Origin of the sequence: Nonomuraea jabiensis (genome assembly GCF_014204795.1) — a bacterium.
In the GTDB taxonomy this organism is placed as follows: Bacteria; Actinomycetota; Actinomycetes; order Streptosporangiales; family Streptosporangiaceae; genus Nonomuraea; species Nonomuraea jabiensis.
The window spans coordinates 12,137,891-12,193,984 of the sequence record NZ_JACHMB010000001.1; the positions used below are offsets into that span (position 1 = coordinate 12,137,891).

The 56,094-nt window shown below is 71.0% G+C and carries 54 protein-coding genes and 1 pseudogene (2 of these 55 only partly in view); 28 read left to right on the forward strand and 27 right to left on the reverse strand.

Going from position 1 to position 56,094, the window contains the following annotated elements; translation table 11 throughout:
- Both HD596_RS55345 and HD596_RS55350 read right to left on the reverse strand, forming a co-directional pair.
- A protein-coding gene (locus HD596_RS55345; protein WP_185077417.1) for an ABC transporter ATP-binding protein crosses the window boundary here: on the reverse strand, positions 1-41 show its start. It extends 652 nt beyond the left edge of the window; the window shows 41 of its 693 coding nt (coding positions 1-41); its start codon is at positions 39-41; its stop codon lies beyond the left edge, outside the window.
- Positions 38-547, reverse strand: a complete 510-nt coding sequence (locus HD596_RS55350; protein WP_185077418.1) for a PadR family transcriptional regulator — start codon at positions 545-547, stop codon at positions 38-40. The genes HD596_RS55345 and HD596_RS55350 overlap by 4 nt, the downstream gene beginning before the upstream one ends.
- A 120-nt stretch (positions 548-667) precedes the next feature.
- Between HD596_RS55350 and HD596_RS55355 the strand changes: the two genes are divergently transcribed.
- Together HD596_RS55355 and HD596_RS55360 are read left to right on the forward strand one after the other, a co-directional pair.
- On the forward strand, positions 668-1,177 hold the full coding sequence (locus tag HD596_RS55355) for a SigE family RNA polymerase sigma factor (RefSeq protein WP_185077419.1): 510 nt from the start codon (positions 668-670) through the stop codon (positions 1,175-1,177).
- Positions 1,174-1,854, forward strand: a complete 681-nt coding sequence (locus HD596_RS55360; RefSeq protein WP_185077420.1) for a hypothetical protein — start codon at positions 1,174-1,176, stop codon at positions 1,852-1,854. Before HD596_RS55355 ends, HD596_RS55360 begins: the two co-directional genes overlap by 4 nt.
- Before the next feature lie 10 nt (positions 1,855-1,864).
- Here HD596_RS55360 and HD596_RS64455 read toward each other — a convergent pair whose 3' ends face one another.
- Together HD596_RS64455 and HD596_RS65395 are read right to left on the reverse strand one after the other, a co-directional pair.
- Positions 1,865-2,077: an oxidoreductase gene (locus HD596_RS64455; protein WP_313047182.1), complete on the reverse strand. Its 213-nt coding sequence runs from the start codon at positions 2,075-2,077 to the stop codon at positions 1,865-1,867.
- Complete coding sequence (locus tag HD596_RS65395; protein ID WP_313047184.1) at positions 2,070-2,411, reverse strand: oxidoreductase; 342 nt, start codon at positions 2,409-2,411, stop codon at positions 2,070-2,072. Before HD596_RS65395 ends, HD596_RS64455 begins: the two co-directional genes overlap by 8 nt.
- Between HD596_RS65395 and HD596_RS65400 the strand changes: the two genes are divergently transcribed.
- On the forward strand, positions 2,313-2,642 hold the full coding sequence (locus tag HD596_RS65400; protein ID WP_313047185.1) for a helix-turn-helix domain-containing protein: 330 nt from the start codon (positions 2,313-2,315) through the stop codon (positions 2,640-2,642). The genes HD596_RS65395 and HD596_RS65400 overlap by 99 nt on opposite strands.
- A gap of 18 nt (positions 2,643-2,660) precedes the next feature.
- On the opposite strand, the gene HD596_RS55375 is transcribed toward HD596_RS65400, so the two are convergent.
- The 5 genes from HD596_RS55375 to HD596_RS55395 form a co-directional block, all read right to left on the reverse strand.
- Entirely contained in the window at positions 2,661-3,428 is a 768-nt protein-coding gene (locus tag HD596_RS55375) for a hypothetical protein (RefSeq protein ID WP_185077421.1), read from the reverse strand.
- 113 nt (positions 3,429-3,541) lie between these two features.
- Positions 3,542-4,819, reverse strand: coding sequence for a glucuronoarabinoxylan endo-1,4-beta-xylanase XynC (gene xynC, locus HD596_RS64465; RefSeq protein ID WP_281398360.1), 1,278 nt, complete (start codon positions 4,817-4,819; stop codon positions 3,542-3,544).
- 165 nt (positions 4,820-4,984) lie between these two features.
- On the reverse strand, positions 4,985-6,454 hold the full coding sequence (locus HD596_RS55385) for an SDR family oxidoreductase (RefSeq protein WP_185077422.1): 1,470 nt from the start codon (positions 6,452-6,454) through the stop codon (positions 4,985-4,987).
- A gap of 180 nt (positions 6,455-6,634) precedes the next feature.
- Positions 6,635-6,970 carry a hypothetical protein gene (locus HD596_RS55390; RefSeq protein WP_185077423.1) on the reverse strand — a complete coding sequence of 112 codons (336 nt, stop codon included), beginning with the start codon at positions 6,968-6,970 and terminating at the stop codon, positions 6,635-6,637.
- Between the two features lie 73 nt (positions 6,971-7,043).
- The gene (locus HD596_RS55395; RefSeq protein ID WP_185077424.1) at positions 7,044-7,928 is read right to left on the reverse strand and encodes a LysR family transcriptional regulator; all 885 of its coding nucleotides are present in this window, start codon (positions 7,926-7,928) and stop codon (positions 7,044-7,046) included.
- 107 nt (positions 7,929-8,035) lie between these two features.
- Here HD596_RS55395 and HD596_RS55400 point away from each other — a divergent pair, with 107 nt between their 5' ends.
- Together HD596_RS55400 and HD596_RS55405 are read left to right on the forward strand one after the other, a co-directional pair.
- Positions 8,036-9,118, forward strand: a complete 1,083-nt coding sequence (locus HD596_RS55400; protein WP_185077425.1) for an alpha/beta hydrolase — start codon at positions 8,036-8,038, stop codon at positions 9,116-9,118.
- Positions 9,119-9,224: 106 nt separating this feature from the next.
- Positions 9,225-9,788 carry a hemerythrin domain-containing protein gene (locus HD596_RS55405; RefSeq protein WP_185077426.1) on the forward strand — a complete coding sequence of 188 codons (564 nt, stop codon included), beginning with the start codon at positions 9,225-9,227 and terminating at the stop codon, positions 9,786-9,788.
- A gap of 55 nt (positions 9,789-9,843) precedes the next feature.
- Here HD596_RS55405 and HD596_RS55410 read toward each other — a convergent pair whose 3' ends face one another.
- On the reverse strand, positions 9,844-10,074 hold the full coding sequence (locus tag HD596_RS55410) for a hypothetical protein (protein ID WP_185077427.1): 231 nt from the start codon (positions 10,072-10,074) through the stop codon (positions 9,844-9,846).
- Positions 10,075-10,085: 11 nt separating this feature from the next.
- On the reverse strand, positions 10,086-11,288 hold the full coding sequence (locus HD596_RS55415; protein WP_185077428.1) for a hypothetical protein: 1,203 nt from the start codon (positions 11,286-11,288) through the stop codon (positions 10,086-10,088).
- A gap of 174 nt (positions 11,289-11,462) precedes the next feature.
- On the opposite strand from HD596_RS55415, the gene HD596_RS55420 reads away from it, so the two are divergent.
- Complete coding sequence (locus tag HD596_RS55420; protein ID WP_246555484.1) at positions 11,463-12,047, forward strand: hemerythrin domain-containing protein; 585 nt, start codon at positions 11,463-11,465, stop codon at positions 12,045-12,047.
- 67 nt (positions 12,048-12,114) lie between these two features.
- Here HD596_RS55420 and HD596_RS55425 read toward each other — a convergent pair whose 3' ends face one another.
- The 3 genes from HD596_RS55425 to HD596_RS55435 all read right to left on the reverse strand — a co-directional run bounded on the left by HD596_RS55425 (position 12,115) and on the right by HD596_RS55435 (position 14,765).
- Complete coding sequence (locus HD596_RS55425) at positions 12,115-13,041, reverse strand: alpha/beta fold hydrolase (RefSeq protein ID WP_185077429.1); 927 nt, start codon at positions 13,039-13,041, stop codon at positions 12,115-12,117.
- An 87-nt stretch (positions 13,042-13,128) separates the two neighbouring features.
- Entirely contained in the window at positions 13,129-13,308 is a 180-nt protein-coding gene (locus tag HD596_RS55430) for a TolB-like translocation protein (RefSeq protein WP_185077430.1), read from the reverse strand.
- 119 nt (positions 13,309-13,427) lie between these two features.
- The gene (locus HD596_RS55435) at positions 13,428-14,765 is read right to left on the reverse strand and encodes an MFS transporter (protein WP_185077431.1); all 1,338 of its coding nucleotides are present in this window, start codon (positions 14,763-14,765) and stop codon (positions 13,428-13,430) included.
- 128 nt (positions 14,766-14,893) lie between these two features.
- Between HD596_RS55435 and HD596_RS55440 the strand changes: the two genes are divergently transcribed.
- Positions 14,894-15,820: a LysR substrate-binding domain-containing protein gene (locus HD596_RS55440; protein ID WP_185079346.1), complete on the forward strand. Its 927-nt coding sequence runs from the start codon at positions 14,894-14,896 to the stop codon at positions 15,818-15,820.
- 237 nt (positions 15,821-16,057) lie between these two features.
- Here the strand turns inward: HD596_RS55440 and HD596_RS55445 are convergent, their stop codons facing one another.
- The 4 genes from HD596_RS55445 to HD596_RS55460 all read right to left on the reverse strand — a co-directional run bounded on the left by HD596_RS55445 (position 16,058) and on the right by HD596_RS55460 (position 20,602).
- Positions 16,058-17,356: a serine/threonine-protein kinase gene (locus tag HD596_RS55445; RefSeq protein ID WP_185077432.1), complete on the reverse strand. Its 1,299-nt coding sequence runs from the start codon at positions 17,354-17,356 to the stop codon at positions 16,058-16,060.
- 89 nt (positions 17,357-17,445) lie between these two features.
- Complete coding sequence (locus HD596_RS55450) at positions 17,446-19,134, reverse strand: aminotransferase class V-fold PLP-dependent enzyme (protein WP_185077433.1); 1,689 nt, start codon at positions 19,132-19,134, stop codon at positions 17,446-17,448.
- Between the two features lie 78 nt (positions 19,135-19,212).
- Positions 19,213-19,731, reverse strand: coding sequence for a MerR family transcriptional regulator (locus HD596_RS55455; RefSeq protein WP_185077434.1), 519 nt, complete (start codon positions 19,729-19,731; stop codon positions 19,213-19,215).
- 10 nt (positions 19,732-19,741) lie between these two features.
- Positions 19,742-20,602 (reverse strand): SDR family NAD(P)-dependent oxidoreductase, encoded by an 861-nt coding sequence (locus tag HD596_RS55460; protein WP_185077435.1) that lies wholly within the window; start codon positions 20,600-20,602, stop codon positions 19,742-19,744.
- A gap of 153 nt (positions 20,603-20,755) precedes the next feature.
- On the opposite strand from HD596_RS55460, the gene HD596_RS55465 reads away from it, so the two are divergent.
- Positions 20,756-22,192, forward strand: coding sequence for an MFS transporter (locus tag HD596_RS55465; RefSeq protein ID WP_185077436.1), 1,437 nt, complete (start codon positions 20,756-20,758; stop codon positions 22,190-22,192).
- Here the strand turns inward: HD596_RS55465 and HD596_RS55470 are convergent.
- From HD596_RS55470 to HD596_RS55480, 3 genes are all read right to left on the reverse strand, one after another.
- Positions 22,166-23,596: a nitrilase-related carbon-nitrogen hydrolase gene (locus HD596_RS55470; RefSeq protein ID WP_185077437.1), complete on the reverse strand. Its 1,431-nt coding sequence runs from the start codon at positions 23,594-23,596 to the stop codon at positions 22,166-22,168. The two genes, HD596_RS55465 and HD596_RS55470, sit on opposite strands and share 27 nt — an antisense overlap.
- Positions 23,597-23,699: 103 nt before the next feature.
- The gene (locus tag HD596_RS55475; protein ID WP_185077438.1) at positions 23,700-24,362 is read right to left on the reverse strand and encodes a response regulator; all 663 of its coding nucleotides are present in this window, start codon (positions 24,360-24,362) and stop codon (positions 23,700-23,702) included.
- Between the two features lie 4 nt (positions 24,363-24,366).
- Positions 24,367-25,482, reverse strand: coding sequence for a sensor histidine kinase (locus HD596_RS55480; RefSeq protein WP_185077439.1), 1,116 nt, complete (start codon positions 25,480-25,482; stop codon positions 24,367-24,369).
- A gap of 267 nt (positions 25,483-25,749) precedes the next feature.
- Here HD596_RS55480 and HD596_RS64470 point away from each other — a divergent pair, with 267 nt between their 5' ends.
- Positions 25,750-27,282 (forward strand): alpha-L-arabinofuranosidase B, encoded by a 1,533-nt coding sequence (locus tag HD596_RS64470; protein ID WP_221520058.1) that lies wholly within the window; start codon positions 25,750-25,752, stop codon positions 27,280-27,282.
- A 468-nt stretch (positions 27,283-27,750) separates the two neighbouring features.
- Here HD596_RS64470 and HD596_RS55490 read toward each other — a convergent pair whose 3' ends face one another.
- Positions 27,751-28,359, reverse strand: a complete 609-nt coding sequence (locus tag HD596_RS55490) for a TetR/AcrR family transcriptional regulator C-terminal domain-containing protein (RefSeq protein ID WP_185077440.1) — start codon at positions 28,357-28,359, stop codon at positions 27,751-27,753.
- A gap of 53 nt (positions 28,360-28,412) precedes the next feature.
- On the opposite strand from HD596_RS55490, the gene HD596_RS55495 reads away from it, so the two are divergent.
- A complete protein-coding gene (locus HD596_RS55495) occupies positions 28,413-29,213 on the forward strand; it encodes an alpha/beta fold hydrolase (protein WP_185077441.1) in 801 nt (266 codons plus the stop codon).
- A gap of 21 nt (positions 29,214-29,234) precedes the next feature.
- On the opposite strand, the gene HD596_RS55500 is transcribed toward HD596_RS55495, so the two are convergent.
- Complete coding sequence (locus HD596_RS55500) at positions 29,235-30,383, reverse strand: cation diffusion facilitator family transporter (RefSeq protein WP_185077442.1); 1,149 nt, start codon at positions 30,381-30,383, stop codon at positions 29,235-29,237.
- 84 nt (positions 30,384-30,467) lie between these two features.
- Between HD596_RS55500 and HD596_RS55505 the strand changes: the two genes are divergently transcribed.
- The 3 genes and pseudogenes from HD596_RS55505 to HD596_RS55515 form a co-directional block, all read left to right on the forward strand.
- A complete protein-coding gene (locus HD596_RS55505) occupies positions 30,468-30,788 on the forward strand; it encodes an ArsR/SmtB family transcription factor (RefSeq protein ID WP_313047199.1) in 321 nt (106 codons plus the stop codon).
- Positions 30,789-30,845: 57 nt separating this feature from the next.
- Positions 30,846-31,211 carry a hypothetical protein gene (locus HD596_RS55510; RefSeq protein WP_185077444.1) on the forward strand — a complete coding sequence of 122 codons (366 nt, stop codon included), beginning with the start codon at positions 30,846-30,848 and terminating at the stop codon, positions 31,209-31,211.
- A gap of 27 nt (positions 31,212-31,238) precedes the next feature.
- A pseudogene (locus HD596_RS55515) lies at positions 31,239-31,571 on the forward strand (MerR family transcriptional regulator); the annotation flags it as partial.
- Between the two features lie 111 nt (positions 31,572-31,682).
- On the opposite strand, the gene HD596_RS55520 reads toward HD596_RS55515, so the two are convergent.
- From HD596_RS55520 to HD596_RS55530, 3 genes are all read right to left on the reverse strand, one after another.
- Positions 31,683-32,813, reverse strand: a complete 1,131-nt coding sequence (locus tag HD596_RS55520) for an acyltransferase family protein (protein ID WP_246555486.1) — start codon at positions 32,811-32,813, stop codon at positions 31,683-31,685.
- A 151-nt stretch (positions 32,814-32,964) separates the two neighbouring features.
- Positions 32,965-34,920: a potassium transporter Kup gene (locus HD596_RS55525; protein WP_221520059.1), complete on the reverse strand. Its 1,956-nt coding sequence runs from the start codon at positions 34,918-34,920 to the stop codon at positions 32,965-32,967.
- A 118-nt stretch (positions 34,921-35,038) separates the two neighbouring features.
- Positions 35,039-36,280, reverse strand: coding sequence for a serine hydrolase domain-containing protein (locus HD596_RS55530; protein WP_185077447.1), 1,242 nt, complete (start codon positions 36,278-36,280; stop codon positions 35,039-35,041).
- A 220-nt stretch (positions 36,281-36,500) separates the two neighbouring features.
- Here HD596_RS55530 and HD596_RS55535 point away from each other — a divergent pair, with 220 nt between their 5' ends.
- The 8 genes from HD596_RS55535 (at position 36,501) to HD596_RS55570 (ending at position 43,313) form a co-directional block, all read left to right on the forward strand.
- The gene (locus HD596_RS55535; RefSeq protein WP_185077448.1) at positions 36,501-37,229 is read left to right on the forward strand and encodes a GbsR/MarR family transcriptional regulator; all 729 of its coding nucleotides are present in this window, start codon (positions 36,501-36,503) and stop codon (positions 37,227-37,229) included.
- A gap of 274 nt (positions 37,230-37,503) precedes the next feature.
- Positions 37,504-37,839 (forward strand): PadR family transcriptional regulator, encoded by a 336-nt coding sequence (locus HD596_RS55540; protein WP_185077449.1) that lies wholly within the window; start codon positions 37,504-37,506, stop codon positions 37,837-37,839.
- Entirely contained in the window at positions 37,836-38,237 is a 402-nt protein-coding gene (locus tag HD596_RS55545; protein ID WP_185077450.1) for a DUF1048 domain-containing protein, read from the forward strand. The genes HD596_RS55540 and HD596_RS55545 overlap by 4 nt, the downstream gene beginning before the upstream one ends.
- On the forward strand, positions 38,234-39,055 hold the full coding sequence (locus HD596_RS55550; RefSeq protein WP_185077451.1) for an ABC transporter ATP-binding protein: 822 nt from the start codon (positions 38,234-38,236) through the stop codon (positions 39,053-39,055). Before HD596_RS55545 ends, HD596_RS55550 begins: the two co-directional genes overlap by 4 nt.
- Positions 39,052-39,813 carry an ABC transporter permease gene (locus HD596_RS55555; RefSeq protein ID WP_185077452.1) on the forward strand — a complete coding sequence of 254 codons (762 nt, stop codon included), beginning with the start codon at positions 39,052-39,054 and terminating at the stop codon, positions 39,811-39,813. Before HD596_RS55550 ends, HD596_RS55555 begins: the two co-directional genes overlap by 4 nt.
- 9 nt (positions 39,814-39,822) lie before the next feature.
- Positions 39,823-41,040: a cytochrome P450 gene (locus HD596_RS55560; RefSeq protein WP_185077453.1), complete on the forward strand. Its 1,218-nt coding sequence runs from the start codon at positions 39,823-39,825 to the stop codon at positions 41,038-41,040.
- Between the two features lie 90 nt (positions 41,041-41,130).
- A complete protein-coding gene (locus tag HD596_RS55565) occupies positions 41,131-42,555 on the forward strand; it encodes a serine hydrolase domain-containing protein (protein ID WP_185077454.1) in 1,425 nt (474 codons plus the stop codon).
- 38 nt (positions 42,556-42,593) lie between these two features.
- A complete protein-coding gene (locus tag HD596_RS55570) occupies positions 42,594-43,313 on the forward strand; it encodes a MerR family transcriptional regulator (RefSeq protein WP_185077455.1) in 720 nt (239 codons plus the stop codon).
- Between the two features lie 42 nt (positions 43,314-43,355).
- On the opposite strand, the gene HD596_RS55575 is transcribed toward HD596_RS55570, so the two are convergent.
- Positions 43,356-43,790, reverse strand: a complete 435-nt coding sequence (locus HD596_RS55575) for a nitroreductase family deazaflavin-dependent oxidoreductase (RefSeq protein WP_185077456.1) — start codon at positions 43,788-43,790, stop codon at positions 43,356-43,358.
- Between the two features lie 508 nt (positions 43,791-44,298).
- Between HD596_RS55575 and HD596_RS55580 the strand changes: the two genes are divergently transcribed.
- From HD596_RS55580 to HD596_RS55610, 7 genes are all read left to right on the forward strand, one after another.
- A complete protein-coding gene (locus tag HD596_RS55580) occupies positions 44,299-44,715 on the forward strand; it encodes a CBS domain-containing protein (protein ID WP_185077457.1) in 417 nt (138 codons plus the stop codon).
- Between the two features lie 145 nt (positions 44,716-44,860).
- Positions 44,861-45,778, forward strand: coding sequence for an SDR family NAD(P)-dependent oxidoreductase (locus HD596_RS55585; protein WP_185077458.1), 918 nt, complete (start codon positions 44,861-44,863; stop codon positions 45,776-45,778).
- A gap of 121 nt (positions 45,779-45,899) precedes the next feature.
- Positions 45,900-47,264, forward strand: a complete 1,365-nt coding sequence (locus HD596_RS55590) for an LVIVD repeat-containing protein (protein ID WP_221520061.1) — start codon at positions 45,900-45,902, stop codon at positions 47,262-47,264.
- 100 nt (positions 47,265-47,364) lie between these two features.
- Entirely contained in the window at positions 47,365-49,095 is a 1,731-nt protein-coding gene (locus tag HD596_RS55595; RefSeq protein ID WP_185077460.1) for a tachylectin-related carbohydrate-binding protein, read from the forward strand.
- Positions 49,096-49,437: 342 nt separating this feature from the next.
- Positions 49,438-52,734 (forward strand): S8 family serine peptidase, encoded by a 3,297-nt coding sequence (locus tag HD596_RS55600; RefSeq protein ID WP_313047206.1) that lies wholly within the window; start codon positions 49,438-49,440, stop codon positions 52,732-52,734.
- A 147-nt stretch (positions 52,735-52,881) separates the two neighbouring features.
- Positions 52,882-54,696: a CocE/NonD family hydrolase gene (locus HD596_RS55605; protein WP_185077461.1), complete on the forward strand. Its 1,815-nt coding sequence runs from the start codon at positions 52,882-52,884 to the stop codon at positions 54,694-54,696.
- 637 nt (positions 54,697-55,333) lie between these two features.
- Positions 55,334-56,094: the 5' portion of an RICIN domain-containing protein gene (locus tag HD596_RS55610; protein WP_185077462.1), read on the forward strand. It continues 1,015 nt past the right edge of the window; 761 of the gene's 1,776 nt are visible here — the first part of the coding sequence; it begins with the start codon at positions 55,334-55,336; its stop codon lies beyond the right edge, outside the window.

Consider the following 56,094-nt stretch of genomic DNA (forward strand, 5'->3'; position numbering starts at 1 on the left):
CCATGGACTCTGGCCACCTCGGCCAGCCGTACGACCGTCATGTTTCCTCCTTGAGAACGGCCTCGCAGTGGTCCAGCCACCGTTGCTCGGCCTCGGCCCGGAAAATCATCGAATCGAGCACCAGCCGCTGGGCCGCGCCTCCCGTCGCGGCCCGCTTGGCCTTGGTCAGCTGCTGGAGGGCGCGCATGGTCGCCGTACGCTGCCGGCGGATGACCTCGGCGACGTCCACCTCCTTGGCCTCGACGGCCATGGCCAGCTTGATGACCAGCTCGTCCCGCGGCCGGTCGGACTGGACGATGGGGGTGCCGAACCATCGCGCCAGCTCCGCCCGGCCGTCCGCGGTGAGCGTGTACACGACCCGGCCCTGCTCGTCCGACTCGCCCGGCTCGACCAGGCCGTCGCGCTCCAGGCGGGACAGCGTCGTGTAGACCTGGCCGATGTTCAGCGGCCAGGTCGCCCCCGTCGACGCCTCGAACTCCACCCGCAGCTGGTAGCCGTGCCGAGGCCCTCTGCTGAGCAGAGCCAGCAAACCGTGCCTGATCGACATGGATACCAAGTATGCATATGCAGTATGCATCGCTCAAGCGGATCCGCCGCATTCGCGAGTGCAACCTGCGCCCCGGCCGGAAGCATCTCCTGGGTGTGAAGTCATCTATCGGGGAGACCTATGAGCCTTGACGAGGAGTACACCGCCTATGTGAGTGGCCGGCTGTCCTGGCTGAGGAAGATCGCGTACCCGTTGTGCCAGGACTGGCACCGCGCCGACGATCTGGTGCAGACGGCGATAACGCGGCTCTACGTCAAATGGCGCCAGGCACGGGCCGCGGACGACCTCGACGCCTACGTGCGCACGATGCTGGTCCGGGTCTTCCTCGCCGAGCAGCGAAGGAGCTGGTTCTCCCGGGTACGGCTGACCTCCAGCCTGTCGGACCGGCCGGCCGAGGGCGGCGACCGGGACCTGGTCATGGACGTCAACCGGGCGCTGGCCGCCGTTCCCGCCCGCCAGCGCGCCACCCTCGTGCTGCGCTTCCACTGCGACCTGAGCGTGGAGCAGACCGCCCACGCGCTGGGCTGCTCCACCGGAACCGTCAAGAGCCAGACCGCGCGCGGCCTGGCCACCCTGCGCTCGCTGCTCGGCGCGCCGGAGTCCCGTCTCGCCCGTAAGGAGGAATCATGATGGATGTCAAAGAGGTGTTCGACTCGCTGGCGCGGCAGGAGGAGCCGCCGAGCACGACGAACGTGCACCGGGCCATGGCGGCGGGACGCGCCATGCGCCGCCGCCGTCGTGCCACCGTCGCCGCGACGTCGGCGGCGGGGGTGGCCGCGGCCGTTCTCCTGGCCTGGTCGGTTCAACCATGGGCGGAGCGCCAGAACGGCGTCGTCGCCAGTGCGCCCACCCCGCCCACCCCGCCCACCGCGCCCTTCACGATCACGGTCACGCCACGGCCCGCCTACAAGGGATTCGCGGAACTGAAGAAGAAGCATCCCCCCAAGGGGAAGATCGCCTCCGTGGCGCCGCTGTTGATGTGGGTGAGCGACGTGCCCCGCAAGGGCCACCTCCTCCTGTGCGAGAGCGGCCCGAACGGTGGCTCCTGCTCCAGCTTTCCGCCGCTCACCAAGGAGTTCGCCCGTATCCAGGGCCGGGGCAAGGACATCTGGTTCGGGATCGCCAACGACGACGTTCACGTAGTGACGGCCGTCACCAAGGACGGGCGGATGTTTCACGCGAACCTCGCCCGGAACGTCGCCCCCGAGCTCGGGCTCTGGGCCATCGAGTATCCCCCGGGAACGGATGTGCTGAGGCTCGTCATCACCGATGCCAAGGGGAAGATCCTGCAGAAGATCCCCGCGTGACGGACCTGGTTCAGACGGCGCGCAGGTACTGCCGCGGATAGCGGTCCCGGAGGGTGGCCGGTTCGAGGCGCGCGGCCGCGCGCAGCGGCCACGACGGATCTCGCAGCGCCTCCCGCCCCAGGAGGACGACGTCGGCGGAGCCCTCGCTCAGCACCGTCTCGGCCTGGTCCGGGTCGCTGATCAGGCCGACCGCGCCGACCGGCAGCATCGCCTTGTCACGCACCGTGCAGGAGCCGGGCCAGATCGACCGTCTCCTCCGGCGTCCAGCCGCCGTCCACCCAGTCGGTGGCCGAGACCCGGACGAGCAGCGGCCGCTCGGCCGGCCAAGCCCCTCGCACGGCATCGACCACCTCCAGCAGCAGCCGGACCCGGTTGTCGAAGCCGCCGCCGTAGCGGTCCAGCCGCCGTCCGCCGCCGGGATCGAGCCGCTCCCGAGGCCGGGCGGGAACGTCGACGCCTTGCGTCCGGCATGGCCGAGTTGCACGCCGATCGGCGTGCCGTGCGCGTGCGCGAAAGCCGTGATCCGCCGCCAGCCCGCGACCTGCTCGTCCGACCACGGAGCCGCCCTGCTGCGGACCCTGCGCACCTACCTCGACTCGGGCCTGGACCGCCACGTGACGGCCCGCGCCCTTACCCTGCACCCCAACACCGTGAGCCGGCGCCTCCGCCGCGTCGAAGCCCTCACCGGCCTCGACCTGCGCTCCTCCCAGGCCGTGGTCGACGCCCGTGCCGCCCTCATCGTGCTCGACGTGGCGGAAGGCGCCGACGCGGCGCGTCACCGGGTGTGAGACCGGCGGCCGGGACCCTTACCCGGCGGTGGCGAGCGGCGTCCGGGCGGTGGGCAGGACGACCTGGCCGGTCACGAACTCGCTCCACAGTCCGAAGGTAAGCCTGTCTCCCGGCTCGGCGTCGGTCTCGGCGAAGCCGACCGTGCGGCCCTGGTGATGCCGGGTGGCGCCGAAGGAGAGCTGGAACCGCGTGGTGCCGGCACGGTCCTGCGGCGGTACGGACGTGGGCGGCAGGATCTCGTCCAGCGCCCACCGGTAGTCCGCCCGGTACGGATCCGAGACGCGTTCGAACGTCTGCTCCAGGATCACGCCGGACGCGGGCAGCACCACCAGCACCCCGGGCAGCCGCCCCACCCGCGTGTTGAAGGCCAGCACCTCCTGCGACTGCCCGTTCGCGGACTCGCCGCGCCCGCCGCCGATCCGCGAGCCCGCCGGGCACGCCTTCGTCCCCTGCTTCTCGATCACGGTACGGGCGCAGGTGGGAAAGGCTTCGGGGTTGAAGCGCACCGAGCGGTCGAACAGGAACACGAACCTGCGCGCCCCGGCCGGGACCTCCCCCGTTGCGGCCCGGCTGCGCCGGTCGAACGCGATCGTCACGCTCCGGCCGGCCCCGCGGGTCGCCGTCACCGTCAGCGAGTCGAGGTTCTCCGTGCCCTCGACATCGGGCTCGTAGGGGCGCTGCGGCCCGCCGGGGGCGGGATCGGGCGGGGCCGCGCTCGCGGTCGCGGCCGGGGCGAGCATGGACAGGGAAGCGGACACGGTCACCGCGGCCAGAACTTTCTTCACCAGCACTCCCAGAAGTGATCAACAACGTCGGCGACCACACAATCAACGGGCCCCGAAAAGCCGTGTAAAGCCCGGGAGCGAGCCTGGTGTCGATCCCCGCCGGGAGCCGTGGCTCACGCGGTCACGAAGGTCATCACGCTTCGAGCGGGAAGCGTGACGGTGAAGGAACCGTTCGACACGCCGGTCGTGCCCTGGGACGCGACGTTCCTGCTCGCGTCGGTCAGCCAGGACGAGACGCTGGAGGCGGTGCCGTTCCTCAGGGTGAACTGCTGGCTCACCGCGGCGGTCCCCTTGTTGACGGCGACCACGACCGTCGAGTTGCCACCCCGGTAGGCCGACACGTAGACGTTCGACGCCGGGTTCGCCGTCGCCTCGACCCGCACGTATCCGGGTCGGACGAACCTGGCGAAGTGCGCCATGTTGGCGCCGCGCTTGCTGATCTGGCCGTCCTCACGCATGGGGCCGTAGCCGCGCCGGATGTACCACCAGACGTACGCCTGGAACTCGGCCTCCACCATGGCGCGGTGGATGTGCTCCCCCACGTCGAGCGCCTGGGGCCACAGGTCGGCCGAGTCGCTGCTGTTGGGGTAGTAGACCTCGGTCATCCACAGCTCCTTGCCCGCGCCCTTCTGCTTGAAGAGGGGGTAGGGGAAGTTCGCGAACGACGTGCCGTAGAGGTGGGCCCCGATGATGTCCACGTTGGCGAGCGCCGCGGCGTCGTTGAGGATCGGATCCGACATGTTCTTCAGGTACTGGAAGGACTCGGGGGCGATGACCCTGGTGCCGATCGAGCCGGCGTTCTCCCGCAGGAACCGGACCATCTCGGCGGGAGTCCACCACGTCCAGTCGTGCGCGTAGTCGGGCTCGTTCTGCACCGAGATGCCGTACAGGTTCACTCCGTTGTTCCGCAGGTAGGTGTTGAAGTCGTTGAGGTGCTGGGCATAGGCGCCGTACATGTCGTACCTGAGGCGTCTGGCGTTGGTCTGGCTGCCGCGGACGAAGGTCTCCACCATGCGGGCGGGGGGATTCCACGGCGAGGCGATGACGGCCGCCCCCAGCTCGCTCGCGCGCCTGGCCGTCGCGAGATCGCGGCCCCAGTCCGCCTGGTTCTCCGGGACGGGGATCCTCAGCACGGAGAACCCCAGCCGGCCCTCCCCGGTGCCGAACGCCGTGTCCCGCTGGGCGGCCGTCAGGTCGCCGATCCAGGCCGCGTGGGTCATGCCGCCGAAGCCCCGTATCGTCTGCCGCTGCGCCGACCGATCGATGACCACCGCGGCGGCAGCCGTCACGGCGGCTCCGGCGGCCGGCGTCGCGGTCGCGAGGACCGGTACGGCCCCCATCGCCGCCAGGACGGCCCTTCGGCTCAGCACTCCATCACGAGCTTGCGTCATGGCTTCTCCTCCTGGCTCCGGCCTTCTGGAAGCGCTCCCATTACTCGCGGAACGTAAAGCCCTTACTGCGGCCCGTCAACCATGCGCGGATCGCCGCTCCTGGAGACTGCACATCGCCCCGTCGCGGACGCTGAATTCGGTGAAACTTTCACCGGCGAGCGGATCTTACGCGGGCACGGCCTTCCGCCGGGCGGCGGCGGCCGCCACGTTGACGGGCATGCGCCCGAAGATCAGGTCGTGGAAGGGGCGGATCGCCCACCAGTAGAGGTGACCGAGCAGGCCGTGCGGGTGGAAGATCGCCCGCTGCCGGTAGAAGGTGCTCCCGCAGGATCGGGAGACGCCCAGCTCCAGCCAGGCCAGGCCCGGTAGGCGCATCTCGGCGCGCAACCGCAGCAGGCGACCGGGCAGCACCTCTTCCACCCGCCAGAAGTCGAGCGCGTCGCCCACCCTCAGCCGGTCCGCGTCCCGCCGCCCGCGCCGCAGCCCGACGCCGCCGAAGAGTCCGTCCAGCAGGCCGCGCAGGTGCCAGGCGACCGGCAGGGAGTACCAGCCGTTGCGCCCGCCGATACCCTCGATGACCTGCCACAACGCCTCCGGGTCCGCGTCCACCCGCAGGCTGCGGCAGTCGATGTAGAGGCTGCCGCCCGCCCAGTCGGGATCGGTCGGCAGCGGGTCGCTCGGGGCGCCGGGCGTGGAGGCCGAGGACCAGCGGGTGGCGACGTCAGCCTCCTTGATCTTCTTGAGCGCCAGCGAGACGGCCTCGCGGAAACCGATCAGCCCCTCCTCCGGGTCGGGCACGTAGCGGGCGATGTCGTGCTCGCCGCAGATCCCCTCGTTGCGCAGCGACTCGACCAGCGGCCGCGCGATCCCGGACGGGACCGGGGTGACCAGGCCCACCCAGAGGCTCGACAGCCTCGGGGTGAGCACCCGCACGGGAATGATCGCGCGGTGCGGCAGACCGGCCACGGACGCGTACCCGTGCATCATGTCGGCGTAGGTCAGCACGTCCGGGCCGCCGATGTCGAAGGCCCGGTTGACCTCGTCGGGCACGCTCGCCCAGGCGGTGAGGTAACGCAGCACGTCCCGTACGGCGATGGGTTGCGTACGGGTGTGCACCCAGCGGGGCGTCGTCATGACCGGCAACCGTTCGGTCAGGTATCGCAGCATCTCGAACGACGCCGAGCCGGAGCCGATGACGACCGCGGCCCGCAGCACCACCGCCGGCACGCCCGCCCGCAGGAAGATCTCGCCCACCTCCGCCCTGGAGCGCAGATGAGGGGAGAGCCGCTCGCTCGGGACGAGCCCGCCGAGGTAGACGATGCGTCGTACCCCGGCCTGCTCGGCCGCCGCCGCGAACGTCTCGGCGGCCCTGCGGTCGTTCGCGGCGAACTGCCCGGTCCCGCCCATGGTGTGGATCAGGTAGTAGGCCACGTCGATGCCGTCCAGGGCCTCCCGGGTCTGTCCGTGGTCGGTGGCGTCCGCCTTGACGACCGACGTGCGCGCCGCCCATGGCAGGTCCCGCAGCCTGTCGGGGGAGCGTGCCATGCAGCGGACCTCGTGACCTGCCGCGAGCAGCTCGGGGACCAGCCGGCCGCCGATGTAGCCGGTCGCCCCGGTGACCAGACAACGCGCCATCTCCGTACCCTCCGCTGTGGCCGGCACCAGGACGGCCGGAACCCGGCACGAGGCGTCGTCGCCGTGGACCCGCTCGGCCGCCCTGCCTCCGGTGTCAGGGGCAGGCGCGGGAACGGCTCACCGTGTTCCGCTCTGCCCCTCCTGGCTGCGCTACCCGGCAGATAGGGACATAACCGCACGTCAGAGCGTATACACGGGCCGGGCGATCACCTCCTGTTCAGCCCCCGCAGCACCGGCAGCCCCGTACCGGAGTCGAGCACGAGGCGGTCGCCCAGCGGCCGGGCGAGCGTGACGGTGGTCGTGGCCGTCCTGAGGATCGCCCGGGCAGGGCTTGCCGGAGCTGGAGTCCTCCTCGTCCACGTCGACCACCACCAGCTGCCCGGTCTCGTAGGCGCGTGCCCCGTGAACGGTGTCGCAGGCGCCGTACCCGTAGCGGAGCAGCAGCTCGTGCGGCTTGCCGTCGACGAGGTCGAACGCCATCCGCCGTGACGAGCGGCATGCGATCACTCTTCGCACGAGACCTCCTCCACCCCATCGTCGGCCAACGCCCGACCCCTCCGCCCAACTTTCAGGGCTTTGATGCCTGCCGTCAGAGTTCGAAAGCGGCGGCGCGGAAGTTGCGGACGATCGGGTTGGGGTCGCCGGTGCGCCAGGTCAGGTCCAGGGTGACCACGCGGGTCGCCGGTGCCAGCGGCCGGAAAACGACGTCGCCGCGGCGCAGGCGGGCCACCGACTCCGGCACGATCGACACGCCGAGCCCGGCCGCCACCAGCCCCACGATGGTCTGCATCTGCACGGCCTCCTGCACGATCCGGGGCTCGAACCCGGCCGCCCTGGCCACCCCGATGATCTGGTCGTGGAGGGCGGGCCCGAACCGCCGGGGGAACATGACGAACGGCTCCCCCGCCAGCATCCCCGTCGGCAGGGACTTGTGCGCGGCGTGGGGATGGCCGGCGGGCAGGGCGGCGAGCAGGAGTTCGCGGGCGACGGTGCGGGTGGTCAGCACCTCGGCGGCCGGCCCGGCCAGCGGGGCGTGCAGGAGGCCGACGTCCAGCAGCCCCTGGCGCAGCTCTTCGGCCTGCTGGGCGGTGGTCAGCTCGCGCAGCTCGACCTGGACGCCCGGGTAGCGGGCCCGGAACCGGCGCAGCAGCCGGGGCAGCGTGAGGTTGGTCGCTGACCCCACGAACCCGATCGCCAGCCGCCCCGCCTCTCCCCTGCCCGCCCGCCTGGCCGACTCGGCCGCCAGCTCGGCGTGGGCGAGGCTGGCGCGGGCCTCGGCGACGAAGGCCTCGCCGGCGGGCGTGAGGCGTACCTGCCGGGTCGTGCGCTCGAACAGCCGCACCCCGAGCTCTTCCTCCAGCTTGCTGATCTGCTGGCTGAACGGCGGTTGCCGCATGCCCTCGCGCAGGGCCGCGCGGCCGAAGTTGAGCTCGTCGGCGAGCGCCACCGCGTAGCGGAGCCGCTGCAGATTCATATGCCAATCATATGAGTCACCGCGAATTGGGCGCACAATGCGACTCCTCCAGGCGGGGCGGCGGCAGGATCGAGGCCTCATGCGCGTTCCCCGAGAAGGAGTTTCTGATGGGCTTCCTGCTGAACACCGTCGTCGGCCTGGTCACCGTCGCCTCGTTCGCGGTGGAGGCGAGATCGGAGAGGGTCGAGCGCGCGGACTTCCACGTCACGAGCGACCCCGGCGTCAGGATCGCGGTGCGCGAGGTCGCCGCCGGGAGGCCGGCCGGCCCGCCCGTCCTGCTGCTGCACGGCGCCCGCGTCCCCGGCGTGGGCAGTTTCGACCTGCCGGTCCGCGGCGGCTCGCTCGCCGAGGACCTGGCCCGCGCCGGCCACCGGGTCTACGTGATGGACGCCAGAGGTTACGGCCGCTCCACCAGGCCCCCGGCCCTGTCGCAGCCGCCGGAGACGAACCCGCCCGCCGTCCGCTCCGACACCGTGGTCCGCGACGTCGCCGCCGTCGTCGACGGGATCCGCCGGCGCTCCGGGGGCAGCTCCGGCGGCAGCTCCGGGGGCAGGGTGGCGCTGCTCGGCTGGGCGACCGGCGGCCACTGGCTCGGCCAGTACGCCGCCGCGTACCCGGACAAGGTGGACCGCCTCATCCTCTACAACACCCTCTACGGCCCCGTCCCCGACCACCCGACGATGGGCCGCGGCAGCGACAACGAGCACCCGGATCGCCCCGGCCAGTTCAACACCGCCCGTTTCGGGGCGTACCGGCTCAACACCGGCGACAGCCTCCTCCCGTCGTGGGACCGCAGCATCCCGGACGAGGACAAGACGACCTGGCGCGATCCGGCGGTCGTGGACGCCTACGTCAAGGCGGCCCTCGCCTCCGACCCGACCAGCGGCACCCGCACGCCGCCCAGCTTCCGTGCCCCGTCCGGAGCCATGGAGGACAGCTTCTACCTGTCCACGGGACGCCAGCTCTGGGACGCCAGCCTGATCACCGCGCCGACGCTGGTCGTGCGCAGCGGCAACGACTTCTGGAGCCGTCCCGAGGACGTCACCGCCCTCAGCTCCCACCTGGTCCACGCCAAATCAGTCAGGACCGTGGAACTGCCGGGCGCCACGCACTACGTGCACCTCGACCGCCCCGAGCGGGGGCGTGACCGGTTCCTGCGGGAGATCACCGCCTTTCTGGCGGCACGCTGATCCCCGAGCCGGGGTTCGCTCCCGCCGTCCGGTCGCTTGTTTAAGCCCCTGTCAGCGGGAACGAGGGGCGAAAGAGCCCCATACGCGAACCCCGAGGGAGGCCGTCATGGGCACGCAGCAGGACATGATCGAGGTCCTGGTCACCGACCACCGCGAGGTGGAGGAGATGTTCACCCAGCTCGAACGCATGACCGGGGACGGCGGTGAGCAGGCCAAGACCTTGGCCGAGAAAGTGGTCATCGAACTGGTACGGCACTCCGTCGCCGAGGAGGAGTACCTGTACCCGACCGTACGCGACCACGTGCCAGGCGGCGGCAAGCTGGCCGACCAGGAGATCGCCGAGCACGCCGACGCCGAGGAGACGATGAAGCGGCTGGAGGCGCTGGAGCCGGGCCAGACCGACTTCTGGCCCACCGCGCAACTCCTCATGGGCCAGATCCGGGCACACATCCGGGAGGAGGAGAACGATCTGTTCCCGCGCCTTCGTGAGGCCTGCCCGGCCGATCAGCTGGTCGAGCTGGGCGGCAAGGTGGAGCGGGCCAAGAAGATGGCCCCGACCCGGCCGCACCCGTCGGCGCCGGACACCCCGCCCGCCAACAAGTTGCTGGCACCGGGGGCGGGGCTGGTGGACCGCCTGCGCGATCTCCTCACGGGCCGGGGACGTTCCTGACAGGCAGGATCAGCGGGCCGTGCGGCGCTGAAGCGCGTCCGGTGCGGGGGCGTCTTCATCGAGCGCGGCGATGGTGCTCGGCGATGAGCCGGCCGTCGTGGCGGACGCGGGCCGCCCGGTAGGGGGAGACCGGGCGCGTGACGCAGTCCTGCGCCACGGTCTCGGCCTCCGCCCGGTCCACCCCCCATCCGATGGTGTGCCACTGCTCGCCCGCCGCGTCCAGCGCGGTGATCTCGAAGAGCTGCCGCGCCGGACGAGGCGTGCAGGGGGTGTGGTGGTGACCCATGTGAAATCTCCTCAGCGGTGGAAGGCGAGGCTGTGCACGGGGTGCTCGCCCTCGGTCTGCAGGCGGTACTCCTGGCCGGACCTGGCCCGGTTGTCCTCGATGACCCGCTCGGACGGCGCCTTGTCGCCGCCCATGATCGCCTCCTGCATCTTCTCGAAGCGCTCGTGGGCCTCCTGGACGTAGCCGGTCCCCAGGGTGGTGTAGTCGATCTGGGTGGCGATCAGCTCGCGCAGGTACGCCTTGTTCGGCTCGAACGTGACCGGGGCCGGCAGCTCGGGGGCGCACACCTGCTCCGGGTCGCGGCCGTCGTGCTTCTTGAACAGCTCCGCGGCCAGCCGCAGGTGCTCCAGCTCCATGTTGAGGTGCAGCTCCCAGATGTTCTTCACCTTCGGGTCGGACTCGGTCTCCATGAACGAGTGGTACAGGTAGCACTCGTTGTACTCGTGGTTGAGCAGCATCTCCCACCAGCTCTCGCCCGGATCGACGAGCGACTCGTAGTGGGTGACGTGCTCCTCCTCGATCAGGCCGATCTCCTGATACAGCTGGCGGGCGATCGGCTCCATGTACATGGGGCCGACGTTCATGTAGAAGTTCATGGTCTGCTGCTCGGCCGACATGATCGTCAGCGCGTGCAGCTTGCTGATCGGGGCGGTGCTGTTGCGGTCGTACGGCTCGCGCACGTTGTCCACCGGGTCGCGGTGGTGCAGGTACGTGGGCCGGCCTGGCATGACCTCGGTCAGCGCGTCCACGATCTTCTCGGCCTTGCGGTGCTCGATCATCTCGAACAGGTTCGCGTACCGGTAGAGGTGGTCGAAGTCCTCCAGCACGCCGAACTGGTAGGCCTGCTTCAGATACTCGTCGGGCTCCATCCGGGCCACCCACGCGGTCAGGTCCACGGCGACCTGCTCGTAGGCGATCGTGGTCTCCAGGACCGACGACAGGCCGGGCAGCAGCCAGTTGACCGCCTTCTGCTGCTGCGCCTCGATGTAGCGCACCCGCGCCAGCTGCTGCTTGAGCTCCAGGTCCGGGCAGTGCCGGGCGAGGTGGTGGCTGAAGAAGACCGCCTCCGTCTCGATCCCGTTCATCGTGATGATCCGGCACCGCGTGTACGGATCGGCGTGGTCGGGATCGATCGGCGTCACGTTCAGCTCGCGCCAGTTCCGTAGCTGCCTGTCCAGCGGGATACCCCGCTCCCGCAACGGGTTGAATGTCATCTGCCTCGTGCTCCTTGTCGATGGTCCGGGCGGCGGGGTCCGCAAGCCGGGCCTACCCGAGGGATCCGGGGACAATCTCCACGCCTCACCGTGGAACGCTCCGGACTCGGTAAGGGCACGCGTGGCCGGCGATGTCACGGGTAGTCACCGGCCGTATCCGAGAGGAGACCGATCATGACCACCCAGAAGACGAGACCCGAGACGATGGGCGAGAGCGACGTCATCGACCTGCTCGTCGCTCAGCACGCGATGATCAGGGACCTGTTCGACGAGGTCGAGCAGGCCACGCCGGACCAGCGGGGCGAGGCGTTCACCCGGCTGGTGCGGCTGCTGGCCGTGCACGAGACGGCCGAGGAGGAGATCGTCCACCCCTACGCCCGCCTCAAGATCGACGGCGGTGACGCCGTCGTCGACGACCGCCTGGCCGAGGAGAACCAGGCCAAGGAGCTCCTTCAGCAGATGGACCAGGCCGGGCCAGGGGCCCCGGACTTCGCCGAGAAACTCGCCGTGCTGCGCGCCGCCGTCGAAGCTCACGCGCGCAGCGAGGAACGCTACGAGTTCACCCAGCTGCGCGGCCACACCACCGAGGCCGAGCGCCGGAGCATGGCCCTCGGCGTCAAGGCCGCGGAGGCGATGGCGCCCACCCACCCGCACCCCGGCACCGAATCGGCGACCAAGAACGTGCTCATGGGAACCCCCATCGCGATGATGGACCGGGTCCGCGACGTGATCCGCCAGGCCATGGGCAAGCAGGGCTGACCCGGACACGGCAGAGGCGGGGAGCTGTCCGGCCCCGCCGTGGCCGTGGAGCACCCACCGCGGCCGCTCACCGGACCGATCTGATCGCTTCCATCACCAGGTCGGGCTGGGCGTGCTGCACGTAGTGGTCCGCGGTGCCGGCGACGACGACACGGCCGCGGCTGGACAGCGCGGCGAGACGTCCGGCCTGATCGACCGCCGTCGCCGGCTGGCCCGCGGGGATGACGACCACGACGGGCAGGTCGCGCCACGCGCCTGGTCGTACCGTCGCGCGGACCTGGGCGGCGCTGTCCGCCGCGGCCCAGGCCTCGGCCCGGGCGGCGGCCATGCTGCCCGGGCCGTAGACGACCGGAGCGCTCGCACGCGCCGCCGCGGTGGCGTCGGCCGGCACCAGCGCGTCGCCGAACAGCCGCAGCACGCCGACGCGCGCCAGGACCTGGTTGACGGTGAACTGCGCGGCGAGGAGCGGGCGGGAGACCTGGAGGGCTTCGGTGGCGTTCTCGTCCGTGACGTCGATCAGCACGAGCCCGGCGGTCAGCTCGGGCCAGTGGTGCGCGAAGAGCCGCACGATCGTGCCGCCGTAGGAGTGCCCGACCAGGACGTACCGGCCCGCCTCGCCCGCCGCGGCGAGCAGCGCGCGCAGTTCCGCCGCGGCGCGGTCCGCCGTACGAGGGGCAGGGCCGTCCTCGCTCCAGGCGTACCCCGCGCGGTCGTACGCGCACACGCGGCCGGGCAGCCCGCGCTGGATCACGTCCCAGCTCGCACTCGACTCCGCCAGGCCGGCCTCCAGCACGACGGTCGGCGCCCCCGAGCCCGTGCAGTGGAGGTGCAGCCGATGGCCGCCCACCTCCACCAGCCGCCCGGGCACGGACGGGTCCCCCTGCCGGGCCACCGACTCGTAGCAGAACCCGGCGACGGCCGCCAGCACGACCACCACCGCGCACCAGGCGGCGACCCTGCGCAGCGCTCGGGCGACCACAGCTCTTTTGGACACGTCACGAATCTAGGGACGCGATCGCCCGGCCGCCTCGCCCTCCAGGACGAACCGCTTGTAGGAGCGGACGCCCGAGAACCTCATCAATCAGGATGAGACTCTCCTGTTTCGTCCCGCGCCGACGTCGACGCGGGTGATGGAGAGGGTGCCGTCCTCGCCGAGATCGTTGAACAGCACGGCCGAGCCGTCCGGGGCGAAGACCGGGTGGGGGTGGGCGGGGTGGCGGGTCGCACGGGTGCGGGCGAGCGGCGTCGTACCGCCCTCCACCAGGTCCCGCCGCGCGGCCAGGCTCGCCTACGGGGCCCGCCGTCACCGGCAGGGTGCCGCAGCGGCTGGTGAGTCAGGGCCTCGCAGGCCGGGAGTCCGAGACTGCCGGCGTCGGCGGGTCAGTGGAGTCGCGATCGGGTGTGGGGTGTGGATGCCTGGCCGGTGCCGGAGGGGCGCCGGGACGCGTCGGACGGTGGCACCGCGGCAGGGCGGCGTACGAAGTGCGCGAGGGAGAGCAGGAGAAGGGCGGCGGCGGGCACCGCACCGGCGAGCGCCAGGCCGATTCGGGGCCCGAGGTGCTGGTTGATGGCGCCGACCAGCGGTCCGCCGAGCGCGCCGCACCCGAAGAACACGAGCAGGTAGACGCCCATCGCCCGGCCGCGAACCTCGGTCCCGGCGGCGACCTGCACGGTGGCGTTGACCGCCGTGAACAACAGCGTGGTGGTCATGCCGATCCCGGCGAGGGCGCACGCGAGGCTCCACGGTGCCGGCATGGCGGCGGCGAGTAAGTACATGGCGGCCACCGCAGACCCGGTCCAGGCCAGCCCGCGCATGGAGGTGCGGGTTCGGCCGGCGGCGATCAGCGCGCCGAGCATGGCGCCGAGCGCGACGACGAAGGTGAGCATCGCGTAGCCGGACGGTCCGATGTCGAGCGTGCGGGCATAGGAGGACAGCGTGACCGGCAGGCTGCTGGTGAACATGCTGAACGCGCCGGCCAGCGCGATGGGCCGCCAGATCTCCGGTCGCCGTACCAGCCCGCGCATCCCACCTGGAGCGGGTGCGGCGGCGGGCGCCGCGGGGCGCGGTTGTGGGAGCCGGTCCGGGTCGATGCAGGCGAAAGCGATGAGCGGGACAGCGTAGGAGACGGCGTTGAGAGCGAAGGCCCAGCCGGGACCGACGGCGCTGATCAGCGCGCCGGACACCGCCGGGCCGGCGAGGGCACCGAGCTGGTACGTCGAGGAGTTGAGGCTGATGGCGCTGTACAGGTGGTCACGCTCGACCAGATCGGTGACGAACGCCAGCCGGACAGGCTGGTCGATCGCGGCGATGATGCCGAGACCGGCCGCCAGGAGCTGGATGTGCCAGGCGGTGACGTGGCCGGTGAGGGTGAGCACGGCGAGCGTCGCGGCCAGGGCGCCGGTCGCGGCCTGCGTGGCTTGCAGCACGCGGCGCTTCGGGTAATGATCGGCGATCCAGCCACCGGCCAGGCCGAAGACCAGCATGGGAGCCAGTTGCAGAGCGGTGGTGACTCCGACGGCGGTGGCGTCTCCGGTGAGGCTGAGCACCAGCCAGTCCTGGGCGATGCGCTGCACCCACATCCCGGTGGTCGCCACCGTCTGGCCGAGCAGCAAGAGCCGGAAGTTCCGGGAACGCAGCGCGGCGAGCCTGGCACGTCGAGGGATGGATGGTGTCGGGCGGGGGTTGGGGGGCTCGGGTCTTTCGGCCGCCCTGGTCACAACGGAACTCCTCCTCCAGTAAGGGGGCTGTGTCTCCATCGTTGGGCAGCGAGATCAATTTACGAAAGGGAATTGATCAAATAAGTCTTATTGCGAATCATGATGAGCTGGCCTACCGTCGGCCCGTGATGTTTCCTCCCGAGCAGGTGCGCACGTTCCTGGCGGTGGCGCAGTCGTTGAGCTTCAGCCGGGCCGCGGCGGCGCTGGGCCTCGGTCAGCCCACGGTGAGCCAGCACATCCGCAAGCTCGAGCAGGCGGTTGGCCGGCCGCTGCTGGTCCGGGACACTCGCAGCGTGACGTTGACCGTCGACGGAGAGGCGATGGTCGGCTTCGCCCGTACGATCCTCACCGCACACGCTCAGGCGGCGGACTATTTCACCGGCGCCGGGGTGCGGGGCCGGTTGCGGTTCGGCGTGACCGACGATCTCGCGCTGAGCCAGGTGCCGCGGATCCTGCGCGAGTTCCGGCACCTCAACCCAGGTGTCACGCTGGACCTGACCGTGGCCCAGCAGGGCGTGCAACTGCAACGCCGGGTGGAATCCGGCCACGTCGACGTCGCCTTCCTCCAGACCACCGCCGGAGAGGGGCGGGGCCGGCTGGTGCGCCGGGACCGGCTGGTCTGGGCCGCCGTCGAGGGCACCGGCCTGCGGTGGGACGAGGGACAGCGGGTGCCGCTGATCGTGTACCAGGCGCCCAGCCCCAGCCGGGCGCTGGCGGTGCAGGCGCTGGAGCAGGCGGGCGTCAAGCACCGTGTGGTCTGTACGGCGCGCGGGGTCAACGCCGTTCTGGCCGCCACCCGCGCCGGACTCGGCATCGCGATCTTCGCCCGCAGCCTGCTGCCCGCCGATCTGGTCGAGTTGCCCAAGGGTGCCGGACTACCCGAGCTGGGCGAACTCGACCTCGTCCTGCTGACCAACCCGCGGGCCCCCTCCGAACTCGCGGAGGCCCTGACCAGCGCCATCCTCGCCCACGCCAACCCTGTCGGCTCCATCCACGACACCCGTCACCGGCCGGAGGGCCCGGCGGGTGCGGAGACCCGCCGAACGCGTCCGTAGGAGGGCGCGCGTCTTCACGTCCTACCGCACCCGGATCGGCACCTGCCCAGGGGGCATCCGGACACCTCGGCCGATCGCGAGCCGACCGTCACGCCGTTCTACCGGCGGCGATCCCGCAGCCGACGCCTCCACGACCTCGTCCCCGGCCCACGCCGGCCCTCAGAGCCGGGCCCCCGAAGCCGAAGGTTCCGGCGAGCAGCCCGGCCGGCGGGGTGCGCGGCTCGCGCGCGGCGACCGTCATTTCGGGCCGTGCCTCTTGACCTTCTTCGTCTTGTCCTTCTTCGTCTTGACCTTCTCGGCCGGTCCGTGCGAGATGTCGGTGGACAGGGGCGGTGCCGTACGAGCGTGCTCCGGTTCGCTCCTGGCGGCCCGGCGCCGGCCCGAGACGAGGTTGGCCGGCAGCGCGGTGTCCAGCTCGGTCATCGCAGGCGGCACAGTGGGCGGCACAGTGGGCGGCACAGTGGGCGGCACGGTGGGCGGCACGGTGGGCGGCACGGTGGGCGGCGGAGTGGCCTGCGTCCCGGAGGGCGAAGGGTGCGTGCTCGGCTCGACCCCCCACCACGAGCTGGTCGCCAGCACGCTGACGATCAGGGCCGCGACGACGGCCGTCTGCCGCCAGTGCTCGACGACCCACCGCCCGTACGGCGCCCGTTCGCCAAGAGGGCGGCCGGCGGGCGAGGCGCTGATCCGCCCGCTGTCCCCGTCAACGGTCGGCGGGTCCGAAGAGATCGGCATGACCGGCTGCTCGCACAGGGCGGACAGTTGCTCCTGAAGGCGGGCCGCGTCCGTACGCCGGTCCGGATCCTTGTCCAGCAGCCCGGCGATGACCGAGGCGAGCGGCCCCGCGCGCTCGCACGGCGCCGGGTCCGAGGCCAGCACCGCGGACAGGGTGGCCAGCTCGCTGCTGAACCCGAACGGGGCACGGCCCTCGACCGCCGCGTACAAGGTGGCGCCCAGCGACCACAGATCGGCCTGCGGCGTGGCGGGGCCGCCGCGGGCGCGTTCGGGGGCGATGTAGGCGGGCGTGCCGACGACGATGCTCTCCCGGGTCAGGCGCGCCTGGTCGGCCAGGGTGCTGGCCAGCCCGAAGTCGGTGAGGATGGCGTGCCCGTCGTCGGTGATGAGGATGTTGGCGGGCTTGATGTCGCGGTGCACGATGCCGCCGGCGTGGGCGGCGCGCAGGGCGTCCAGCACTTCGAGCCCGATGCGGGCGACCTCGGAGAGGGGCAGCGGTCCCCGCTCGCCGATCACCTGGGCGAGGCTGGGAGCAGGGACGAGCTGCAGGACGATCCACGGCCGTTCGTCGGCGACCACGACGTCGTACACGGCCGCGATGTGCGGGTGGCTCAGCCGCGCGGTCAGGCGGGCCTCGCGCAGGGTCCGCCTGAGCAGCGCCTCGCGCTCCGGCCCCGGCTGGTGCGGGATGCGGATCTCCTTGACCGCCACCTGCCGGTCCAGCAGCTCGTCATGAGCGCGCCAGACCCTGCCCATGGCCCCCTGGCCCAGCTCGGCCAGCAACCGGTACCGAGCCCCCAATAACCATCCTTCATAGCCTGCGACGGGCATGACGACATGCGTACCCGATCATCGCCCGTACATGCACGGCCAGATGCCCCTATACGGGGTCAGGTCGTGGCCAGGCAGTCGGCCGGCAGCGGGAACCAGCGCAGCCGCTCGAAGTCGTCCGGCAGGCCAGGCGGGCGCAGGTCGATCTCGTCGGAGCGGGCCGCCAGGATGGCCCGGGCCTCCTCCAGGTAGCCGGGCAGGGCGTCCTCGCCGGCCCGGACGTGCGGGGCGGGCAGCGCGCCGGGGTCGTCGAAGCGCAGGTCGGAAAGGCGCAGCGGCGGCTCGGCGGAGTCGCGGTGGTGCCGCCACAGCCCGGTGCGAGGCTCGAAGCGGTAGTCGGGCAGCAACCGGTGGCCGTACCGGGCGACCAGTTCGACGGCCTCGATGAGGTAGTCGCAGACCGCGTCGGAGACGAAGTAGTTGAAGTTGATGCGTACCCAGCCGGGTTTGATGCCGTGGCAGCCGTGCCCGATCTCCTCCTCGAAGGCCCGCGAGCGGGCGGCGTCGATGGCCAGCAGGCGGTGGCCGTAGGGGCCGGCGCAGGAGCAGCCGCCGCGCGCCTGGATGCCGAACAGGTCGTTCAGCACCGCCACCACGTAGTTGTGGTGCAGGAACAGCTCCCCGGACCGGATGCGGACCGACACGATGGACAGCCGGCGGGAGTGCCGGTCGCCGAGGATCTCGATGTTCGGGCTGCTCTCCCACCGCCGCAGGGCCCGCTGCCAGAAGCGTTCCTCGCGGGCCTGGATGAGGTCGGTGCCGATGGCCTGCTTGAGCCGGAAGACCAGCCCGGCGCGGATCGACTCGACGATGGCCGGTGTGCCGCCCTCCTCGCGGGCGATCGCGTCGTCGAGATAGCGGTGCCCGGTGGGGTCCACGAACAGCACGGTGCCGCCGCCCGGCGCGGTGGGCACCCGGTTGCGGACCAGGTCGCGCCGCACCACCAGGACGCCGGGCGTCTGCGGCCCGCCGACGAACTTGTGCGGCGACAGGAAGATCGCGTCCTTGTGGTCGTCCGCGCCGGGCGCGCTGGCGGCCATCCGGATCGGCACGTACGGCCCGGCCGCCGCGTAGTCCCAGAACGACAGCGCGCCGTGCTCGTGGAGCAGGGCCGCGATGCGTTCGGTGTCGGACAGGATGCCGGTCACGTTCGAGGCGGCCGAGAAGCTGCCGATCAGCAGCGGCCGGTCGGCGTGGCGGGCCAGCTGGGCCCGCAGGTCGTCGCAGTCGATGTGGCCGTCGCGGTCCTCGCCGATGGCGACGGTGTCGGCGATGGACTCCCGCCAGGGCAACTCGTTGGAGTGGTGCTCGTACGGGCCGACGAACACCATCGGCCGGTCCTCCTCCGGGACCATCCGCGCGTACCGGCCGGGGACCCGCAGCTCCAGGATGCCGACGAGCTTGTTGATCGCCGCGGTCGCGCCCGAACCGCAGAAGATCACCACGTCGTCCGGGCCGCCGCCGACGGCGTCGTGGACGGCGGCACGGGCCTGCTCGCGTAATCGGCTGGTCTGCAGCCCGGTTCCGGAGCTCTCGGTGTGGGTGTTGGCGTAGCGCGGCAGGACGTGGTCCCGGATGAAGTCCTCGATGAAGCCGAGCGACCGGCCCGAGGCGGTGTAGTCGGCGTAGATGATGCGGCGCGGTCCGTACGGGCCCTGCAGCACCTCGTCATCGCCGATGACGCCGGCGCGGATGCGCTCCAGCAGCGGCGAGGTCGGCGGTTCGGAGGCGGATCGTCGTGTCTGCACGCATCCAGGATCCCCCGCTCGCCGGGCCGGGCAACAGGCCGCTGATCGCCGTCGCTCGAGCGCGGCAGGCGTCCTGCCTCACCCCGCCCGCAGTGCCCGCCGCGCCGGGCGGTCGGTGGCGGGGGTCTGGACGTCCGGGCCGGTCGAGCCGCCGTACGTGGCGATCTTGTACTCGACCGCCGCGAGGGACAGGGTCAGCTCGCGGATCCGGCGGCGGACGGTGTCGCGGTGCTCGATCAGCATGTCGAGCCGCTCCGGCACCGTGTGCTCCCCGGCGTCGACGAGCGCGATGTAGTCCTGCAGGTCGCGCATCGGCATGCCGGACAGCCGCATCCGGGTGAGGAACACCAGCCGCCGCACCGCGGCGGCGTCGTAGAGGCGATGACCGTTGCCGTCACGGCCCACCTCGACCAGCCCGGCCCGCTCGTAGTAGCGCAGCGTGTGGGGCGAGATGCCGAGCAGGTCGGCGACGTCTGCGATCGTCATCGGCTCGGGCACCTCGGCCAGGTCGGTGAGGCGGTGGATCGCCTCGACCGACATCGGGCCGTCGTCGCCGAGCGTTTCGAGCGCCCTGGTCATCAGATCGTCGGTGGCCATGACAGCCAGCCTAAATCGGCCGGACCGATGCCGGGGCGTCCGCGAAGTCGGCGCCGCGGGCGGTCTCGGCCCACCGCTCGACCTCTTCCAGTCCGCGCCGGTACGCGCCCGAGATCCGCTCGACGGCCTCGCGCCCGAGCGGCAGCCGCAGCGGCACCTCGTCGCCGTGCGCGAGGGACACGATGATCTCGGCCGCCCGCACCGGGTCGCCCTCCTGGCGGCCGTCGGCGGCGGCCATGTCCGAGCGGACGGCGGTCAGCAGCTCGCGGTACGTCTCGGACGCCTCGGTGAACTCCAGCACGTCACCCGCGTTGAAGTCGGTCCGGAACCGGCTCGGCTCGACGATCATCACGCGGATCCCGAACGGCGCGACCTCCCCGGCCAGCGCCTCGGACCAGCCTTCGAGGGCGAACTTCGACGCCGAGTACGCCGACACGCCCGGGAACGACGTCCGCCCGCCCTGGCTGCTCATCTGCACGATCGTCCCGGTGCCCCGCGCGCGCATCGCGGGCAGCGCCGCCCGCACGAGCGCGGCGGGGCCGAACAGGTGCAGGTCCATCAGCTCGCGCAGCTGCGCGTCGCCGACCTCCTCGACCGCTCCGACCACGGCCCGGCCCGCGTTGTTGACGAGCACGTCGAGCTGTCCGAAACGGACCAGGGTGGCACGTACGAGCTCGCCGGCCGCGCCGGCGTCCCGGGCGTCGTACTGCGCGATCAGGCAGGTGTCGGGGTGCTCCGCCGCCAGGTCGGCCACGCTCTCGGGCCGGCGCACCGCGGCCACCACGCGGTCGCCCGCCGCGAGCGCCGCCTCCGCCAGTGCGCGTCCGAAACCCCGGGACGCGCCGGTGATGATCCAGGTCTGTGTCGTCATGGCGGTGACGCTACGGCTTCGAGCGCGCTCGAACGCAAACCCGTAGCCGATCCGAAGCGATCCATAACTCCGCCGTCCCAGGGTGAGGGTCAACCGATCGCCGCACCGCGGTGTTCTTGCCGACGTCCCTCCCCCGGTCCTCTGGAGCCCTTCATGCCTACCCGCCGCTGGGCGGCGCTGCCCGTGCTGCTGGTCGCGGTGTTCGTGACCACGCTGGACTTCTTCGTCGCGAACCTGGCCGTCCCGTCCATCCGCGCCGACCTGCGGGCCGGTGACGCCGCGGTGCAGTTCGTGGTCGCCGGGTACGGGCTGGCGTACGCGGCCGGGCTGATCACCTCCGGGCGGCTCGGCGACCTGTACGGGCACCGGCGGATGTTCCGCGCCGGGCTGGCGCTGTTCACGCTGGCGTCGGCGGGGTGCGGGCTCGCGGGCGACGCGGCCTGGCTGGTGGCGGCCAGGGTCGCGCAGGGCGTCGCGGCGGCGCTGCTCGCGCCGCAGGTGCTCACGCTGCTCGGGGAGCTCTACCGGGGCGCCGACCGGGCCACGGCCTTCCGCTGGTACGGCACGGCCGTCGGCCTGGCCGGGGTCAGCGGCCAGGTGATCGGCGGTGCGCTGGTGGCCACCGATCCGCTGGGGCTGGGCTGGCGGGCCTGCTTCCTGGTGAACGTACCCATCGGCGCCGCGGCGCTGGCCATGGCCGCACGCCTGCTCCCCCGGCCCCTGCCGTGGCCGCGAGCCGCGCCTCGCCCGCCCCGAGCCGGGCTCGACCTGGTCGGGACCGGGCTCGTGACCGCCGGGCAGGTGGCGATCGTGCTGCCCCTGATCGAGGGCCGCGAACAGGGCTGGCCGCCGTGGGCCTGGTGGTGTCTGGCCGCCTGCGGCCCGGTCCTGGCCGCGTTCGTCCGCCGTCAGCGGCGGCTGGCGGCCTCGGGGCGGACCCCGCTGCTCGACCTCGGCGTGTTCGCCGACCGGGCGTTCGCCTGGGGCCTGGTCGCCGTGGCGCTGCTGTTCGGCACCTCGGCCGGGCTGTCGTTCGTGCTCGCCCTCTACCTGCAGGACGGCCTCGGCCTCGACCCGCTCGCCGCCGGAGCCGTGTGCACCGCGCTCAACGCGGGCTTCTTCGCCGCCTCCCTCCGGCCCGGGCGCTTCGGCGCGCCCGTGCTGCTGCTCGGGCTGTGCCTCCTGTACGACGTCGTGGCACGCGCGGCGCAGCCGTACCAGGTGGCCGTGGCCCTCCTCGTGGTCGGGGCCGGGATGGGGCTGATCATGTCGCCGCTGCTCTCCTCGGTGCTGTCGGCCGTACGCCCCGAGCGGGCGGGAGCCACGGCCGGGGTGCTCGGAACCGTCCAGGAGACCGGGGGCGTGCTCGGCTGCACGATCACCGGCACCGTCTTCTTCGGCACGCTGGACGGCGGCGACTGGCGGTCCGCGACGCTGGCCGCGCTGTCCGTGCTGGTCGCGGGCGCGCTGGGCGTGCTGGCCCATGCCGTGCTGCGTCCCCGCGCCCCGGTGACGGCGCCACCGGAGCACCGGGAATCCGCCCGCTCGCAGGCTCCCGCCGAGCTACCCGTGTGCCCGGAATCGGCGTGATGCCCTGACCGCGCCTATCGCGGCCGGCAGCAGGGCGCAGGCCCACGCGAACCAGTCACCGAACCTGGTGTACGGAGTCGCCACCGCACGGTCCGGCACGTCCGCCGTCACCGACACGAAGGAGCCGTCCGTGGTGCGGGCCTCGGCCAGCAGGCGGCCGTTGGGGTCGCTCACCGTCAGGGCGCCCTGCCGGGACGCCCGCGTCACCGTCAGGCCGTTCTCGATCCCGCGCGTGACCGCCATCCGGCTGTGCAGCCACGCGTCGGCGCCGAAATCCCAGGCGGGCACGTACAGCGCGGTCGCCCCGTCGCGCCGGTAGTCGCGGACCAGGCCGGGGAAATCGAGGTCGAAGCAGATAGCGATCGCCCAGCGCCCGCCGGACCCGGGCACGTACGCCTGCGCCGTTCCGGCCTGGAAGTCGCTCTCCAGGCCGGGGACGAGGTGGCGCTTGACGTACTCGACGGGCCGGCCGCCGTGGGAGGGGAAGTCGATGGCCGCGTTGTACTCGCGCCCGTCCCGGACGAGGACCAGCCCGACGATGATGTCGAGGCGGTGGGCGGAGGCGAGCCGGGACAGCGGGCCGGCGAGCGACGGCAGGTCCGCCTCGTCCACCCGGAACACCTTCTCCGGGAGAACGACGACGCCGGCGCCGCGCTCGGCCAGGGCCGGGATGCGGCTCATGTAGCCGGCCAGCAGGCTTCGCCCCTCGGGGTCGGTCACCGCCACCGGGTCGATCGACCGGTCGGTGGCCAGCAGCGCCACCCTGACCGCCGTCCCCGCTTCGACCGGTCGTAGCTGCCAGAACCCGTACCCCGCCGCCACGGCCGCGACCACCGCGGCGGTCACGGCCACCCGCACCCGGCCGGCCGCACCGGGGGTCAGCAGGGAGGCGGCCGCGGCCGCGGCTCCCATCAGCAGGAACGTCACCCCCCATGACCCGGTGGCCGAGGCGATCTGGATGACGGGAAGGACGTCGGCCTGGGTGTAGGCCAGGCTCCACCAGGCGCCGTTCGGCGTGATCAGCGACAGCGCGTACTCGATGGCGACCCACGCCGCCGGGACGGCGCCGACGGCCGTCAGCGGATGTCCGCGCAGCATCAGGCCCCGGTAAGCGATCACCACCAGACCGAACAGCAGCGCCGAACCGGTGAGCAGGAGGACGACCATCACCGGCGGAATCTGCACCGTGTTCAGGAAATATCCCCACATGGGGGTCTGGCCGGCGAGCCAGGCCATGGACGCGGCGGCCGCCACCGCACGCGCCGAGCAGCGCGGCGCCAGGACGAGGACCGGGATCGGCGCGATCCACGTACACCACGGCACCGGCCGCAAGCCGGTACCGAGCCAGAACAGCGTGGCCGACAGCACCGCCGCGGCGACCAGCCACCATCGTTGTGATCTCATCGAGCAGACTCCTCCGCCAGGAAACTGCCTCGATACTCCGCACCGGAGCCCCACCCCCACATCGGCGGCCAGAGTGATCTCCGCACTCCCCCCAACGGACCATTCAGGGGCCGCCGGCGACGACGAGCCCCGACTCGTAGGCGAAGACGACCGCCTGCACCCGATCCCGCAGCCCCAGCTTCGTCAGGATCCGGCTGACATGGCTCTTGACCGTGTACTCGCTGACGACCATCTCACCGGCGATCTCCGCGTTGGACAGCCCCCGAGCCACCAGCCGCAGCGTCTCGGCCTCGCGGCCGGTCAGCTCGGAGAGGCGGGCGGCCAGCCTGGGCGCCACCCCGTGATTCGGCCGCAGGACCAGATCCTCGATGAGACGTCTGGTCACCGTGGGCGCCAGCAGCGACTCTCCGGCCGCCACCACGCGCACCGCCGCGGCCAGCTCGTCGCGGCGGATGTCCTTCAGCAGGAACCCGCTGGCCCCGGCGCGCAGAGCCTCGTAGACGTACTCGTCCAGGTCGAACATGGTCAACACCAGCACTTTGGCGGACGTCACCGCACAGATCCGCTCGGTCGCCTCGATCCCATCCATGCCGGGCATCCGGATGTCCATCAGGACGACGTCCGGGCACAGCTCGGTGGCGGCCCGGACGGCCTCGGCGCCGTCGGCCGCCTCGCCGACGACGGTGAAGTCGGCCTGGGCGTTCAGGATCATGGCGAAGCCGCCCCGGAACAGATCCTGGTCGTCGGCTACGAGCACGCGGAGCATGGGCCTATCCAGCCGGAAGCGTCGCCACCACGACGAAGCCCTCGTCTCCCGGGCCGGCGTGCAGCGTCCCCCCGCAAGCGGTGGCCCGTTCGCGCATCCCGATCAGGCCGTGCCCTCCGGCGGCGCCGTCCGCGCCCTTGCCGTCGTCGGCTACCTCGACCCGCAGCGCGCCCGGCGTCCAGCACAGTCGTACCCGCGCGGTGCGCGCGTGGGCGTGGCGCAGCACGTTCGTCAACGCCTCCTGCACGATCCGGTACGCCGCCACGTCGACCTCCGCGGGAAGCTGCCGCGGCGGGCCGTCGCTGGTCAAGGCCACCCGCAGTCCGGTACGGCCGGTCCGCTCGACCAGCTCCGGCAGGGCCGCGAGCCCGGGTTGCGGCACCCGGTGACCGTCCTGGTCCGAGCGCATCGCGCCGAGCAGGGCCCGCAGCTGGGCGATCGCGCCCCGGCCGGTGTCGGCGATCGCATCGAAGGCGGCCTCCGCGCGTTCGGGATCGGCCCGGAGCACCAGCGGCCCGGCCTCGGCCTGGACGACGATGAGGCCGACCGAGTGGGTAAGGATGTCGTGCATGTCCCGGGCGATGCGAGCCCGCTCGTGAGCCGCGGCGATGGCTCGCTCCCGCTCCAGCCGCAGGGCGCGTTCGGCCAGCTCGGCGGCTCGGGCGCGGCGGGCGCGGGTGCTGGTGCCCAGCGCGTACGCCGCGACGAACGCCGTACCGACCACCCGGTAGGACTCCAGGCCCTCCTGCGGCAGGACGAGCGAGACGTACACCCCGGCGCCGATGACCGGGACGGCCACCAGCCGCAGCAGCGGCGGGCTCAGCGCGGCGACGGTGTAGGTGCCCACCAGCGGCCCGTACGGCAGCATCGGCTTCTCCCACAGCACCAGCGCCGTCATCGCCAGCCCGACCACAGCGGTCACCACGAGTGGCGCCGTCCGCCGCCACAGCACCGGCACCGAAGCCAGCGCGGCCAGCGCGACCACCCACCACGGCTGCGAAGGCGGGACCAGCGCGGGACCGACGGTGGCGGCCGTCACGACGACGGTGATCGCGATGTCGACCACGCGTGGGGGCGCGCTTCGGATCCGGGTGCGCAGCCGCTCAGTGAGTCCGGGCATCCCGCTCAGTATCGGGATTCATGCCGCGCGGCGCATCACTCTCACGACGGACAGCGCTTTTCATTCTCAGGAGTGACCGGTTCTGAAAACCTTGACTAACAATCACTTCCGATTCATAGTGAGCCCGTCAACCCACGAAGCGGCGCCTCCGGGGGTCGTCGAGCAGCTGAAATGTTAGCGCTAACATCCACGATGTTTTCCAGCATTCGCGATGCCCCCCGAGAAAGGCAGAGGTTCATGATGATCGTCCGTTCCGGATTACGGCACGTGAAAAGGACGATGCTGTCCGCCGGGGCCGCCGTCGCGCTCGCCGCCGGCCTGCTGGCCGGCGTCCCCGCCGCGTCGCAGGCCGCCGCGTCGCAGTCGTGCGACCTCTACGCCGCCGGCGGCACCCCGTGCGTGGCGGCCCACAGCACGACCCGCGCCCTGTACGCCGCCTACAACGGCCCGCTGTACCAGGTGCGCCGCTCCTCGGACAACGCCACCCAGAACATCGGCCTGCTCAGCGCGGGCGGATACGCCAACGCCGCGGCGCAGGACTCCTTCTGCGCCCGTACGACGTGTGTGATCACCGTCATCTACGACCAGTCGGGACGCGGCAACCATCTGACCCAGGCGCCTCCCGGCGGCTTCTCCGGCCCGGCAGCGGGCGGGTACGACAACCTCGCCGTGGCGACGGCGGCGCCCACCATGGTCGGCGGGCACAAGGCGTACGGCGTGTTCGTGGCCCCCGGCACCGGCTACCGCAACAACAGCACCAACGGCATCGCGAGGGGCGACCAGCCGGAAGGCATGTACGCCGTCTTCGACGGCACGCACTACAACGCCGGCTGCTGCTTCGACTACGGCAACGCCGAGACCAACAGCCGCGACAACGGCAACGGCACCATGGAGGCCATCTACTTCGGCAACATCAAGGCCTGGGGCTACGGCACCGGCAACGGCCCCTGGGTCATGGCCGACCTGGAGAACGGCCTGTTCTCCGGCGTGAACGCCGGCTACAACGCCAACGACCCGACCGTCAACCACCGCTACCTGACCGCCATCGTCAAGGGCGAGCCGAACCACTGGTCGATCCGGGCCGGCAACGCCCAGTCCGGCAGCCTGTCCACCTACTACAACGGGGCGCGCCCCAACGTCGCCGGCTACAACCCGATGAAGAAGGAAGGGGCCATCATCCTCGGCATCGGCGGAGACAACAGCAACAGCTCCGCCGGCACCTTCTACGAAGGCGTGATGACCTCCGGCTATCCGACGGACGCCACCGAGAACGCCGTCCAGGCCAACATCGTCGCCGCCGGCTACACCACGGCCGCCCGGCCCAGCGGGACACCCGCCGCCGGCACGTCGATCTCGCTGCGCGCGACGACGGCCTGCTGCACCGGCCGCTACATCCGCCACCAGAACGACCAGGCCGTCACGTCCGTGATCACCTCCGGCAGCTCGTCCCTGGACAAGAACGACGCCACGTGGATCGTGCGCAACGGCCTGGCCTACAGCGCCTGCGTGTCGTTCGAGTCGAAGAACTACCCCGGCAGCTACCTGCGGCACAGCAACTACCAGCTCTACCGGGGCGCCAACGACGGCAGCGCCCTGTTCGCCAACGACGCCACCTTCTGCCCGCAGCCCGGCATGAACGGCCAGGGCCTTTCCTGGGCCTCCTTCAACTTCCCGAACCGCCTGCTGCGCCACTACAACAACATCGTCTACATCGGCAGCGAGGGCGGATCGAACACCTTCGACAGCGCGACGTCGTGGGCCGACGACGTGAGCTGGGTCGTCGCCTCACCCTGGGCGTAGCCACCCCGGCGCCCGGCCGAGCAGGGACGGCGCCGCCGTCCCTGCTGGGCGGCCCGCTCACGCCGTCGCGGAGCGCCCCGGTGCGAACTGCCGGATGCCGGCCTCGGTGACACCGTGGCCGGATGCCGGCCTCGGTGACACCGTGGCCGGATGCCGGCCTCGGTGACACCGTCCACCAGGAGGCCGGGCAGACCTCGCCGACCGCCGGCGCGTACTTGAACCCTCCGCCGGAGAATCCGAGGGCGACCGCGCACCGCGTCCCCTGCGCGCGAGCGACGACGCGACGCTGTTCATGCGGCACGTCCAGGACGCGGCGGGCTCGCCGGACACCTTCTCGTGGGCGCCGGAACGTACGGACCACGTCATTCGCCGACCTTCGACCTGGACGAGGCCGTGCTGGCCCCGGCCGCTGACCTGCTGGCCGCGCTCGTCCGATCCTGACGGCCGGACCGAGGTCGGCGGGCGCCCTCACGCCAGGGCGGCGGCCGTCCCGGTGATGATCGCATGGAGGCCGTGCTCGAAGGCGTCCTCGCTGAGCGGGCTGCCGCCCTCGCGCAGGGCTGCCGCCAGGGTCGGTACGGGTTCTTCGATCGGCCGTGCCGCGGGGCGGGTGGCCTGCTCCTGAAGGACGAATCCAGTGATGTAGTGCGTGAGGGTGCTGATCGTACGTATCGCGAGCACGGGGGTGAATCCGCAGCCGGTCATCGCGGCCAGCTCCGCCTCGAACATCCGCACGGTATCCGGGCCCAGTGCCGACGCGCCGGCCACGATGCGGGCGCCGTCCCGGTGGGCGAGCAGCGCGGCCCGGTAGGCGCGGGCGCGCCGGGCCAGCCACTCCTGCCAGGTCTCCCCCTGCCGCGGTGGCCCCATGCCCGCTGACTGCACGATCGCGTCGGCCATGCCGTCCAAGAGCTCCTGCTTGGTGCGGATGTGCCAGTAGAGCGCGGGCGACTGGACGCCCAGCTTCGTGGCGAGTGCGCGGACCGTCAGCCCCTCCAGGCCGACCTCGTCCAGCAGCCGCAGCGCGGCGTCGATCATCGTCTGCCGGGTCAGCCCGGCCCGTCCGCGGTCGCTCATCATTGCCACCTTAGCATCGCTAAGCTAGCCTTAGCATTGCTAAGGAGGTCACCATGCTCATCACCACGGCATCTGACGGCACCCAGGTCCGCGCCATCGACGAGGGACAGGGGCCGGCCCTGCTGATCCTCCACCCGGGGCTGGACGACGGCCGCTCCTGGGCCAAAGTGGCAGCCCTGCTGACGCCGGGCCACCGGGTCGTGCGCCTGCACCGGCGCCAGTACCGCCAGGACCTGCCCGGCCCCGCGACGATCCCGCAGGAGGTCCAGCACGTGCTCGCCGCGGCACGAGAGATCGGCACCCCGGTTCTGCTCGTCGGCCACTCCTCCGGCGCGGTGGTCGCCCTGGAGTCGCTGGTCGCCGCGCCCGGCACCTTCACGGGCGCCGTCCTGTACGAGCCACCGGTCGTGATCGGGCCCCCGCTCGGTGGCCCCGGCGGCGAGATCAACCTCCGCGCGCGGCAGGCCATCGCGGCCGGTCACCCCGGCAGGGCGCTGCGGATGTTCCTCCGCGACACCGTACGGCTGCCGGCCTGGGCGGCCTTCCTCAGCGGCCTGTTCGTTGCTCTCAGCCCGCGGCTGCGCCCGCTCGTCCCCCACCAGATCGACGACAACGAGGCGATCGACCAGCTCGGCGTCCGCCTCGACGCCTACGCCGGGGTCGACACCCCGGTGTTACTGCTCGGCGGCGACCGCAGCCCCGGCCACCTGGGCGAACGCCTGGATGCGCTGGCTCGCGCGCTGCCCCGCGCCGAACGCGTGGTGCTGCACGGCCAGGGACACAGCGCGCACGCGGCCGCACCCGCCAAGGTCGCCGCCGCCATCGAGTCCTTCGCCGCCGCGACCACCGGCTGACCCGGCCCGGCTGCCGCCCGTCTAGCGGTGTGCCAGCAGGGGTGCGTGGTGGTCCGTTCCGGAAGGGCCGTCGGGGTCGGCGTGGACGGTGGCGGCGCTCAGTTTCGGCAGGTCGTGAATCAGCCGATGCTCGGCCTCCACCGCCACGGCGTGCGCCTCGACGAGGGACAGCTCATGATCGACCTGGATCTCCACCTCGGCGCGCATCGCGTGGCCGATCCAGCGCAGCCGTACGGACCCCACCCGCCTGACGCCGGGCACCGCGGACAGGATCTGCTCGGCCCGCTCGACCAGGGCGGGGTCGACGGCGTCCATGAGCCGGTGGTAGATCTCGCGGGCGGCGTCGCGCAGCACGAAGCAGATGGCCACGGTGATCAGCAGGCCCACGATCGGGTCAGCGATGGGGAAGCCCAGCGCGGCGCCGCCGGCGCCGAGGAGGACGGCCAGCGAGGTGAAGCCGTCGGTACGCGCGTGCAGCCCGTCGGCCACCAGGGCGGCCGAGCCGATCTCGCGGCCGACGGAGATCCGGTAGCGGGCCACGAGCTCGTTGCCCAGGAAGCCGACGAACCCGGCGCCGGCCACCCAGGCGAGCGCCTCGACGTTCTGCGGATCGATGAGCCGCTTGACCGCCTCGTAGCCCGCGAAGGCGGCCGAGGCGGTGATGAGCAGCACGATGACGATGCCGGCCAGGTCCTCGGCCCGCCCGTATCCGTAGGTGAAGCGGCGGGTGGCCATCCGCCGGCCGACCGAGAACGCGATCGCCAGCGGGACGGCGGTCAGCGCGTCGGCGAAGTTGTGCAGGGTGTCGCCGAGCAGGGCCACCGACCCGGAGAAGGCGACGATGACCGCCTGGGCCACGGCGGTGACCATGAGCGCGGCGAACGAGATGGCCAGCACCCGCATGCCGCGGCTGCTGGATTCCAGCGCCGCGTCGGTCTTGTCCGCGCTGTCGTGGCTGTGCGGGGTGACCAGATGCTTGACCCCGGCGAGCGCCCGCTTGATCCCCCGATCGCGCCCATGCCCGTGTTCATGTCCGTGCCCGTGTCCATGCCCGTGTCCGTGTCCATGTCCGTGCCCGTGTCCATGTTCGTGCCCGTGTCCATGTTCGTGCCCGTGTCCATGTTCGTGCCCGTGTCCATGCCCGTGTCCGTGTCCGTGCTGATCCGACATGTCCACCCTCCTTGCCCGAAGTCACCCTGCCCGGCATCATATGTAGTCATGTACGCACGCGACAACGAATCAGGTGCCAACCCTGTGCAGGAGCAACCCACTGACAAGCAGGTCAGCGCGGCTGTCGACGCGTTCCGCCTGCTCAGCGACGGCACGCGGTTGCGGCTGATGTGGCTGCTGTCGTCCGGCGAGTACGACGTCACCAGCCTCGCCGAGGCGATCGCCGTCGCGCGCCCCTCGGTCTCGCAGCACCTGGCGAAACTCCGCTTCGCCGGTCTGGTGGAGACGCGCAGGGACGGGCGTCGCGTGCTGTACCGGGCACGTGACGCCCACGTCCGCTCGCTCATCAAGGAGGCCCTCTTCCACGCCGACCACGAGGTGTCGGGCATCCCCCGGCACGATTGACCGACCCCGACTGCACGGGTTGCATTCGGTACCTGGGTACAGGTTTACCGTCGAGGCATGACACGAGAGGCCATGCCCCTGGACCAGCAGTGGGTGCCGTCGGCGTGCACGCTGCCCACCGCCGAGCAGCCGCTTCGCGGAGCCGAGTTCGACGCGTTGTTCGCTGGGGCCGTACAGGCGGTCCACCGGCCGGGCCGCACCCGGCTGCGGCTCGATCTGCTCTTCGCTCCCGACAACGCCGCCCGAGCCGCGCAGCTGGCCGCCCGCGAGAGCGGCTGCTGCTCGTTCTTCACCTTCACCCTCACCATCGCGGACGGCACCCTGGGCCTGGAGGTCCAGGTACCCGAGCAGCACGTCAAGGTCCTCGACGCCCTGCAGGCGCGCGCCGAAGCAGGCCGGGTCGGCCTTGGAAGGCAGCCGTAGCAGCACATCCATCGGGAGCAGCAAGACATGACGCGGCAGACCGAACCCGTCCACCTGCGCACCGGGCAAGTAGCCGAGCTCGCCGGGGTCAACATCCAGACCCTGCGCTACTACGAGCGCCGAGGCCTGATCGCCAAGCCGCACCGGACCCTCGGCGGGCATCGCGCCTACTCACCCGAGACGGTCACCTTGCTGAGAGTGATCAAAGCCGCCCAGCGGCTCGGCTTCACCCTGGAGGAGGTGGCTGAGCTGCTGGAGGCGGGACGGCGCAGCCACCCCAGCCCTGACCTGCGAGAGCGGGCGAAGGCCAAGAGGGCCGAGATAGAGCGCAAGATCGCCGACCTGACCACCATCCGGGACACGCTCGGGCAGGTGGTCGCCGCCCGCTGCACCAGTCTGATGGATTGCACCTGCCCCGGCTGCCCGCTGCCGTATGCCGAACTCACCGAGAAGGAACGCCCCGGTGGTCCCTCACGCGAGTACGCGCGCCGCGCCGGAGCGCCGGTCAGCCAGGCGACGGCCGAACCGCTGCAGGGGCCGCTCGACGAATCGGTGGCTCAGCCAGCTGGCCGGCAGGAGCACGCCGAGGAAGAGCACGCTGACGCCGATCTGCATGGGCAGTGGTGACCAGCGCATCTCCCCTGCCAGTTGCATGACGACGAGCAGGATCGGCAGGTGCACCAGGTAGAGGGAGTAGCTGATCGTTCCGAGCCAGGTGAGGAGGGCGGGCACGCGGCGGTTGCGCCAGGCCATGCCGGCGGCGAAGGTGGCGCCCGCCAGGACGACGGTCAGGCTCCACACCTCAGGCTGGACCCACCACCATCCCGCGTTGATCGCCCACAGAGGCGTCGCCGTCACCAGGGCGGCGGCCACGGCCACCGGCCACAGCCGGCCGTCGCCGCGCTCCCACCGGCGAATCGCCGTACCGGCGAACATGACCGCGAGGATCCCGGCGGCGAACCACGGGACCCGGCTGCTCACCAGGACCAGAGCCAGCGCCATGACGCCCAGCACGCATGACCCGGCCGTGACCGCGCGTCCGGAGATCACACCCACCAGGCCGACGACGAACACCGCGAACGACAGCCAGGCCAGCCACCCGCCCGACAGCGGCGCGCCGGACAGGACCAGGCCGGTCACGGCACAGATCAGCCCGAACAGGACCGGCAGCAGCGCGCAGCGATCACGCACGCCCGTCACGAACAGCGCGGCGACCAGCAGGTAGAAGACCATCTCGTACGACAGCGTCCACATGGTGTTCAGCACGCCGGCCGCGCCGATCGCGTCCATCAGCATCGTCGCGTGCGCGACCACCGACGCGGCCTCCCTGGGCACCTCCTCGCGTACGGGGATCCACCACGACAGGGCCAGCACCACGGCGATGACCAGGAGGTAGAGCGGATAGAGGCGGAAGAGGCGACCGATCCAGAAGGCGCGCACGCCGCCCCGCCGTTCCAGCGAGGCCGGGATGATGTACCCGCTGACCAGGAAGAAGACCAGCACGCCGTAGACGCCCAGATTGAACGAGGTAGGGCGTAACCAGGGCATGGCCCAGGTCGTCAGGTGCTCTCCCACGACCGCGAGCGCCCCGACGCCACGCAACGCATCCAGCCATGCCAGCCGGGCAGGCGCGGTATGCGCGGTTTGAGGAGCTTGTGGAGGGGCTGTCACCATATGTCAAACGTATCGGAGCGCTCATCCACCGGCTGACACATCGTCACCGTGAACCTCGCGGTCCACCGCCGCGTCGGCGCTATACCTCGATCTGCGAGCCCATGATGACCGTGCGGTCGCGGGGCAGGCCGAAGTACTCGGCGGCGTCGGCGGTGATGTACGAGGTGGCGATGAACAGCCGCTTGCGCCATGGCGCCATCGTCGGAGCCGTCCCACGCCGGAGCTCGACCTTCGACAGGAAGTAGGACGCCTGGTCGAGCCGCAGCCGGCCCTCGGTCATGGCCGGGTCGAGCAGCGCGAGCGCGCCGAGCACGTCCGGGGTCTCCATGTAGCCGAAGCGGGCGGTGATGTGGAAGATCCCGTCGTCGGCGTAGCCGAGGTCGTCGACGGCGATGCGCCGGCCGGCCGGAACGCGGGGCACGGGCTCGGTCTCGATGGACATGATCAGGACGTGCTCGTGCCGGACGTGGTTGTGCTCGACGTTGGCCCGCATGGCCAGCGGCGCCGTTCGCTTGCCGCGATTGAGGAAGACGGCCGCGCCGGGGACGCGTCGCGTCGGCGCCTTCCCGGTGCGGAGCCGGTCGATGAACTCGCGCAGCGACCCTTCCCGCCGTTCGCGCTCCGCGGTGACGATCTCGCGGCCCCGTTGCCAGGTGGTCATGACGGTGAACGCGGTCAGGCCGATCAGCAGCGGCAGCCAGGCGCCGTGGACGAGCTTGGTCAGGTTGGCCGCGACGAACAGCAGGTCCACCGCCAGCAGCACGGTCGCGCCGAGGCTGATGATCCAGACCGGGGTGCCCCACTTCGCGCGCGCCACGTAGAAGAACAGCAAGGTCGTGATGGTGATCGTCCCGGTCACCGCCATGCCGAACGCGAAGGCCAGCGCCGTGGAGCTGCGGAAGGCGAAGACCAAGGTGAGCACCGAGACCATCAGCAGCCAGTTGATCCAGGGGACGTAGATCTGGCCCATGGTGGACTCGGAGGTGTGCGCGATCCGCAGCCGCGGCAGGTACCCGAGCTGCGCGGCCTGGGACGCGACCGAGTACGCGCCCGTGATCACCGCCTGGGACGCGATCACGGTCGCCGCCGTGGCCAGCAGGACCGTCGGCAGCCGCCCCCAGCCGGGGACGAGCAGGAAGAACGGGCTGCTGATGTTGGCCGGATCGGCGAGGATCAGCGCGCCCTGGCCGAGATAGCTGAGAACGCACGCGGGGAACACGAGGATCAGCCAGGCGCGGTTGATCGACCGCCGGCCGAAGTGCCCCATGTCGGCGTACAACGCCTCGGCGCCGGTCACCGCGAGCACGACCGCCGCCAGGGAGAAGAAGGCGACGCCGAAATGACCGGTCAGGAAGCCGATCGCGTAGGTCGGCGACAGCGCCTTGAGGATGTCCGGGTGATCGGCGATGCCGGCCACGCCGCACGCGCCGATGGTCACGAACCAGACGATCATCACGGGCCCGAACACCCGCCCGACCGCCGCGGTCCCCCGGCGTTGCACCAGGAACAGCAGCACGATGATCATCGCGGTGATCGGCACGACAAGGTCCGCCAGTGACGGCTCGACGACCTTGAGCCCTTCGACCGCGGACAGCACCGAGATCGCCGGGGTGATCATGCTGTCCCCGAAGAACAGGGAGGCACCGAAGATGCCCAGCGCCGCCAGCACGGCGGCGGCCCGCCGGCCCCGCTGCGCGCTCCACCGCCGCAGCAGCGTGATCAGCGCCATGATGCCGCCTTCGCCGTCGTTGTCGGCGCGCATCGCCAGCAGCACGTAGGTGACCGTGACGATGATCATCACTGACCAGAACACCAGCGACACCACCCCGAACACGTTCTGCGTGCTGACCGGGACGGGATGCGGGTCGCTCGGATTGAACACCGTCTGCAGGGTGTAGATGGGGCTGGTCCCGATGTCGCCGAACACCACGCCGAGCGCACCGACCACCAACGCGAGCCGCACCGCGTCGCGCGCGCCCGGCCCGCGAGCCGCCGGCGGCCCTTCCGGCTCGGGCACAGGCCGGCGATCGCTCACGACGCTTCTCCTCCGCATGGGCTGCTGCGCCGAACGGTACCGCGTCGGTCAGTTGCCGCACGTGAGCGCGCGCCGACGCCGCACAGCAGGTGTCCGTCGACACCAGGTGTGCGGACTGTCAGTCGTCGATGGCCTGGTAGAGGGTGGTCCAGAAGTCGTGGATGGCCCGCGCCGAATCCGGGGTGGACATGCCGGTCTGGGTGAGCAGGATGCCGACGAGCTGGTGGTGCGGGTCGGCGTAGACGGTGGTGCCGCTGCCGCCGTCCCAGCCGAACTGGCCGACGGGGGCATAGTCGCCGCGGTAGGTGCGCACCGCCATGCCGAAGCCCCAGCCGCCGTGCTGCCCCAGGCCGTACCCCCGATGGACGGAGTCGCGGCCGAAGGCCACTCGGGCGGCCAGCTGCTCGGGCGGAAGCTGGTTGGTGGTCATCAGCTCGACGGCGGCCCTGGACAGGATGCGTTCGCCGTCGTGAATCCCACCGCCCAGCAGCATGCGGAAGAAGGCGTGGTAGTCGTCGGCGGTGGAGTCGAGCCCTCCGCCGCCGGACTGGAACGCCGGGGGCGTGCTGTGGTGTCCCCCTTCGGCCGGGTCCTCCACGCGGAACTCTCCGGTCTGCCAGTCGGGGGCGTACAGCGGCGGCAGCCGGTCGATCTTGTCGGCGGGCACGTGGAAGCCGGTGTCCTTCATGCCCAGCGGGTCGAAGATGCGCTCGCGCAGGAACTCCTCGAACGACTGGCCGGTGACCCTGGCCACCAGCACGCCGAGCACGTCGTTGCCGATGTTGTAGATCCACCGCTCGCCGGGCTGGCAGATCAGCGGCAACGTGCCGAGGCGGCGCATCCACTCATCCGGCTCCGGCGCGGGCAGCAGCCAGCCGTCCTCCTGGCCGTAGACACCCCGCTCGAAGAGAGCACCCATGATCGGGGTGCCCGGCGCGGTCATGTCCATGCCGAGCCCGTTGGTGGAGGTGAGCAGGTCCCGCACGCTGATCGGCCGCCGCGCCGGCACCGTGTCGTCCAGCGGTCCGTCGGGCCGCGTCAGCACCTGCCGGTCGGCGAGCTCGGGCAGCCATGGATCCACCGGGTCGTCCAGCCGCAACCGGCACTCATCCACCAGCACCATCGCCGCCGCCGCCCCGACCGGCTTGGTCGTCGACGCCATCCGGAAGATGGTGTCGCGGCGCATCGGCGCGCCACCGTCATGGCGCATCGTCCCGAGCGCCTCGACATGCGTCTCCTCGCCCCGGCTGACCAGGGCGACCAGCCCAGGGATCTTCCCGGACTCGACATGCCGCGCCAGCACCTCGCGCAGTCTGTCCAGCCCGGTCTTGGAGAAGCCGCTGTTGCCTTTTCCCACCATGATCTCCTTATCGACAGTTGTTCACGGATCTCTGAACATCTGCGACCGTACATTGCATTCATTACTTGGTCAACGACGTATTCACGCTTTTAGAGGCGTCTATTGCAATGAATATGACACTGAATGCAATGGGCGATCAAGGTAGGCATTGCAATGGGCTTCGAGTGAATGCATACTGTGCGGCGGGCCGCGCATGCCGGCAGATGGGAGACGAGCACCGATGCCCGGAGACAGACTCACCAACGAGGACCGTCAGCACATCGCTGCGGGGCTGGCCGAGGGGCTCGGATTCGCGGAGATCGGCCGGCGTCTCGGGCGTCCCGCCTCGACCATCATGCGGGAGGTCACCCGCAACGGCGGACCCGACGCGTACGGGGCGCAGCGGGCGCAGGAGGCCACCGAGCAGCGGGCGCGCCGGCGCAGGCAGGCCAAGCCTCCGGCGCCGCCGGTCGGCGACAGCAGCCATGGACGCGACCCCCAGGCGGTCCAGAACCTCACCGAATCCTTCGCCACGCTGCTCGAACAGCAGGGCATGCCCCGGATGGCGGCCAGGATGCTGGCCTGCCTCTATGTCACCGACTCCGGCACCCTCACCGCCGCCGACCTGGTCGAGCGGCTTCGCGTCAGCCCCGCGTCGATCTCGCAGACCGTCGCCTTCCTCGAACAGCAGGGCCTGCTCAGGCGAGAACGAGTTCCCGGCGGGCGCCGCGAGCGCTATGTCGTCGACGACGAGCTCTGGGTCCGGTCCACCCTTGCGGCTCTGCGGATGAACGACAGCCTCGCCGCCGCGTCGCAGCGCGCGGCGGAGATCCTCGGGGCCGCGACCCCGGCCGGCGCCCGCTTCGGCGTCGCCGCCGAGTTCCTGCTCCTCGTGAGCGCGACCCTCGGGCAGGTCATGGAGCAGTGGCAGCAGAGCCAGGCCGACCGGAAGGCCGAGCACCAGCCATGATCTGCGGATGCCGTACGAGACCGCGGCCCGGGCCGCGGAGATCCTGGCGCTGAACGCCGAGGACGTCGAGCACGGGCCCGCCCCCTCGGCTGCGTCGCGTCAGCCGCCATGTCAGCACCGCGACGGCCCGATATCAGCGCGGTCGGCGATCGTGAACGCCATGAACGCTTCAGCGACCGCGACACCCGCCCGCCCCTTCCCGGGCTTGCGTCTCAGCTATTCAGCGTTACTATGTACTAGTAGCTAGCAATACTGAGTAGCTGAAGGATGTTCCATGGGCAAGCAGATGACGGAGATGCTCAAGGGCGTGCTGGAGGGCATCGTCCTGGCGATCCTGTCCGGCCGGCCCGCGTACGGCTACGAGATCACGGCGTGGCTGCGGGACCAGGGCTTCTCCGACATCGCCGAGGGCACCGTCTACGCGCTGCTGGTCAGGATCGAGCAGCGCGGCTTCGTCGACGTGGAGAAGGTCCCGTCCGAGAAGGGGCCGCCGCGCAAGGTGTACTCCCTCAACGCCCAAGGACGGGAGCACCTCCAAGAGTTCTGGAGGACCTGGAGTTTCCTCGCAGAACGGCTCGGCCAGCTCCGCGAAGGAGGCAAGGAGACATGAACACAGAGCCGAAGAGCCGCTACCGGAAGTACCTGGAGATCGTCACCGGGTCACTCGAGGACAAGAAGCGCTACCGGCAGTACAAGGCACGCGTCAAGCAGCTCCCCGAGAACTACCGCACGGCAGTCGAAGCGCTGGAGCGGTACCTGATGTACTTCGGGCCGGGGGGCGAGTCGATCTCGATGTACGAGGACCTTGCCGATCTGTTCGAGCAGAGCGTGGCGGACGGAACCCCGATCCGCGACATCTTCGGGGAGGACCCCGTGGAGTTCGTCGAGGCGTTCCTCCGCAACTACCCCGAGGGCCAGTGGATCAGCCGGGAGCGCAACCGCTTCACCAGCGCCGTCGCACGCGCCGCCGGCGAGGACACCGCAAGAGAGGACAGGACAGTCTCATGACGACACAGCAAGCCCCGGCGATCCAGGTGCAGGGCCTGGAGAAGTCGTACAAGGAGCTGAAGGTGCTGCGCGGCGTGGACTTCGCCGTGGCGCGGGGCAGCATCTTCGCCCTGCTCGGCTCGAACGGCGCGGGCAAGACCACGGCCGTGAGGATCCTGTCCACGCTGCTCAAGGCCGACGCGGGCACGGCCAGCGTCAACGGCTTCGACGTCGCCACGCAGGCCGGCGACGTACGGGAGTCCATCAGCCTCACGGGACAGTTCGCCGCCGTCGACGAGATCCTCAGCGGGCGGGAGAACCTCGTGCTGGTCGCCCGGTTACGGCACCTCAAGAACCCGGGCAAGGTCGCGGACGACCTGCTCGCCCGGTTCTCGCTGACGGATGCGGCGGCGCGGAAGGTGGCGACGTATTCGGGGGGCATGCGCCGCCGCCTCGACATCGCGATGAGCCTCGTCGGCGATCCGCCGGTCATCTTCCTCGACGAGCCGACGACCGGGCTCGACCCCCAGGCGCGCATCGAGGTGTGGCAGGCCGTCAAGGAGCTCGCCGCCCGGGGCACGACAGTCCTGCTCACCACGCAGTACCTGGACGAGGCCGAACAGCTCGCCGACCGGATCGCGATCCTCCACGAGGGCCGGATCATCGTCAACGGCACCCTGGCCGAGCTCAAGCAGCTGCTGCCGCCCGCCAAGGTCGAATACGTCGAGAAGCAGCCGACCCTGGAGGACGTCTTCCTCTCGCTCGTCGGGGCCGGCGGCAGGACGGCGACCCCGGAAATGACCGCCACGTCGGCACGCACGAGTAAGGAAAACCGATGACCAAGCATTTCTTCGGCGACACCACCGTCCTGCTGGGACGGTCCCTGCGCCACATCGCGCGCAGCCCGGACACCATCATCACGACCGCGGTCATGCCGATCGCCATGATGCTGATGTTCGTCTACGTGTTCGGCGGCGCGATCAACACCGGGTCGGATTCGTACGTGAACTACCTGCTGCCCGGCATCCTGCTCATCACGATCGCCTCGGGCATCGCCTACACCGCGTTCCGGCTCTTCATGGACATGAAGAGCGGCATCTTCGAGCGATTCCAGTCCATGCCGACCGCGCGGTCGTCGGTGCTGTGGGCGCACGTGCTGACCTCGCTGGTCGCCAATCTGATCTCGCTCGTGGTCGTCGTGCTCGTCGCCCTGCTCATGGGCTTCCGCTCGGGGGCGGGAGTGCAGGCGTGGCTCGCCGTCGCCGGCATCCTGATCCTGTTCACCCTGGCGCTGACGTGGATCGCCGTCATCCCCGGCCTGACCGCGAAGTCCGTGGAAGGCGCGAGCGCGTTCTCCTACCCGCTCATCTTCCTGCCGTTCCTCAGCTCGGCCTTCGTGCCCACCGCCACCATGCCCGGCCCGCTGCGCGTCTTCGCCGAGCACCAGCCGGTGACCTCCATCGTCAACGCCATCCGCGACCTGTTCACCGAGCAGCCGGTCGGCGCCGACATCTGGATCGCCCTCGCCTGGTGCGCCGGCATCCTCATCGTCGCGTACGTCTTCGCCATGAACACCTACCGCCGCAAGATCGCATAAGGAAACGTCATGACCGAATCCCTCCACACCCTCACGGCAATGCCGACGACGCGTCAGCCCGGCTGCCCCTTCGACCCGCCCAAGGAGCTGGTCCAGGCGCGCGAGCACAGCCCGATCAGCCGCTTGCCCTTCCCCGACGGGCATCAGGGCTGGCTGGTCACCGGTTTCGATCTGGTCCGGTCGGTTCTGGCCGATCCGCGGTTCAGCTCGCGTAAGGAGCTCATGCGTCACCACCCGCTGATCGACTACAGCGCGTACGGTGACATCGAGCTTCCTCCGGCGCCGCCTGGTGAGTTCCTGCTGATGGACGAGCCGCGGCACTCCCGCTATCGCAAGCCGCTGGTGGGCAAGTTCACCGTGCGGCGGATGCGGCTGCTCACCGAGCGCGTCGAGCAGGTCACCGCCGAGCACCTGGACGCGATGGACAAGGCCGGCCCGCAGGTGGACCTGGTGACCGCGTTCGCCAAGCCCATCCCGGCCGTCATCATCTGTGAGCTGCTGGGCGTGCCGTACGAGGACCGGGGCTCCTTCCAGGACAACATCGACAAGTTCCTCGGCGGGGAGGTTAGCGATGAGGAGCTGATGGAGGCCTACACCGCCACCCAGCAGTACCTCGCGCAGCTGGTGGCCGCCAAGCGCGCCGATCCCACCGACGACGTGCTCAGCGACCTGCTCGACAGCGACCTGACCGACGAGGAGCTGCAGGGCATGGCGCTGATCCTGCTGTCGGCCGGGTTCGACACCACCGCGAACATGCTGGCGCTGGGCACCTTCGCGCTGTTGCAGAACCCGCAGCAGCTGGCGGCGTTGCGTGCCGACCCCGCGCTCGCCGAGCCGGCCGTGGAGGAGCTGCTGCGGTATCTGAGCGTCGCCAAGCAGTTCGCCAGGGTCGCGCTGGAGGACGTCGAGCTGGGCGGTCAGACCATCAAGGCGGGCTCGACGCTCATCTTGTCGCTGGCCACCGCCAACCGCGACCCTGAGCGTTTCACCGATCCCCACACCCTCGACCTGCGCCGGCAGGACGGCGGGCACCTGGCCTTCAGCCACGGCATCCACCAGTGCCTGGGCCAGCAGCTGGCCCGTGTCGAGCTGCGCGTCGCGCTGCCCGCGCTGCTCAACCGCTTCCCCACGCTGCGCCTGGCCGTACCGGCCGACGAGGTCGCCCTGCGCCCGGAGACGGCCGACATCTACGGGGTCAAGAGCCTCCCCGTCACCTGGGACGCCTGACCACGAGACGGTGGCGGGCAAGGAAACTCACCGATTCTCCGTGTCCCGGGCTTGACCCTGCCCCTGGGGCAGGGTTCGACGATACTTCGCATGAACAACAACGCACTGCACACCGTCGAAGCCTGGATCCGCGAGCAGGCCGCCGCCTACTGCGACGCCAACAACGTCCCCGGGTTCGTCGCCGGGGTCCACCACGCCGGCGAGCAGGTCGTCGTCGCCCATGGCACCGCGAACGTCACCACCGGCGCACCGATGCGCGAAGACACCGGATTCCTCTTCGGCTCCGTCACCAAGGTCCTGACCACCACGCTGGTCCTGCAGCAGGTCGACCGTGGGCTGCTGGACCTCGACGCGCCGGTGGTGACGTACCTGCCCGAATTCGCCCTGGCCGTACCGGGCGCGGCGGACAAGATCCTGGTCCGCCACCTGATCTCCCACACCAACGGCATCGACGCGGACCTGTTCTTCCCCGACGCCGAGGGCCGCGACGCCCTGAAGACCTACGTCACCGGGCTCGCGGACAGCTGCGGCACCCTGTTCGAACCCGGCGAGCAGCTCAGCTACTCCAACGGCGGCATGATCGTCGCGGGCCGCCTGCTGGAAGCGGTGACCGGGATGTCCTTCCCCGACCTGCTCGAACGCGATGTCTACGCGCCGGTCGGCATGACGGACTCCTGCACCTCGGCCAGGCAGGCCATCCTGCGCGGCACCGCCGTCGGCCACTTCCTGAACCCCGAGACCATGGCGGCGGAGCCCACAGGCATGTTCATGCTGCCTGACACCTGGGGGCCGGCCGGCGGCACGCCGATCGGCACCGTCGCCGATCTGCTCGCCTTCGGACGCACCCACCTCGCGGGCGGCGTGTCGCCATCCGGCACCCGCGTCCTGTCGGCCGGGTCCACCGCGCTGATGCAGCAGACCTCGCACGACATGGAGACCCCGAACGTCCCGCCGATGGGCCTGGGCTGGGTGCGCTACCCGTTCGGCGACACGACCGTGCTCGCCATGTCGGGCGCGTCACCTGGCGGCGTGTCCATCCTGTGCGTCGTACCCGAGCACGACCTGGTCTTCACCGCCTTCGGCAACACCTCGGGGGCGATCATGCTGCAGGACCAGATCCTGCAGCGGCTCCTGAGCGAGCATCTCGGCGTCCAGATCCCGACGCTGGTCACCGACGTGGCGCAGGACGTCGACCTGACCCCGTACGTGGGCACCTACCGCTCCAACCAGCTCCGCATCGACGTCAGCATCGTCGAAGGCCAGCTCGAAGAGCGGACGACCTACGAACCGGCGGACGAGTCGCAGGAGCGGATCTTCACCGAGTTCGCCGGCGGCACGACCTCCGCCCCGCCTCAGCGCTACGTGCCGATCCGGCCCGGCCTCTTTGCGCCCGCCGGATACCCGCTGGAGACCTTCGACGGATACCTGCGACTGCTGCTCGTCTCCTACCATGACGTCCGCGACGGCCAGGCCCGCTTCCGCAACGGCGGCGGCCGCCTGACCCGGCGGGCCTGACCGTTCCGGCCGACCCGCCAGCTGGAAGGATGTCCCATATGATCACGATTGGCCAGCTCGCGGACTACGCCGGAGTGACCATCAAAGCCATCCGCCACTACCACGAGCGCGGTCTGCTCCCCGAGCCCGACCGCGACTCGTCCGGCTACCGGCGCTACACCGCCAAAGACGCCATCGACCTCGTCAAGATCAGGACCCTGGCGAACGCGGGCGTGCCACTGGCCCGCATCAAGGACCTGCTCGACGCCGAGCCCGACGCGCTCGCGGCGGCCATCGCCGAGATCGACCACAACCTCCAGGACCGCATCGAGGAACTGCGGCGAACCCGCGACCAACTCGCCGAGCTGCGCGGCGGCGACCGGCTTTTCGTCGCTTCCGAAGTCGCCGACCATCTCGACGATCTGCGCGAACTCGGCGTCAGCGAGCGCCGGATACGCGTCGAACGCGACGGCTGGATCCTCATGCAGACCGCCTCCCCCGAGGACGCCCGCGTGTGGATCGCCGAGAAGCGCGAGCTCATGACCGATCCCGAGTTCCGCGCCCTCTACCTGGAACATGACGCCGCCTACGACTGGTCGCCGAACGATCCCCGCCTGCCCGCCCTCGCGGACCGCACCCGGGACTGGTTCGCCAAGCACCACAGCCGGTCGGAGAGCCGCCCCGTCCACAACCCGACCATCGCGCGGCTGGCCGAGCAGTCCCAGCCGGGGGCCTCATCCCCGGCTTGGGACCGCCTGGCCCAACTCATGGAAGGCTAGCCTCGAACCGCGTCGCCGGTGCCAGATCCGCGCGACGCCCGCTCACCCGCGGTTGTCAGCCCTTTCCAGCACCACTACCGGAATGGTCCTGCCGGTCTTCGTTCGGTATCGCTCGTAGTCCGCCCAGAGTCCGGTCATCATCTCCCACAGCCGTTCCCGCTCCTCCCCTTCCGCCTCCCTGGCCGTCACGGCAAAACGTTCCGCACCCACCTGCACGTGCGCGGACGGTTCGGCGAGCAGGTTGAGGTACCAGGCCGGGTGGGCGTCACCGCCTCCGTTCGATCCCACGATGACGAGCCGCTCGCCGTCCGTTCCGTAGATCAGTGCCGTCCTTCGGGGCAGACCCGACCTTCGCCCCCGCGTGGTGAGCAGCAGCGTCGTCACTCCCCACCGCCGGTGCCCTTTGCGCCCGTCCGTCTCGATGTACTCCTTGATGTGCCTGGCGACCCAGTCGATCGGGCTGTCCGTGGGGTTCATCAGCGAGTGCCTCCGTGTTCCGCTCTGCGGCCTTCGACGTCGAAGGTCGTGAAATCAGGTGGTCAGCCCGCGCTCCAGATCCGCCGCGTTGGCCAGCGCGTCGCAGAGGGCTTCGCGCTGGGCGTCGTCCAAGGGGATGTTCCGGACGGGCGAACTCCTCGAACAGTGCGGCGGTGTCGTCCACGGCGACGATGCACGAGCCGTCCGACTGCTCCGGATCGAAGCCTCACGCTGCACGGTCACACCTCGGATTTCGTATATGTCGTACACAGCGATAGGCAGCATATAGGCAAAGCCGATCAGGATGACGAGCCCGAGCTGACAATGCGTCAGGTCAAGATCGGCGAGGTTTCGTCACGCTTTTTGTCACGCTTGGAGTGGTGACGACTTCGGGGCCGCGCGGGCGCGGTGGCGGGCGGGATCGGCGGCGTGGACGCCCGTTTGGTTTCGGCTCCGGGCGCGCGGGCAGGCGGCCTTTACCCCAAATCGACGCAAACGGGAGAAATCTATGCCAACCGCACGAGAGATCATGACCCCGAACACCGAATGCGTCAGCGCCGACGAGCCCGTCCTCGTCGCGGCCGAGAAGATGGCCCGCCTGGACGTCGGCTCCCTGCCCATCTGCGGCACCGACGACCGGCTCAAGGGCATGCTCACCGACCGCGACATCGTGGTGAAGGTGCTCGCCGCCGGAAAGGACCCCAAGACGTGCCGAGCCGGCGAACTCGCCCAGGGCGAGGCGGTCACCATCGGCGCCGACCACGACGCCCGCGAGATCCTCCGCACCATGGCCAGCCACAAGGTTCGCCGCCTGCCCGTCATCGACGGTCACAAGCTCGTCGGCATCGTGGCCCTCGCCGAAGTGGCCAAAGCCGTCCCGGACGCCACCACAGGCGACCTGCTCGAATCCCTCACCTCCGACTGACAAGCGGTGCCGACCCATACCCTCGCAGGCCGTCCTGCGAGGGTATGAGTCCATAGACGACGGTTATCACCGCAGCTATTGGACCCGCGGCCCCGGCGGCGGCGACCATGATGATCGATTCCGACCCACCGAGCGGAGAGACATCATGACCGAACAGCCGCAGCCGTCAAGACGGGCCATCCTCACGAGCGGCGCCACGGGCGCGGTGGCGCTGGCCACCGGGATCGCGGCCGACGCCGCCGCGCCCGCCTCGGCCAACACGCAGAACCCGCCCGCCCCTTCCACGGGCAGGGCCGACCCTCGCGGGCGCTTCGCCGACAAGGTGGTGCTCATCACCGGCGCGACGTCGGGCATCGGACAGGCCACCGCGTACGAGATGGCCAGGCAGGGCGCGCACGTGTTCTTCTGCGGGCGGCGCGAGGAGCTCGGCCGGCGGCACGAGCGGGAGATCAGGCGGTTCGGCGGGGAGGCCACGTACATGCGGGCCGACGTGTCGAAGGAGGACGACGTGCGGGCGTTCGTGAGCGAGTGCGTACGCCGCTACGGGCGCGTGGACATCGCCTTCAACAACGCCGGCATCGAGAGCCCCAAGGCCGCACCGCTCCACCAGCAGACACTGAGCGACTTCGAGCAGGTCTGGCGCACCAACGCGGCCGGGGTGTTCCTGGCGATGAAGTACGAGATCCCCCACATGCTCCGGCAGAAGGCCGGCGTCATCGTCAACACCGCCTCCATCTCGGCCGAGGTCGGCTTCGCGACGATCTCGCCGTACAACGCGAGCAAGCACGCGGTGGCGTCGCTGACCAAGGTGGCCGCGCTGGAGTACGCCGACAAGAACCTCCGGATCAACGCGCTGGCCCCGGGCGCCGTGGACACGCCGATGCTGGAGCGGGCGGCGAAGGCGTTCGGGGTGACGTACGAGCAGATCGCGCAGGACTACCCGATCAAGCGGATCGTGCAGCCGCAGGAGATGGCCCGGGTGGTGATGTGGCTGGCCTCCGACGACGCCACCGCCGTCCTCGGCACGGACATCGACGCCTCCGGCGGCTACCTCACCGGCTGACCCCGAAGCCGCCCGCCGGGACCGCCCGCACGTTCGGACCGGATAAAGATGATCTTTCGTCCGTTTTTGCGGGTGATCCGCTTGGCTGGTCATGTTCTTGATCACCTGCGTGAGGAGAGACGTGGAAGTCCAGCACCCGTCACGGCGGCAAGCGTTGCGCACCTCGCTCACCGCGGCCTCCGCGCTGGCGGCGACCCAGGCCGTCGCCACACCTGCCCGAGCGGACGCCCCGCAGGCAGGTCCGAGAGGCCAGTACGCCCGCAACGTCGAGCTCGTCGGATACACCGACATGGACCACAGGCCGGCCTTCAAGATGGCGATCCGCCGCGTGGGCAACCGCTGGTTCCTCTACACCGGCCACTTCTGGCACTCGGGCTGGAGCATCGTGGACGTCACCGACCCGCGGCGGCCGGAGGTGGTGGCGTTCGTGCCAGGGCCGGAGGACACCTGGACGCTGCAGGTCGACGTGCACGGCGACATCATGGTGACGGCCCTGGAGCAGATCTTCCCCAACTTCGGCGGCGACCCCGCGGCCGGCTTCGAGGAGGGGATCTACATCTGGGACGTCAAGGATCCCGTACGCCCGCGCCGGCTCGGCCACTACCGGACCGGTGGGACCGGCACGCACCGCAACCTCTACCCCGGCGGCCGCTACGTGCACGTGGCAGCGGGCGCGCCGGGATTCCGGGGCAACATCTACACCATCGTCGACATCGAGGACCCGGCCCGGCCCAGGGAGGTGAGCCGCTGGTGGGTCCCGGGCCAGCGTGACGGCGAGGAGGGCCCGCCGCCGGCCGAGCGGCCGCACACGCACGGCTTCTGCTGCGCGAACAGCGCCGACGTGTCCCTGCACGGCCCCCCGTACGCCGTCGGGGGCCTGGCCTACCTGCCCTACGGTGCGGCCGGGCTCATCGTGCTGGACATCTCCGACGTGACCGCGCCCGTACCCGTCGGCGGCCTGAACTTCAGCCCACCCTTCCACTCCCGGTTCGGTGTGCACGGCGTACTGCCGGTCCCGGACAGGAAGATAGCCTTCGCCAACTCCGAGGACGTCTCCTACGGCAAGGGAGCCGCTCCGCACGCCTCGATCGTCGACATCTCGGACCCGGCCCATCCGTGGCTGCTGTCCCTGTTCCCCACGCCCGAGCCACCACCGGGAGCGCCGTACCCGGACTTCTCGAGCAGGGGCGGCTGGAGCGGGCCGCACAACATCAACCACCACCAGCACCATCCCGACGTGCAGCGCCAGGGCGACCTGTTCTACATCGCGCACTTCAACGCCGGGCTACGGGTCTACGACGTGTCCAACACCCGGCTGCCCCGCGAGGTGGGTTACTTCGTGCCACCGGACCCCACCCGCAGGTACGGCCCCATGCCCGAGGACCGGCTCGTGGCGCAGACGGAGGACGTCGTGGTGGACCGGCGCGGCTACATCTACATCTCCGACAAGAACCAGGGCGTCCATATCCTGCGCTACACCGGCTGACGGAGCGCGGTCAGCACGAGTCGGCGGAGGGCTGCCCGCGGTGGCATCCGTGAGATCATTTTCTCCGATCAGTCCGGCGGCGTCGAAGAAGGTTGTGGACATGCTCCGTGCACATCTGGCCGTCCTGGCCGCGGGAATCGTCGGAGCCTCCTTACTGTCCACGGTCGATTCACCTCCGGCCGCGGCCGCCTCCGCCCTGACCTGCTCGGCGGTCGTGCCGGTGTACGGCATCGACGGCGGGGGCAAGCTGCGCTGGTACGGCCACCGCGCCGGCGCCTCCGGCGAGGATTTCTGGGCCGACGGCAGCGGCAAGGAGATCGGCTACGGCTGGAACACGCTGGCCAAGGTGTTCTCCGGCGGCAACGGCGTGATCTACGCGGTCGACGGCGACGGGGACCTGAAGTGGTACCGCCACCTGGATCCGGCGACCGGTGAGCGCGGCTGGGCTCCCGGCGAGCGCACGGTCCTCGGCCACGGCTGGGGCGACTTCGTGGACATCGTGTCGGCCGGCTCCGGGGTCATCTACGCCCTCGACAGAGCCGGAGACCTGCACTGGTACCGCCACCTTGCGCCGGCAACCGGCGAGGCCCGGTGGGCGGCGGGGAGCGGCAAGGTCATCCGCTCGGGCTGGACAGCGATCACCACTCTGATGACCGGGCGCGACGGCACGCTGTACGGCGTGAACACCAAGGGGCACCTCCGCTGGTACGACCACACCGATCCGGTCGCCGGCGGCACCGCCTTCGGCCCGGGCACGGGGCTGGTGACCGGCGAGGGCTGGGAGGACTACCGCAGCCCGTCCGGCGCCGGAGCGGGGGTCGTCTACGCGCTCGACGCGTCCGGCCGGATGTGGTGGCAGCGTCATGCCGACCCGCTGGCCGGGGCACCGGTCTGGCAGGACCGCCGCCCCTTGAAAACAGGATTCTCCGCCTTCACCACCCTGTTCGCCGACGCCGCCGCCTGCTCGCCGGGGCAGTCCTTCACCGGTTACGCTCCCGGCAGATCCGGCCAGAGCCTGTACTACAGCCAGGGCCGGGTCGCAGCCGTCCTGACGGAAGGCGCCCGAACCGCCGTCACGTACGGCGAGCAGCGTAAGTTCGCCGAGGCCACGACCGAGGCGACCGTCTCGACCCGGGCCTGGGTCCGCCTGCTGCCCGGCCCGTGGTCACCGTCGGCGTCATGGGCGGCCTCATGGCCGGCGGCCACCATCGGCAGGACCGACGAGGATCTGCTGGACATCGCCACGCAGTACCTCGCGGACGCCCCCGCCAAGGTGCGCGACGGCCTGCGCTACGCGGGCGACGCCCACTACGGTCCCTTGCTCCCGGACGGCACCCGGGAAGAGGGCTCGGACTTCAACGACTACCTCGGCCTCGCATGGACCTACGACGACAAGGTCGACCCCCCGGAAGCCCGGCAGAAGGACTCGCTGGACTGTTCCGGTTTCGTGAGAATGGTCCTTGGCTACCGCGGCGGCTACCCCCTGGGCATCGGCGACACGCTGAGCAAGTCCGCGCTTCCCCGCCGAGCCGTGCAGATGGCCGACGACAACGCCCCGGGGATCACCGTGATCGACGGCGGTACGGCCAAACCCGCGTCCTACGCGGACCTGCAGCCGGGCGACCTGCTGTTCTGGGATGCCAGCACGGACGACGGCACAGCCCTCGACCACGTCGGCATCTATCTGGGCATCGACTCCACCGGCAAACACCGGTTCGTCTCCAGCCGCAAGACGGTCGACGGTCCTACGCTGGGCGACGAAGGCGGCCCCTCCACCCTCGACAGCGGCACGCTCTACGACCGCTCGTGGCGCAAGGCCAAGCGCGCCTGACCTCAGCCGGGGCCCCGGCTCGTACGCGGTCCAGCAGGCCGCCGCGGCACGAGGAGCATCGGAAGCGCCGTATTTCGATCACGAGAAGTGCTGGATTGTCGGCCTGATTCTGGCAAGTCGCTACGTTCTCGGCCGGATCACCGCTGATTACACTCCCGTTCGGACCGATCCACCCCAACCGGGGCGGCGGTCCAGCTCGTCACCCACCGGGGAGGGTCAGTGATCTCTCCGGCGTACCGGAAATCGGGGTGACACGACGCCTCCCGGGCGGGCCCACGCAGCCCCTCGACGAGGAGGTTCTCCGTGTTATCCCGTTCCCGCTCATCCCGTGTACGACGGCTGGTGTCGGTGGCCGTCGGGCTCGGCGTCGTGATCGCCATGAGCCCGGTCGCGGCGCAGGCCACGCCGACGCCGCCGCCCGGGAAGTGGCGCGCCACTCCCCTGACCGGCCCCGAGCTGGTCGAGGGCGCCAAGTCCCCGACCGGCAAGCTCGCCAAGAGCGACCAGGCGCTGCTGCGGGCCACCTCGCCCGCGCCGGTCAACGTCGTGGTCAAGCTGGACTACGACTCGCTCGCCGCCTACCGCGGCGGGCTCCCCGGGCTGCCGGCCACCAGCCCCGCCACCACCGGCAGGGCCCTCGACACCAGGAGCACCGAGGCCAGGAGGTACGGCGAGCACATCCAGGAGGTCGAGAACGCGTTCCTGGGCGAGCTGGCCAGGAAGGTCCCCGGCGCGGTGGTCGGCCAGCGGATCCGGACCGTGTACGGCGGCATCGCGCTCAGGATCCCCGGCGACAAGGCGGCCGAGGTGCTGAAACTCCCCGGCGCGGTCGCCGTGCAGGAGGACAGGCCGCAGCAGCTGCTGACCGATTCCAGCCCGGCGTTCATCGGCGCCGGCACCATCTACGGCCAGCTCGGCGGCAGCGACTCCGCGGGCAAGGGCGTGGTCGTGGGCGTGCTGGACAGCGGTGCCTGGCCCGAGCACCCGTCCTTCGCCGCCAAGCCCGGACTGCCCGCCCCCGGCCCGACCAAGGACGGCACGCCGCGGGTGTGCGACTTCGGCGACAACCCGCTCACCCCGGCCGCCGACCCGTTCACCTGCAACAACAAGCTGATCGGCGGCCGGCCGTTCCTGGAGACGTACAACGCGGTCATCGGCGGCGAGGTCTACCCCGACAGCGCCCGCGACTCCAACGGGCACGGCACCCACACCGCCACCACCTCCGCGGGCGGCGCGGTGGCCGACGCCAACCCCATGGGCATCAGCCGGGGCCCGATCCACGGCATCGCGCCCGCCGCCCAGGTCTCGGTCTACAAGGTGTGCGGCGCGGAGGGCTGCTTCCCCTCCGACTCGGCGCAGGCCGTCGCCCGGGCCATCCTGGACGGCGTACGCGTCATCAACTTCTCGATCTCGGGCGGTTCGGACCCGTACAGCGACCCGGTCGAGCTGGCCTTCCTGGACGCGTACGCGGCGGGCGTGCTGGTCTCGGCGTCCGCGGGCAACTCCGGGCCCGACGCCAACACCACGGACCACCGCAGTCCCTGGGTGACCACGGTGGCCGCTTCCACGCAGACCAGGACGTTCCAGTCCACGATCACGCTGTCCGGCGGCGGCGCCACGGCGACGATCAAGGGGGCCTCCGTCACCGCGGGTCTCGCCTCGCCGCTGCCCGTCGTGCTGGCGTCGGCGCCGCCGTACTCGCGCCCGCTGTGTGACGTCCCGGCGCCCGCCGGGATCTTCACCGGGAAGATCGTCGCGTGCGAGCGCGGCCCGAACCGGGTGCTGAAGAGCTTCAACGTCAGGCAGGGCGGCGCGGCCGGGATGATCCTCTACAACAGCTTCCCGTTCGACGTCTTCACCGACGCGCACTGGGTTCCGTCCGTGCACATCGACAAGCCCGAGACCGACACGCTGATGGCCTTCCTGGCCGCCCACCCGGGCGCGACCGCGTCGTTCACCCAGAGCGCCAAGGCCAGTTGGCAGGGCGACGTGATGACGTACTTCTCCTCGCGCGGTCCCGGCGGGGACTTCCTCAAGCCGGACGTCACCGCGCCCGGCCTGCACATCCTGGCGGGCATGACCCCGACCCCCGAATCGCCGCTGGAGGGGCCGCCGGGCAACCTCTACCAGGTCATCCAGGGCACCTCGATGTCGGCGCCGCAGGTGACGGGCGCGGCCGCGCTGGTGTTCGCGCTGCACCCGGCCTGGACGCCGGGACAGGTGAAGTCGGCGCTGGAGACCACGGCGAAGACCGCGGTCACCAAGCCGGACCGCACCACGCCGGCGGACCCGTTCGACATGGGCGGCGGGCGCATCGACCTGACCAAGGCCGGTGACCCCGGGCTGACCCTGGACGAGAGCGCGGCCAACTTCGTCGCCTCGGCCGCCGACCCGCTCGACCGGATCGACCTCAACCTGCCCTCCGTGAACGCGCCGACCATGCCGGGCATCATCACCGCCAACCGCACGGTCACCAACACCACGAGCAAGTCGCTCACCTTCTCCGCCTCGGCCACGACCGTCAGCGGGGCGGACATCACTGTGCTGCCGCCGCGCTTCACGGTCGCGCCGGGCAAGAGCGCCAAGCTGAGCGTGGTCATCACCGCGCCGGAGCTGCCCGACGGGCAGTACTTCGGCCAGGTGAACCTCAAGCAGGTCGGCGGCCCGCGCGCGCTGCACCTGCCGGTCGCGTTCTTCCGCCAGGAAGGCGCGGTGCCGGTCGACCAGACCTGCGCGCCGCCGGCCATCCCCAGGAACACCGGCGAGTCCACCTGCACGGTCACCGTGCGGAACAACACGTTCAAGGACGCGGACGTGACCGCGCTCACCACGCTCGACGGCCGCCTGCGCCTCAACAGCGTCACGGGAGCCACCAAGATCGGCAGCCAGATCGCGACCACCAAGGCGACGCTGGCCGCCACCCAGCCCGCCCGGCCGACGATCGCGCCCGGCGCGGGACCGGCCGGATACCTGCCGCTGGACGCCTTCGGCGTCACCCCGACCCCGATCGGTGACGAGCAGGCGCTCAACTTCACCGTGCCCGCCTTCACCTTCGCGGGCCAGACCTACACCAGGCTCGGGGTGACCTCCAACGGCTACAGCGTCGCGGGCGGCACCGCGGGCGCCGACGACATCGCCTTCCAGCCGCAGACGCTGCCCGACCCGGCACGCCCGAACAACGTGCTCGCCTCCTACTGGACCGACCTCGACGGCACCGGCGCCCCCGGCGTCTTCGCCACGGTCCTGACGGACGGGGTCAACCGCTGGGTGGTGGTGGAGTGGCGGGTGAACGTCTTCGGCACCACCGACCTCAAGGTGTTCCAGCAGTGGATCGGGGTCAACGGCGCCGAGGACATCAGCTACGCCTACGACCCGGGCAACCTGCCCGGCGCCCCTCCCGCCGCCGCGGGCCTGACCGTGGGCGCCGAGAACGCGGAGGGCACGGGGGGTGACCAGATCACCGGGCCGCCCACCGAGGACCTGGTCGTCAAGAGCACGCCGGCCGTTCCCGGCGGCACGCTGACGTACTCGCTGAAGGTCAAGGGCGTCAGTACGGGGGCCGGCAAGGTGACGACGGCCACCTCGACACCACAGGTGAGGGGGATCACGGTCGAAGTGGACAAGATCACCGTCCAGTGATCCGGCGGCGGCCGCGGGCGGTTCCGCGCCCGCGGCCGCCGCACCGCCCGGCCTCTTCGGAGCCGATCCACTCCAAATGTCAAGTGGCGACAAATCCCGAGAAAATCGTTACTTTCCCAGGGCAGCCATTGATCACGGGGAGTGTCCATGAACATTCGCGGGAAGGCCTCGACCGCCGCGGCGGCCGGTGCGCTGCTCACCATCACCACCCTCGCCTCGGGCGGATTACCCGCCGCCGCCCAGGCCGGCACGGCGGACGCGGCCGCCGCAGGCCCGGTCACGCACGAGGAGAACCCGCGGGTTCCCAAGGGCGCCGCGTGGACGGAGGCGTACTTCCCGTCCTCGGACGGCAGCGGTGTCGAGCTGCACGCCGACGTGCTGCGCCCGGCGCACCTGCCGGCGGGGGCGAAGACGCCCGTGATCCTCTCAGTGGGCCCCTACTTCGCGCACGCGGGTCAGACCGGTCCCGAAGGGTGGGACCGGGTCGGGCCGTCGGCGCGTTTCCAGGACTTCGTCGACGGCGCCGGCCTGATGGCGCGCGGCTACACCTTCGTGATGGTCGACCTGCGCGGCTTCGGCGGGAGCACCGGGTGCCTGGACTGGGTCGGCCCGGGCGAGCAGGCCGACGTCCGAGCCGCCGTCGAGTGGGCGGCCCGGCAACCCTGGTCGACCGGCAAGGTCGGCATGTACGGCAAGTCGTACGACGCCGTCACCGGGCTGGTGGGCAACAACCTCAAGCTGGACAGCCTGAAGGCGGTCGTCGCCCAGGAGCCGGTCTGGGACATGTACAACTACCTGTTCAGCAACAAGGTCCCGCGCCCCAACGTCACGGGCACGCCGAACGCGTACAACTCGATCGCGACGATCCCCGCGATGGCCGACGACAGCGACCGGTACAAGGCGAACGCGGCGTACGAGGCGAGCCATCCGCAGTGCCTGAGCGACAACCTCACCAACAACAACAATCCGGACCCGCGCTCGGCGTACTGGAGAGCCCGCGACCTGGCCGCCCAGGCGGCCGGCACTAGGACGCCGCTGTTCGTGACGCAGGGGTTCATCGAGCCCAACACCAAGCCTGAGGACATGGAGGAGTACCTCGGCAACCATCGGGGCCGGGAGCGTGGCTGGCTCGGCCAGTGGGAGCACGTGCGCGGCAACGACACCGACGCCGACGGCCGGCTGCTGCAGGGTCGTGCCGGCTGGTTCGACGAGGTGATGCGCTTCTACGACCAGTACCTTCGCGGCATCACCCCGTCGGTGACCGACCCGGCGTACGCCGTCGAGGACAGCCTCGGCAAGTGGCGTGCCCAGCCGACCTGGCCCGTGGCCACGACGTCGTACGACGCGCGGCTCTCCGCCGGCCGCTACCTCGACGACGGCGGCGGCCCGGCGGCGGCCGCCCGGGCGGACGGCGGCCAGTGGGACATGGAGCACGCGCCGCGGATCGAGCCGCTGTCCGGGACCGAGAAGAGCGCGGCCAAGCGGGGCGACACCGCGGCCACCAGCTTCTGGACCTGGTCCACCCCCGCGCCGCAGAAAGTGCGGATGACCGCCACGCCGCGGATCAGGCTCAACGCGAGCGCGACCGGGAACGTGATGGTGCGCCTGTGGGACCTCGCCCCGGACGGCACGGGCACGATGTTCGACGAGAACGTCGCCCTGCTGGAGCGCAGGGGGCCGATCGCGTTCGACCTGAAGTCGACCGACTGGACCTTCGAGCGGGGGCACCGCCTGGGGGTCCAGATCGGGACCATCGACTCCGGCCGCTGGCTGGACGTGCCCTCCGGCAACACGATCAAGGTCTCCGACGCGCGGCTGACCCTGGACGTGCAGGCCCCGAGGTTCGACGTGCCGACGCAGGGTGACCGCTCCCCGTACCTGGACCAGTACCTCGCGGCGAACACCACCACGCTCGGCGACGTCGGTCCCGGCACCTTCCCGCTGAGGGTCTGGGAAGGCTGACCGCGCGGCTGCCCGGCACCTGCCCCGACGGCGGGTGCCGGGCACCCGGTGCCTCACGGAGGAGGCCGAGGCCGGCCGGTGGCGCAGCCGCGGCGTCAGAGCGGCTCCTACGGCCCGGAAGCGGGTCGAATCGAGTAGCAAGGTTCGCGCTGACGCGCTGAATACGGCGCTCCTTCCATGCGGACCGGCTGAGGTGGTGGTATGGCGGAGCAAACATGACGCGAGACGGTCCGTCAAGGGGTCCGCTCCCTTCCGCCGCGCACCGATATGGCCCGATCAGAGCTGACCGGGCACGGGCGTACGGGCGAGGTGATGAAACGTTCATCGGGTGGGGCGGGGCATGACCGGGACGCACCAGCGGGCGGGCCTCCTGGGCGCCGACCATTCGTCGAATCGATTCGCTAACGGTCTTGACATGGCTCGTGGCCGTTTCCACACTGAGTCCGCAAGGCGGCTAACTCCTGCCGGAGTCGGTGGTGAACGGCAGGAGCCGTCGACCGTGACGCGTCCGGCGATGGACCGGTCATGATCGCGGCCGCCTCCCCTGGCGAATGGGCCTGCTCACCCTGCTGACCCGCGCTCCCCGCCCGTGGCTCGCTCGACCCCTCCCGCCCCCCCGCGACCCAAGGAGTCACACATGGACGCCCCACTCCACAGGTGGCACAGAAGCCGCCGCCGGATCGCCGCCTTGCTTGCCGCAGGCGCGCTCGTCGCCGCCTCCGTCATGACGGCCGCCACGCCGGCCGTCGCCGCGGACGAGACCATCACCGTCGACTTCTCCGCCGGTGGCGGCTCCCCCACCTACCGCGCCTCCGGGTGGATCTACGGCATGACCGAGAACGCGTCGGCGCCGCCGGACCACTTCTACACCGACGTGAAGTTCCGGTACATGCGCGCCGGCGGGGCCCAGCTCGACAGCCCGGGCGGCTGGGTGTCGGGCAAGTACGACCGCCGATGGAACTCCACCCGCGCCCAGCTGCTGCGCACCCGATCGCTGGGCGGGGAGTTCATCCTGCTCGTCCACGACCTGTGGGGCGCCGACGGCTACCCGATCTCGCGCTTCCCCGGCGACAACGGCGACTGGACCGACTACGACAACTTCCTCACCCGCCTGATCAACGACGTACGGGCGACGGGCGCCCCCGTGCAGTGGGACCTCTGGAACGAGCCCAACATCACCCTGTTCTGGAACCGCCCCCAGTCCCAGTACTTCGAGATGTGGCGGCGCGCCTACCAGCGCGTCCGGGCCGCGTTCCCGGCGCATCTCATCGTCGGGCCGAGTTGCGCGTGCGTTCCCTCGACCACGAACCCGTTCTGGGGCCAGTACCTGGACTACGTCAAGGCCAACAACGTCGTGCCCGACATCATCAGCTGGCACTCGCTGCCCGGCGACCCCGT

Excerpts from the sequence above, each read along its gene's own strand:
- HD596_RS55350 (WP_185077418.1), bottom strand. The coding sequence starts at position 547 with ATGTCGATCAGGCACGGTTTGCTGGCTCTGCTCAGCAGAGGGCCTCGG.
- HD596_RS55355 (WP_185077419.1), top strand. The coding sequence starts at position 668 with ATGAGCCTTGACGAGGAGTACACCGCCTATGTGAGTGGCCGGCTGTCC.
- HD596_RS55360 (WP_185077420.1), top strand. The coding sequence starts at position 1,174 with ATGATGGATGTCAAAGAGGTGTTCGACTCGCTGGCGCGGCAGGAGGAG.
- xynC (WP_281398360.1), bottom strand. The coding sequence starts at position 4,819 with ATGACGCAAGCTCGTGATGGAGTGCTGAGCCGAAGGGCCGTCCTGGCG.
- HD596_RS55385 (WP_185077422.1), bottom strand. The coding sequence starts at position 6,454 with ATGGCGCGTTGTCTGGTCACCGGGGCGACCGGCTACATCGGCGGCCGG.
- HD596_RS55395 (WP_185077424.1), bottom strand. The coding sequence starts at position 7,928 with ATGAATCTGCAGCGGCTCCGCTACGCGGTGGCGCTCGCCGACGAGCTC.
- HD596_RS55400 (WP_185077425.1), top strand. The coding sequence starts at position 8,036 with ATGGGCTTCCTGCTGAACACCGTCGTCGGCCTGGTCACCGTCGCCTCG.
- HD596_RS55405 (WP_185077426.1), top strand. The coding sequence starts at position 9,225 with ATGGGCACGCAGCAGGACATGATCGAGGTCCTGGTCACCGACCACCGC.
- HD596_RS55410 (WP_185077427.1), bottom strand. The coding sequence starts at position 10,074 with ATGGGTCACCACCACACCCCCTGCACGCCTCGTCCGGCGCGGCAGCTC.
- HD596_RS55415 (WP_185077428.1), bottom strand. The coding sequence starts at position 11,288 with ATGACATTCAACCCGTTGCGGGAGCGGGGTATCCCGCTGGACAGGCAG.
- HD596_RS55420 (WP_246555484.1), top strand. The coding sequence starts at position 11,463 with ATGACCACCCAGAAGACGAGACCCGAGACGATGGGCGAGAGCGACGTC.
- HD596_RS55440 (WP_185079346.1), top strand. The coding sequence starts at position 14,894 with ATGTTTCCTCCCGAGCAGGTGCGCACGTTCCTGGCGGTGGCGCAGTCG.
- HD596_RS55455 (WP_185077434.1), bottom strand. The coding sequence starts at position 19,731 with ATGGCCACCGACGATCTGATGACCAGGGCGCTCGAAACGCTCGGCGAC.
- HD596_RS55460 (WP_185077435.1), bottom strand. The coding sequence starts at position 20,602 with ATGACGACACAGACCTGGATCATCACCGGCGCGTCCCGGGGTTTCGGA.
- HD596_RS55465 (WP_185077436.1), top strand. The coding sequence starts at position 20,756 with ATGCCTACCCGCCGCTGGGCGGCGCTGCCCGTGCTGCTGGTCGCGGTG.
- HD596_RS55470 (WP_185077437.1), bottom strand. The coding sequence starts at position 23,596 with ATGAGATCACAACGATGGTGGCTGGTCGCCGCGGCGGTGCTGTCGGCC.
- HD596_RS55475 (WP_185077438.1), bottom strand. The coding sequence starts at position 24,362 with ATGCTCCGCGTGCTCGTAGCCGACGACCAGGATCTGTTCCGGGGCGGC.
- HD596_RS55480 (WP_185077439.1), bottom strand. The coding sequence starts at position 25,482 with ATGCCCGGACTCACTGAGCGGCTGCGCACCCGGATCCGAAGCGCGCCC.
- HD596_RS55490 (WP_185077440.1), bottom strand. The coding sequence starts at position 28,359 with ATGAGCGACCGCGGACGGGCCGGGCTGACCCGGCAGACGATGATCGAC.
- HD596_RS55495 (WP_185077441.1), top strand. The coding sequence starts at position 28,413 with ATGCTCATCACCACGGCATCTGACGGCACCCAGGTCCGCGCCATCGAC.
- HD596_RS55500 (WP_185077442.1), bottom strand. The coding sequence starts at position 30,383 with ATGTCGGATCAGCACGGACACGGACACGGGCATGGACACGGGCACGAA.
- HD596_RS55510 (WP_185077444.1), top strand. The coding sequence starts at position 30,846 with ATGACACGAGAGGCCATGCCCCTGGACCAGCAGTGGGTGCCGTCGGCG.
- HD596_RS55530 (WP_185077447.1), bottom strand. The coding sequence starts at position 36,280 with ATGGTGGGAAAAGGCAACAGCGGCTTCTCCAAGACCGGGCTGGACAGA.
- HD596_RS55535 (WP_185077448.1), top strand. The coding sequence starts at position 36,501 with ATGCCCGGAGACAGACTCACCAACGAGGACCGTCAGCACATCGCTGCG.
- HD596_RS55540 (WP_185077449.1), top strand. The coding sequence starts at position 37,504 with ATGGGCAAGCAGATGACGGAGATGCTCAAGGGCGTGCTGGAGGGCATC.
- HD596_RS55545 (WP_185077450.1), top strand. The coding sequence starts at position 37,836 with ATGAACACAGAGCCGAAGAGCCGCTACCGGAAGTACCTGGAGATCGTC.
- HD596_RS55550 (WP_185077451.1), top strand. The coding sequence starts at position 38,234 with ATGACGACACAGCAAGCCCCGGCGATCCAGGTGCAGGGCCTGGAGAAG.
- HD596_RS55555 (WP_185077452.1), top strand. The coding sequence starts at position 39,052 with ATGACCAAGCATTTCTTCGGCGACACCACCGTCCTGCTGGGACGGTCC.
- HD596_RS55560 (WP_185077453.1), top strand. The coding sequence starts at position 39,823 with ATGACCGAATCCCTCCACACCCTCACGGCAATGCCGACGACGCGTCAG.
- HD596_RS55565 (WP_185077454.1), top strand. The coding sequence starts at position 41,131 with ATGAACAACAACGCACTGCACACCGTCGAAGCCTGGATCCGCGAGCAG.
- HD596_RS55570 (WP_185077455.1), top strand. The coding sequence starts at position 42,594 with ATGATCACGATTGGCCAGCTCGCGGACTACGCCGGAGTGACCATCAAA.
- HD596_RS55575 (WP_185077456.1), bottom strand. The coding sequence starts at position 43,790 with ATGAACCCCACGGACAGCCCGATCGACTGGGTCGCCAGGCACATCAAG.
- HD596_RS55580 (WP_185077457.1), top strand. The coding sequence starts at position 44,299 with ATGCCAACCGCACGAGAGATCATGACCCCGAACACCGAATGCGTCAGC.
- HD596_RS55585 (WP_185077458.1), top strand. The coding sequence starts at position 44,861 with ATGACCGAACAGCCGCAGCCGTCAAGACGGGCCATCCTCACGAGCGGC.
- HD596_RS55595 (WP_185077460.1), top strand. The coding sequence starts at position 47,365 with ATGCTCCGTGCACATCTGGCCGTCCTGGCCGCGGGAATCGTCGGAGCC.
- HD596_RS55605 (WP_185077461.1), top strand. The coding sequence starts at position 52,882 with ATGAACATTCGCGGGAAGGCCTCGACCGCCGCGGCGGCCGGTGCGCTG.